We start from the raw sequence: 48505 nt of genomic DNA on the forward strand, positions 1-48505 counted from the left end.
CGGGGCGGCGGCGCGGTCGCGCTCGGCGCGCTCTGCGCGGGTGCGCCGGGCGGGGGGTTCGGGCCGGCGGCCGGGCGGGCAGGGCTCGATCTCGCTGCCGTCGACGGGGTTGACGGTGAGCAGGAAGTCGCCGGAGATGAGCTGCGTGGTGCGGGCGGGAGCCGGTGTCTTGCCGGGGCCGAGCGGGGGCGGGAGGTCGTCGCGGGCGGGGCGCGGGCGGGCGGTGTCGCCGCTCTGGGCGCCGCCTTCGGTGGTGTCGTGGCCGTGGTCGTCCGGCCGAGGGTTCATCGGGTCCATGGTGAAAGCCCCCCAAAAGCGTGGTGCGGCGAAGCCCCTCCCGGCCGATCTGCACGCGCGGTGTCGCTTCTGGTCCGGTGCCCGCCGTGTGGGTCCGTCGATGGGCAGACGTCCGAAACCCTAGACGCTTCCCCGGTATCCCGGAACAGCCGGGGTGCCGGCCGCCCAAGACGTCACGGTCTTGTGAGGATTGGGCAGCTGGGCTCCGCCTGGGGCGTTTTGCTCCCGCATGTACGGACCGGCCGACGGCCGGGGGGCCGGTCGTCGGCCGGTCCGTACACGCCGACGCGCGTGGGTCAGACGCGGGGCAACGATTCAGCGGCCAGGCCGCCCTCGATGGCGAGGATGCGGTGCAGCCTGGTGGCCACGAGGAGGCGCTGCATCTGGGGTGGTACGCCCCGCAGGACCAGTCGGCGGCCGCACCGGCCGGCCCTCCGGTGGGCGCCCATGATGACCCCGAGTCCGGTGGCGTCCCAGGAGTCGAGGCCGGTCAGATCGAGCACGAGGTCGCCGGCTCCGTCGTCGACGGCCGAGTGCAGGACCGTACGGGCGTCCGCCGCGCTGCGGACATCGAGGCGGCCCCCGACGACCAGCTCGGTGTGGTCGCCCCTGATGTGCATATGCGCTCCCCGAGAGTGCTGTGCTTGTCTGTCCGTCACGTCTTTCTGTTGCAACAACTGACTGCCGCATCAACGGAGCAGTTGCGCGTTGTAAGCGAACCGATACCAGATTCACCCTATGGGGTGACGGCGGTCTGGCGGTGGCGGCTCAGTGCTTGTAAAAGCCCTGCCCGCTCTTGCGGCCGATGTCACCCGCGTCCACCATCCGGCGCATCAGCTCCGGCGGGGCGAACTTCTCGTCCTGGGACTCGGTGTAGATGTTGCTGGTGGCGTGGAGCAGGATGTCGACGCCGGTGAGGTCGGCGGTGGCGAGCGGGCCCATGGCGTGCCCGAAGCCCAGCTTGCACGCGATGTCGATGTCCTCCGCGGAAGCCACGCCAGACTCGTACAGCTTGGCGGCCTCGACGACGAGCGCGGAGATGAGCCGCGTGGTGACGAAGCCGGCGACGTCGCGGTTGACGACGATACAGGTCTTGCCGACGGACTCGGCGAACTCGCGGGCCGTGGCGAGGGTTTCGTCGCTGGTCTTGTAGCCGCGGACGAGCTCGCAGAGCTGCATCATCGGGACGGGCGAGAAGAAGTGGGTGCCGACGACCCGCTCGGGGCGCTCGGTGACCGCCGCGATCTTGGTGATCGGGATGGCGGAGGTGTTGGAGGCCAGGACGGCGTCGTCCCGTACGAGCTTGTCGAGGGCCCGGAAGATCTCGTGCTTGACCTCGAGCTTCTCGAAGACGGCCTCGACGACGACATCCGCGTCGGCGGCGGCGTCGAGGTCGGTGGTCGTGGTGATGCGGGCCAGGGCGGCCTCGGCGTCGGCGGCGTCGAGCCTGCCCTTGGAGACGAACTTGTCGTACGACGCCTTGATGCCGTCCGTGCCCCGGGTGAGGGCGGCGTCGGTGACATCGCGCAGCACGACGTCCCAGCCCGCCTGGGCCGAGACCTGCGCGATGCCGGACCCCATGAGTCCGGCGCCGATGACGGCGAGCTTCCTGGCCACGATCTCTCCCCTTAACACGCGTTCACATTTCGGTTCTCCGGCGGGAGGTTACTGCCCGGGAGAGGCGCTGTGGCGGTGAAGAGATGCGCGTCACGTCTCAGATGACGGACATCACACCGGAACGGGGCCTCACGTGAGCCGTACCCCGTAACCGAGGAGCGATACGCGGCGCACGCCGTGACGGTGGGCACACGTGTCCGCCGGACGGCCGGAGCATAACTAGGCTGGCCGTATGGTCAACCTGACGCGCATCTACACCCGCACCGGCGACAAGGGCACGACGGCGCTCGGCGACATGAGCCGTACCGCCAAGACGGACCTGCGGATCGCCGCGTATGCCGACGCCAACGAGGCCAACGCGGTCATCGGCACGGCCGTCGCGCTCGGCAGCCTGCCGGAGGAGGTCGTCAAGGTCCTCGTCCGGGTGCAGAACGATCTCTTCGACGTGGGCGCGGACCTGTCGACCCCGGTCGTCGAGAACCCGGAGTACCCGCCGCTGCGGGTGGAGCAGTCGTACGTCGACAAGCTGGAGGCGGACTGCGACCGGTTCCTGGAGGACCTGGAGAAGCTCCGCTCCTTCATCCTGCCGGGCGGCACCCCGGGCGCGGCACTCCTCCACCACGCCTGCACGGTCGTCCGCCGCGCCGAGCGCTCGACGTGGGCCGCGCTGGAGGTGCACGGCGAGACGATGAACGCCCTGACGGCGACGTACTTGAACCGGCTCTCGGACCTGCTGTTCATTCTGGCCAGGACGGCCAACAAGGAGGTCGGCGACGTGCTGTGGGTACCCGGCGGGGAACGCTGAGCGCTCTGCGGGAAGTGCCGCGATACGCCGTCGGTCCGCTGCGGCTCCGTCGTGGCTGGTCGCGCAGTTCCCCGCGCCCCTTCAGGGCGCTACCGAACCGCAGCCGACTTCACCCGACCTGCTCAGCCGTCCGTTCTGGCCGGTTCGCGGGTCGCGGCCGGGTCCTTCTTGGGCCAGATCGCGTACGACAGGGCGATCAGGCCGTGGATGCCCGCCGCGCGCCACGCGGCGCCCATCCAGCTCTCCAGGGAACCGACCCTGCCGGGGTCCGCGACATACCAGACGGCCGCCTGAAGCAGGGCGGTGGCGGTCACGGCGCCCACCAGGGTGCCCAGCCAGATCCGGCCCTCGTGGCGGGCGCGAGCCATGCCGTGGGGGGGCGGGCCGGCCGGGCGCGGGGCGCCGCCGAAGCGGTGGGCGGCGTGGCCGTCCAGCCACTTCACGGTGCGGTGGCCGTGGCCGACGGTGTAGCCGATGTACAGCGCCGCCAGCCCGTGCGTCCAGCTCGGCTCGGCGCCGTTTCGCAGGTCGACCGCGGTGGCGACCAGCAGGAGGACCTCCAGCACCGGCTCGCAGAGCAGGAGCGCCGCGCCCGTACGGGGCATCCGCAGCAGGTAGCGCGCGGCGAGCCCCGCCGCCAGCAGCACCCAGAAACCGACCTCGCAGACCACGATCAAGGTGAGGACCATGTCCTCAAGCCTGCCGCCCGGCGCGCCCCGGATCGTCGTCGGCGATGACGAATCCGCGCTGCATCCTTCGATGTAGTCGAAGCTCAACCCGGACGGGGAGGCCGGCACGGGCCGGTGCCGTGTTGGATGGGACCGTGACACTCCCCCGGCCGCCCCACCGCGACGACGTCTTCACGGCCGCCACGGGCCTGGCCGGCGGTCTGCTGCTGTGGTCCCTCGGGCTGCATATGCAGGGCGAGCGGCACGCGCTGTTCCACTCGCAGTGGCTGATGCTGGTGCCGCTGTTCGTGATGGCCTCGCTGGAGCTGGTGCGCCGCACCATGCCCCGCACGGCCCTGTTCGTCGGTACGGCCGCGATCGTCGCCGACCAGCTCACCCGCGGCAACATCGCGACCGTCCTGATGTTCACGGACCTCGTCTACGCGGCCGTCGTGTACGGGACTCCCGCCTCCGCCCGGCGTATCCCGGTCACGACCGGGCTGATCACCGTCGGGGTGTCCGTCGGCTTCCTGGCCTGGTTCCGCGCCCCCGAGGGGCTGCTGATCGGGGTGGTCACCGGTCTGGTCTCGTTCGCGCCCGCCACCACAGGCGCCATCGTGCGCAACCACCGGCAGGCGGCCGACACCGCGCGGCTGCGCGCCGAGCAGACGGCGCTGCTCGCGGAGATGGACCGTACGCAGGCGGTGGTCGCCGAGCGGGCCCGGATGGCCCGGGAGCTGCACGACATGGTCGCGGGTCACCTCTCGGCCATCGCCATCCACTCCACCGCGGCGCTCTCCCTCGACCACCCTGACACCAGCCGGGATGCGCTCGGGGTGATCCGCGAGAACAGCGTCGAGGGCCTCGCCGAGATGCGCCGGCTGATCTCCCTCCTCCGGGACAGCGGCGGCCACGACGAGCCGGCCGCCGCGCCGACCCTCAGGGGCCTCGCCGCCCTCGTACGGCAGGCGGCGGGGAACGGCACCTCCAGCGGCCTCACGTTCACCCTGACCGGCCCCGCCGCACCGCCGGACGGCCCGGCCCCGCCGGAGGGCACCGCCGGGCTCCCCGCCCCGGTGGAGCTCGCGGCGTACCGCATCGTGCAGGAGTCGCTTACCAATGCCCTCAAGCACGCCGATCCGGGCGAGGTGACCGTCGCCCTGGACCACGCGGACCACGCGCTGACCGTACGGGTGACCAGCCCGTTCGACCGACAGGCGACGGGGCCGCGCGCCCCGGGCTCGGGCGCCGGGCTGGTGGGCATGCGGGAGCGGGTGGCGCTGCTGGGCGGGGAGTTCGAGACGGGCCCGGTGGACGACGGCGGGCGGAGGACATGGTCGGTACGGGCGGTGCTGCCCGTGGCGAAGGACGACAAGGAGCCCTCGACGTGACCGAATCCCGGAAGGTCCGCGTTCTCGTCGCGGAGGACCAGAAGGCCGTACGCGCCGGTCTGGTCCTCATCCTGGGCAGCGCCCCGGACCTGGAGGTCGTCGGCGAGGCCGGGGACGGCGAGGCGGCGGTGCGGCTGGCCCGGGAGCTGCGCCCCGACCTGGTCCTGATGGACGTTCAGATGCCGCTGCTCGACGGTGTCTCGGCGACCCGGCAGGTGGTGGGGGAGGGTCTGGCCGACGTACTCGTCCTGACCACCTTCGACCTGGACGAGTACGTGTTCGGGGCACTGCGCGCCGGCGCGGCCGGGTTCCTGCTGAAGAACACCGAGGCGCGGGACCTGATCGAGGCGGTGCGGACGGTGGCGCGCGGCGAGGGGCTGATCGCCCCGGCGGTCACCCGGCGCCTGATCGCCGAGTTCGCGGCGCCGCGCAGGCGGCCGGGGGCAGGGGGGCGGGCGGAGCGGACGGCCCCGGAGCTGAGCGTGCTGGACCCGCTGACCCGGCGGGAGCGGGAGGTGCTGTCCTGCCTCGGCGAGGGGCTGTCGAACGCGGAGATCGCGATACATCTGGACATGGCCGAGGCGACGGTGAAGACACACGTCAGCCGTCTGCTGGGGAAGCTCGACCTCCGCAGCAGGGTGCAAGCGGCGGTGCTGGCGCAGGAGTTGGGCGTCTGACCCAACATCCCGGGACTGGCCCGGAACTGGTCTGGACCTATTGACGATTGGTCCAGACCTTCCTACGCTCACGGCGCGCACATGTCACGGACGCACGGACGCAACGCACCCCCACCATGTCCGTCCGCACCTTGAGGAGCACCGTTGAGTACGAGCACTCAAGCACTTCCGCGCAGAACGAGTCTCCTGGCCAGAGCCACGGCCGGAGCCACCGCACTGCTGCTGCCGCTGGCCGCCATGGTCGGCCTCGCCACACCCGCCCAGGCCGCCGCCTCGGCGACCGCCACCTACACCAAGGTCTCCGACTGGGGGTCCGGCTTCGAGGGCAAGTGGACGGTGAAGAACACCGGCACCACCAGCCTCAGCTCCTGGACCGTCGAGTGGGACTTCCCCTCCGGCACGTCCGTCACCTCCGCCTGGGACGCCGACGTCACCAGCAGCGGCACCCACTGGACCGCCCACAACAAGAGCTGGAACGGCACCCTGGCCCCCGGCGCCTCCGTCTCCTTCGGATTCAACGGCACCGGCGCCGGATCCCCGGCCGACTGCGAGCTCAACGGCGGCTCCTGTGACGGCGGCCCGAGCGAGCCCGGCGACAACCCGCCCTCCGCGCCCGGCACCCCGGCCGCGTCCGACGTCACCGACACCTCGGTGAAGCTCACCTGGACAGCCGCCACCGACGACAAGGGCGTCAAGAACTACGACGTCCTGCGCGACGGCGCCAAGGTCGCGACCGTGACCGGCCTGACGTACTCGGACAGCGGCCTGACCGCCGGCACCGACTACTCGTACAGCGTCCAGGCCCGTGACACCGCCGACCAGACGGGACCGGCCGGCGGCTCCGTCGCCGTCCGTACGACCGGCGGCGGCGACCCGGACCCCGGCCCCGGTCCCGGCCCGTCGTCCACCGTCAAGATGGGCTACTTCACCAACTGGGGCGTCTACGGCCGCAACTACCACGTCAGGAACATCGTGACGTCCGGCTCGGCCGACAAGATCACCCACATCAACTACGCCTTCGGCAACGTCCAGGGCGGCAAGTGCACCATCGGTGACGCCTACGCCGACTACGACAAGGCGTACACCGCCGACCAGTCCGTCGACGGCGTCGCCGACACCTGGGACCAGCCGCTGCGGGGCAACTTCAACCAGCTGCGCAAGCTGAAGGCGAAGTACCCGCACATCAAGGTGCTCTGGTCGTTCGGCGGCTGGACCTGGTCCGGCGGCTTCGGACAGGCCGTACAGAACCCGGCCGCGTTCGCCCAGTCCTGCTACGACCTGGTCGAGGACCCGCGGTGGGCCGATGTCTTCGACGGCATCGACCTGGACTGGGAGTACCCCAACGCCTGCGGTCTCACCTGTGACACCAGCGGCCCCGCCGCCATCACCACGATGATGCAGGCCATGCGCGCCAAGTTCGGCGCGAACAACCTGGTCACCGCCGCCATCACGGCGGACGCCTCGGCCGGCGGCAAGATCGACGCCGCGGAGTACGGCCCGGCCTCGCGGTACGTCGACTGGTACAACGTGATGACGTACGACTTCTTCGGCGCCTGGGCGGCGAAGGGCCCGACGGCCCCGCACTCCCCGCTCACCTCCTACCCGGGCATCCCGCAGTCCGGCTTCAACTCCGCCGAGGCCGTCGCCAAGCTCAAGGCGAAGGGCGTCCCCTCCGCGAAGCTGCTGCTCGGCATCGGCTTCTACGGGCGCGGCTGGACCGGTGTGACCCAGACGGAGCCGGGCGGCACGGCGACGGGGCCGGCGGCCGGCACGTACGAGCAGGGCATCGAGGACTACAAGGTCCTCAAGAACACCTGCCCGGCCGGGGGTACCCCCTCCGGGGGAGGCACGGTGGCCGGCACGGCCTACGCGCACTGCGGCACCGACTGGTGGAGCTACGACACCCCGGCGACGGTCCGCTCCAAGATGTCCTGGGCGAAGACCCAGGGGCTGGGCGGAGCCTTCTTCTGGGAGTTCAGCGGCGACACGGCCAACGGTGAGCTGGTCACCGCGATCGACGGCGGGCTCCGCTAGCCGCCCCCGTACAGAGACCGGGCCGCACCGAGAGGTGCGGCCCGATCCATGTGCGTGGGGTGCGTGAGGTGCGTACGGGGTATTACGCCACGTTGACCCGCTGGCCCGGGGGCGCCGCCTCCAGCCAGGCGAGGAAGCCGGTGAGGGCGTCCTCGCTCATGGCGAGCTCCAGACGGGTCCCCCGGTGCAGACAGCCCAGCACGACGGAGTCCGACAGGAGGGCCAGCTCCTCCTCGCCGTCCGGCATCCGGCGGTCGAGGACCTCGATGGCCGAACGCTCCAGGATGCGGCGCGGGCGGGGCGCGTACGAGAAGACCCGGAACCAGGCGATCTGATCGCCGCTGTAGCGGGCGACGCCGTACACCCAGCCCTTGCCGGAGGTGTCATCCTCCTGCGGGACGTTCCAGCGGAGGCTGCAGTCGAAGGTGCCGCCGGAGCGCTGGATGAGCCGCCGCCGCAGGCCGAAGACGAAGAGCCCGATCACCACCAGTGCGACGACCAGTGCGCTCACCAGCAGAGCGAGGAACATCTCCACCGACCTCCTCGCCTCGTCCCGTAACGGAATACAACCTGCATCTGCATCGGCTCAGCCGCGGCCCGGTCTGGAGAATCCAGCCCGGGCCGCGGCTGAGGGGCCGGGCCGCCCCGTAAAGGGGCACCCGGCGACGTACACATCCGCAGCGGTGCGCTAGCGCGCCGCCACCGCGCGCAGCCGGATCTCGGCGCGCCGCTCGGCCTCGGCGTCCGACTCCGCCTTCGCACGCTCCAGCGCGCGCTCGGCACGCTGGCTGTCGATCTCATCCGCCAGCTCGGCGATCTCCGCGAGCAGCGACAGCTTGTTGTCGGCGAACGACAGGAAACCGCCGTGCACAGCGGCGACGACCGTTCCACCATCGCTCGTACGGATGGTCACCGGGCCCGACTCCAGCACACCGAGCAGCGGCTGGTGGCCGGGCATGACGCCGATGTCGCCGGAGGTGGTGCGCGCGATGACCAGGCTGGCCTCGCCGGACCAGACACTCCGGTCCGCGGCGACCAGCTCGACGTGCAGCTCAGCAGCCAAGGGTGGCTCCTCGGGTCACCACCCGGCGGGTTCTGCCGGGTGTTGGGTCATAAGTCTAGTAGGGCCACCGGCGCAGGAGCGCCGGGACCCGCCCCCGGCCGGGACGGCCGGGGCACCGGGGGTCTCCCCCGGGTGGTGCCGTGCGGAAGGGGGCGGGACGGACCCGCCCCCTTCAAGAGTCACGGGACTCAGGAGACGCCGAGCTCCTTGGCGTTCTTCTTGAGGTCCTCGAGACCACCGCACATGAAGAACGCCTGCTCCGGGAAGTGGTCGTACTCACCGTCGCAGATCGCGTTGAACGCGGCGATCGACTCGTCGAGCGGCACGTCCGAACCGTCCACGCCGGTGAACTGCTTCGCCGCGTGGGTGTTCTGGGACAGGAAGCGCTCGACACGACGGGCACGGTGGACGACCAGCTTGTCCTCCTCGCCCAGCTCGTCGATACCGAGGATCGCGATGATGTCCTGGAGGTCCTTGTACTTCTGCAGGATGCCCTTGACGCGCATGGCGGCGTCGTAGTGGTCCTGCGCGATGTAGCGCGGGTCCAGGATCCGGGACGTGGAGTCCAGCGGGTCCACGGCCGGGTAGATGCCCTTCTCGGAGATCGGACGGGAGAGAACCGTCGTCGCGTCGAGGTGGGCGAAGGTGGTGGCCGGCGCCGGGTCCGTCAGGTCGTCGGCGGGGACGTAGATCGCCTGCATCGAGGTGATCGAGTGACCACGCGTCGACGTGATGCGCTCCTGGAGGAGACCCATCTCGTCGGCCAGGTTCGGCTGGTAACCCACCGCGGACGGCATACGGCCGAGCAGGGTGGACACCTCGGAACCGGCCTGGGTGAAGCGGAAGATGTTGTCGATGAAGAACAGCACGTCCTGCTTCTGCACATCGCGGAAGTACTCCGCCATGGTCAGACCGGCCAGGGCCACGCGCAGACGGGTGCCCGGGGGCTCGTCCATCTGGCCGAAGACCAGCGCGGTCTTGTCCAGAACGCCGGACTCCTCCATCTCCGCGATGAGGTCGTTGCCCTCACGGGTGCGCTCGCCGACGCCCGCGAAGACGGAGACGCCCTCGTGGAGGTTGGCGACACGCATGATCATTTCCTGGATCAGCACGGTCTTGCCGACACCGGCACCACCGAACAGACCGATCTTTCCACCCTTGACGTACGGGGTGAGAAGGTCGACGACCTTCAGGCCGGTCTCGAACATCTCGGTCTTGGACTCGAGCTGGTCGAAGGCCGGGGCCGTGCGGTGGATCGGCCAGCGCTCGCCGACGTTGGCGTTCTCCTCCGGGAGGTTCAGCACCTCACCGAGGGTGTTGAACACCTTGCCCTTGGTGAAGTCGCCGACCGGGACGGTGATGCCCTTGCCCGTGTCGGTCACCGGGGCCTGGCGGACCAGACCGTCGGTGGGCTGCATGGAGATGGCGCGGACGACGCCGTCGCCGAGGTGCTGGGCGACCTCGAGCGTCAGCGTCTTCTTCTTGCCCTCTTCCGCCGGGTCGGCCACCTGGACCGTCAGGGCGTTGTAGATCTCCGGCATCGCGTCGACGGGGAACTCCACGTCGACGACCGGGCCGATGACCCGGGCGACGCGGCCCGTGGCGGCGGCCGTCTCAACAGTGGTCGTCATTACTTGTCACTCCCCGCGGTCGCGTCGGCCAGGGCGCTCGCGCCACCGACGATCTCGCTGATTTCCTGGGTGATTTCGGCCTGGCGGGCCGCGTTGGCAAGGCGCGAGAGCGAGTTGATCAGGTCTCCCGCGTTGTCGGTGGCGGACTTCATCGCCCGGCGGCGGGCCGCGTGCTCGGAGGCGGCGGCCTGCAGAAGGGCGTTGTAGATCCGGCTCTCGACATAGCGCGGCAGCAGGGCGTCGAGGACGTCCTCCGCCGACGGCTCGAAGTCGAACAGGGGAAGGATCTCGCCCTTCGTCCCCGCCGTCTCCGCGGCCTGAGAAAGGCTGAGCGGCAGCATCCGGTTGTCCACCGGCGTCTGCGTCATCATCGACACGAACTCCGTGAAGACGATGTGCAGCTCGTCGACACCGCCCGCGGCGGTGTCCTGCTGGACGGCCGCGATGAGCGGGGCGGCCACCTTCTTGGCGTCCGCGTAGCTCGGGCTGTCGGAGAAGCCGGTCCACGACTCCGCGATCTTGCGCTCACGGAAGCCGTAGTAGGCGACACCCTTGCGGCCGACGATGTACGTGTCGACCTCCTTGCCCTCGCCGCGCAGCCGCTCGGCGAGCCGGTCGGCCTGCTTGATGGCGTTGGAGGAATAGCCGCCGGCCAGACCGCGGTCGCTCGTGATGAGCAGGACCGCGGCGCGGGTCGGGGCGTCCGCCTCCGTGGTGAGGGGGTGGTTGGTGTTCGATCCGGTCGCCACCGCCGTGACCGCGCGGGTGAGCTCGGTCGCGTACGGCGTGGAGGCCGCCACCTTGCGCTGCGCCTTGACGATGCGCGAGGCGGCGATCATCTCCATCGCCTTGGTGATCTTCTTCGTCGCGGTGACGGACCGGATGCGACGCTTGTAGACCCGGAGCTGCGCTCCCATGGATCAGGTCCCTTCCGTCGTCACTTCGAGACGTTGGCGGCGGCCGGGGCGTCCTCGCCGAGCAGCTTGCCGTCGTGGGTCTCGAACTGCTTCTTGAAGTCGGCGATGCAGTCGGCGACCTTGGTGAGAGTGTCGTCCGACATCTTGCCGCCCTCGCGGATCGAGGTCATGAGCGACTTGTGCTCGCGGTGCAGGAAGTCCAGCAGCTCCGACTCGAAGCGGCGGATGTCCTGGACCGGGACGTCGTCCATCTTGCCGGTGGTGCCGGCCCAGACGGAGACGACCTGGTTCTCGGTCGCCATCGGCTGGTACTGCGGCTGCTTCAGCAGCTCGACCATGCGCTTACCGCGCTCCAGGGCGGCCTTCGACGCGGCGTCCAGGTCGGAACCGAAGGCGGCGAACGCCTCCAGCTCACGGAACTGGGCGAGGTCCACACGGAGGCGGCCGGAGACCTGCTTCATGGCCTTGTGCTGGGCGGAGCCACCGACACGCGACACGGAGATACCGACGTTCAGGGCCGGGCGCTGACCGGCGTTGAACAGGTCGGACTCCAGGAAGCACTGGCCGTCGGTGATGGAGATGACGTTGGTCGGGATGAACGCCGAGACGTCGTTGGCCTTGGTCTCGACGATCGGCAGACCGGTCATGGAACCGGCGCCCATCTCGTCGGAGAGCTTGGCGCAGCGCTCCAGCAGGCGGGAGTGCAGGTAGAAGACGTCACCCGGGTAGGCCTCACGGCCCGGCGGGCGGCGCAGCAGCAGCGACACGGCGCGGTAGGCGTCGGCCTGCTTCGACAGGTCGTCGAAGATGATGAGGACGTGCTTGCCCTCGTACATCCACTGCTGACCGATGGCGGAGCCGGTGTAGGGCGCCAGGTACTTGAAGCCGGCCGGGTCGGACGCCGGGGCGGCGACGATGGTCGTGTACTCCAGAGCACCGGCCTCCTCCAGCGCGCCGCGGACGGACGCGATGGTGGAGCCCTTCTGGCCGATGGCGACGTAGATGCAGCGGACCTGCTTCTTCGGGTCGCCGGTGCGCCAGTTGTCGCGCTGGTTGATGATCGTGTCGACGGCCAGGGCGGTCTTGCCCGTCTGGCGGTCGCCGATGATCAGCTGACGCTGACCACGGCCGATCGGGGTCATCGCGTCGACGGCCTTGTAGCCGGTCTCCATCGGCTCGTGCACCGACTTGCGCTGCATGACCGTGGGGGCCTGCAGCTCAAGGGCGCGGCGGCCGGACGTCTCGATCTCGCCGAGGCCGTCGATCGGGTTGCCGAGCGGGTCGACGACGCGACCCAGGTAGCCCTCGCCGACGGCGACGGACAGAACCTCGCCGGTGCGCTGGACCGACTGGCCCTCCTCGATGCCGCTGAACTCGCCGAGGACAATGGCACCGATCTCGCGCTCCTCGAGGTTGAGGGCGAGACCGAGGGTGCCGTCCTCGAACTTCAGCAGCTCGTTGGCCATGGCCGAGGGCAGGCCCTCCACCTTCGCGATGCCGTCGCCGGCAAGGCTGACCGTACCGACCTCCTCGCGCGAGGCCGCGTCCGGCTTGTACGACTGGACAAAGTTCTCCAGCGCGTCCCGGATCTCCTCCGGCCGGATCGTGAGCTCCGCCATCTGGGTTCCCTGCTCTCCTTGTTGGGCCCGAAGTCTCTTTGGGGGATCTGGGGGCTCCCCCCAGAACTTCTGCATCCTGTGCACGGCCCAACCGGGCCGTAGGTAACGCTTCTTGTCTTTGCTGACCTGGCTGCCGGTCGGTCGTCAGCCGGCCAGTCGCCGCGACGCCTCGTCGAGACGCGTGGCGATCGTGCCGTTGATGACCTCGTCAGCGACCCGCACCGAGATCCCGCCGACGACCGTGGGGTCGACGTCCAGGTTCAGATGCATCTGGCGGCCGTACAGCGTGGCCAGCGCGGCGCCGAGGCGCTGCTTCTGCCGGTCGCTGAGCGGGACCGCCGAGGTGACGACCGCGACCATGCGGTCCCGGCGCGCGGCGGCGAGCTTGGACAGGGACTCGAGTCCCGCTTCCAGGCTACGTCCCCGCGGCTGGGTCACAAGGCGCACGATCAGCCGCTCGGTGGCCGGGTTGGCCTTGCCTCCGAGGAGGCGGCGCAGCAGCTCGCTCTTGGCCGTGGCCGTGGCGGCACGGTCCGTGAGCGCGGCGCGCAGCTCCGTGCTGGAGGCGGTGATCCGGCCGAACCGGAACAGCTCGTCCTCGACGTCGTCGAGCGCGCCGGCCTTCTGGGCCGCGGTGAGGTCCGCGGTGTCCGCCAGCTCCTCAGCCGCGTCGACCAGGTCGCGCGACTGGGACCAGCGGGAACGGACCATGCCGGAGACCAGGTCGACGGTCTCGCCGCCCACCTGACCGCTCAGCAGTCGCGCGGCCAGATCGGCCTTGGCCTCTCCGGCCTGCGCCGGGTCGGTGAGGACCCGACGCAGCGACACCTCGCGGTCGAGCAGCGCGGTGACGGCGGCCAGCTCCTCGGCGAGCTTCGCCGCGTCGACCGACGTGCTGTCGGTCAGTGCGTCGAGGCGCTCGCGCGCGGCAGCCAGCGCCTCGCGGCTCGCTCCGTGCATCGTCATCGGGTCGCCTCGGCCTTCTCCTCGAGCTCGTCGAGGAACCGGTCGATGGTGCGGCTCTGGCGGGCGGAGTCCTCCAGGGACTCGCCGACCAGCTTGCCGGCCAGGTCGGTGGCGAGCTTGCCGACGTCCTGGCGCAGGGCGGCGGCGGCCGCCTTGCGGTCGGCCTCGATCTGGGCGTGGCCGGCCGCGACGATCTCCTCGCGCTGGCGCTGGCCCTCCGCCTTCATCTCGGCGATGATCGTCGCGCCCTGCTCCTGTGCCTCCTGGCGCAGACGCGCGGCCTCGTGGCGGGCCTCGGCGAGCTGAGCCTTGTACTGCTCAAGCACACTCTGGGCCTCGATCTGGGCCGACTCGGCCTTCTCGATGCCACCCTCGATGGCCTCGCGACGCTCGTCCAGAACCTTGTTGATGTTCGGGAGGAGCTTCTTGGCGAGGAAACCGAAGACGATGGCGAAGGCGATCAGACCGACGACGAGCTCGTCGAGATGCGGGACGATAGGAGGCTGGGACTCCTCCGCCTGCGCAAGGAACAGAGCGTTCACATCAGTGCCTTCCGTGAAAGGTGTTGGGCTGTCGAATCCGGCTTACTGGAAGACGAAGCCCATGACGATGCCGATGAGGGCGAGCGCCTCACAGAAGGCGAAACCCATGATCTGGTTGGTACGGATCAGACCGGCAGCCTCGGGCTGGCGGGCGAGGGCCTGGGTGCCGTTACCGAAGATGATGCCGACGCCGACGCCGGGGCCGATGGCGGCGAGGCCGTAGCCGACAGCGTTGACGTTGCCGGAGACGGTGTTCTCGGCGGCGAGGGTCTGGAGAACGGACATGCCGGATCTTCCTTCTCTTTCAATGACCCGGTGGGGGTTGGCCACCGGACGATTGCGGTTCTTGGGGGGTCGGGCTGGCTCAGTGGTGCTCGGAGAGCGCGCCCTGGATGTAGCTGCAGGCCAGGAGCACGAAGACGTACGCCTGGACAGCCTGGATGAAGAGCTCGAAGGCGGTCATCACGACGACCATGACGAACGAGGCGCCGGCGTAGACGATGCCGAGGCCGTTCAGCAGGTACCAGCTCGCCAGGGAGAACATCACAAGCAGCATGTGGCCGGCGAACATGTTCGCGAAGAGCCGCACCGCGTGCGTGAAGGGCCGAATGATCAAGTTGGAGAGGAACTCCAGGGCCATCACCAGCGGGAGGATGGCGCCAAGGCTCTTGTCGTAGCCGAGGATGTTCTTCCAGCCGCCCGCGAAACCGTGCTTCTTGAAGGTCAGGCCGACCCAGAGCACATAGACGATCAGGGCGAGAGCAGCCGGGAACGCGATCAGCGAGGTGACCGGGAACTGGGCGAGCGGAATGATCGACCAGAGGTTCAGGATCCAGACGAAGAAGAACAGCGACACCATCAGCGGGACGTACTTCTCACCGTCCTTCTTGCCGATGATCTCGTAGACGATGCCGCGGCGTACGAAGTCGTACCCGGCCTCGCCCACCATCTGGACCTTGCCGGGCACCATCTTCGGCTTGGCGAACGCGGCCCAGAAGAAGCCGACGATCACGACGGAGCCGAGAAGCGCCAGCAGCATCGGCTTGGTGAACTCGAAGCCCGCGACCGTGGCGATGGGCTCGTAGATGAACGAGTGGAGGCCCGGTGCCGGGAAGCCGCATCCGGTGAAGAGATGACAGCTCGGGTCGAAGGCAAGCGTCTGGTCAGCACTCACCGCGGGCTCCTTCAGCGTGGCGCATAGGTACGGCAACCTCGTTGTGTCGGCGCGGCAAGCAGCCGCGGTTCGGCACTGGACTGGTCTTACGGATAAGGGGGCGGCGGTTAGGCGTCGAGCGTCGCGCTGGGACAGGCGTCAGCTCGGATGGCCGCGCCCGCAGTGCCGCAGTTGGCATCGGACGATAGCAGCATCGCGAACAGCTCTTTATCCCGGCCCTACCTCTCACGCCGTGGTCCCGCTCTTGGCGGGGTTTCCGCCCTGCCCTGCGGCCGGGTCGACGTAGAGGATCTTGGCCTTCATCCAGCTCCGCGCCTGTGCGGCGATCCATGTGACCGTGGCCGCGAGAAGCGTGAAGGCGAAGGCCTTGAAGTCGAATAGCGCGGTGTTCTTGAACATGGTCAGGAACATGAAGAGCAGGAGCAGCTGGGCCACGTAGAGCATCAGACCCATGGCCTGGAAGAGCTGCGGCAGCGACTTGGCCGTGCGCTGCAGCACCACCAGTCCGACTCCCATGAACAGGACGACCACGAGCGTTCCCACGACGGCGCCGATGGCGCCCTCTCCGCCGGCGACCACGGCACTCACCGCGGTGCCGACGGCGCCGACGGCAAGCGTGGGTACGGCGGCGGGCAGGACGGTGCGGATGTCGTTGGACGGCATGGCGGCATCTCCGCTTGCTGGTGGGGGCAGTGGTGTCGTCATGGACGAGCGTAGGCCCGGTCCGAGTCAGATCTCGGGGCCAACGGACCGTCGCACTACGGCCCTTCGGCACTGTCGCCGGGTCTCGTGAACGGTATCACAAACTATTTGAAGAGGTCTTTACCCGAAGGTGTGCTAACTCTCACACATGAGAGTGGCGCCGCGCGTGTGTGCACGTCTGCGAGTGTCTCTGTCTGGTAATGACCCCCGCTGAGGCTTTCGTCAGCTCGGCGTTCCGGCCTTCATGCGTTCGGGGAGGCGCGAACGTGCCCCGACTGCGGTCGCCCCATTGACCCCCGCGGGGATGGGCATGTGGTCCTCCTCCGCGGGCTGCGAGGCCACCTTGCGGCGGCGGTAGCGCGGCGGTACGAACGACTCCGCCCAGCGCGGCGCGCGGGGCCGGAAGCGCGGCAGGAGCAGCAGCACCAGGCCGACCGCGCTCAGCGCCACGATCGGCAGCATGATCCACATGGACGCGGAGTGCACCGAGTACATCAGCGTGCCGAACGCGATCAGCGCGGACCAGAAGTACATGATCAGGACGGCGCGGCTGTGGGAGTGGCCGACCTCCAGCAGCCGGTGGTGCAGGTGCCCCCGGTCGGCGGCGAACGGCGACTGGCCGTTCCAGGTGCGCCGCACGATGGCCAGTACCAGGTCGGACATCGGGATCGCGATGATCGTCAGCGGCAGCAGCAGCGGGATGAAGACCGGCAGGGCCGCGTGCGTGGTCTGGCGGGTGGAGCCGCCCTCGAAGATCTTCAGCGCGTCCGGGTCGACCTGCCCCGTGATCGAGATCGCGGACGCGGCGAGCACCAGGCCGATCAGCATGGAGCCCGAGTCACCCATGAAGATGCGCGCCGGGTGCATGTTGTGCGGCAGGAAGCCCAGGCACATGCCCATCAGCACGGCGGCGAAGAGCGTGGCGGGGGCGGCGGCCTCGATGCCGTACCCGAACCAGATCCGGTACGCGTACAGGAAGAACGCCGCGGAGGCGATGCACACCATGCCGGCGGCGAGGCCGTCGAGGCCGTCGACGAAGTTCACCGCGTTGATGGTCAGGACGACCAGCGCGACGGTGAGGAGCGTGCCCTGCCACTGGGTGAGGGCCACCGGGCCGATGCCCGGGATGGGCAGCCACAGGATCGTCAGGCCCTGCATCACCATCACACCCGCGGCGATCATCTGCCCGCCCAGCTTGATCAGGGCGTCGATCTCGAACTTGTCGTCGAGGACACCGATCAACCAGATCAGGGCGGCGCCGGAGAGCAGCGCGCGCGGCTCGTTGGAGAGCGCGTAGACGCTGTTGAGGCGGTCCAGGTGGTCGGCGACCAGCAGGCCCGCGCACAGCCCGAAGAACATGGCGATACCCCCGAGCCGTGGCGTCGGCTCGCGGTGCACGTCGCGGGCGCGGATCTCCGGCATCGCGCCGACCGCGATGGCGAACTTCCGCACCGGCCCGGTGAGCAGATAGGTCACCGCGGCCGTGATGCAGAGCGTCAGCAGGTAATCACGCACGGGCTGCCCCACAGGAATCGCTGGCCATCACAGCCCCACACCCTAGTCGCGCCGCCCATATGGTGGAGGACACCCGGGTGCGGCGCACGGTTGCGGGAAGGCGCTTCTAACCCCGATACGGTGGAAACCGCTCGGCCAGTTCACGCACCTCGGCGCGTACGGCGCGGCCCTCCTCGTCCGTACGGAGGGCCTCGGCGAACAGCGCGGCGATCCGCTCCATCTCCGGGGCGCCCATGCCCTGGGTGGTCACGGCGGCGGTGCCGAGGCGGACGCCGCGGCCGTCGCCGTACGGCAGGGCGCAGGTGTCCAGGACGATCCCGGCGGCCGCGAGACGGGCGCGTGCGGTGCGGCCGTCGACGCCGAGGGGGCCGGGATCGGCGGTGATGAGATGGGTGTCCGTGCCGCCGGTGGTGAGGACGAACCCGTGCCCGGCGAGCCGCTCGGCGAGTACGCGCGCGTTCGCGACCACCCGACGGGTGTACTCGGCGAACGCGGGCGTCGCCGCCTCCCCGAAGGCGACGGCCTTGGCTGCGATGGTGTGCATCTGGGCGCCGCCCTGCGTGAACGGGAACACCGCCCGGTCGATCCGCTCGGCGAGTTCGTCGCCGCACAGCACCATGCCGCCGCGCGGACCGCGCAGCACCTTGTGCGTCGTCGCGCAGACGACGTCGGCGTACGGGACCGGGTTGGGCGCCGCTCCCCCGGCGACGAGCCCTATCGGGTGGGCGGCGTCGACGATCAGGGCCGCGCCCACCTCGTCGGCGATCTCGCGGAAGGCGGCGTGGTCGATGTGCCGGGGGTACGAGATCGAGCCGCACACGACGGCCTTGGGGCGGTGCTGGTGGGCGAGGGCGCGCACCTGCTCGTAGTCGATGAGGCCGCTCTCGGCGTCGACGCCGTACGGGACGAAGTCGAACCAGCGCCCGGAGAAGTTGGCGGGCGACCCGTGGGTGAGGTGACCGCCGTGGGCGAGGCCCATGGCCAGCACGGTGTCCCCGGGGCGGAGCAGCGCCGCGTACGCGGCCAGGACCGCCGAGGAGCCGGAGTGCGCCTGGACGTTGGCGTGTTCGGCACCGAACAGCGCGGTGGCCCGCTCGACGGCGATGCGCTCGGCGGCGTCGGCGAACTCGCAGCCGCCGTGGTAGCGGTTGCCGGGGTAGCCCTCGGCGTACTTGTTGGCGAGCCGTGACCCGAGCGCGGCGAGCACGGCGGGCGAGGTGAAGTTCTCGGCGGCGATCAGCTGGAGGCCCTCCCCCTGCCGCCGTGCCTCCCCGTCCAGTACGTCGGCGATCTCGGGGTCCTGCCGGCGCAGGGCATCGGCGTCCGGCCCGTACGCGCTCTCCAGCGCGTCCTCGGCTCCAGCGGTGACCGGCATCAGTGGCTCCAGGCGCTCCATGCGTGGACGGGGCCCCACCCCCTCCAAATGTAGGCCCGCCCCACGGCCTGTGCGCGCGGGGCCACGCCCTCAGCGGCGCGCGGGAACCCCGGTCAGTGCGGTGACGACCGGCTCCAGGGCCTGGTTGATCTCGTCGCCCACCGAGCGGAAGAACGTGATCGGCGCCCCGTACGGGTCGTTCACCTCGTCCGCCTCGGCGCTCGGCGCGAGCAGCCAGCCGCGCAGCGCGGCCGCCGCGTGCACCAGGGCGTGAGCGCGGGCCACCACGCCGTCGACGCGGGGGTCGGGGAGGGTCGCCGGGTCTATGGCCCGTACGAGTCGGGTGAACTCCTTCAGCGTGAAGGTGCGCAGGCCCGCGCTGTGGCCCATCGAGATGACCTGGGCGCGGTGGTCGCGGGTCGCGGTGAGGACCAGGTCGGCGCGGATGACGTGCTCGTCGATCAGCTCACGGCCCACGAAGCCGCTCGCGTCGGCGCCGAAGTCGGCGAGGACCGTCTCGGCGTTGGCCTCCATCGGCGCGCCCTCGTGCCCCCAGGTACCGGCGCTCTCCACGACGAGCCCGCCCAGCGGGGCGCCCAGCCGGTCGCTCAGGGCATGGCGCGTCAGCCGCTCGGTGATCGGCGAGCGGCACACGTTGCCGGTGCTGACGTGGAGGATGCGGAACGTGCTCTCCGTGCCTATGCCACGCCCCTCAGGGGCTGTCAATTGGCCACCTCGAGGTCGGGTACGACCTTGCGCAGCTCTTCCGCGGAGATCGCGCCGGCCCGCAACAGGACCGGCACCTTGCGCGTGACGTCGACGATCGAGGACGGGACGATGCCCGGCGTCGGACCGCCGTCCAGGTACACCGACACGGAGTCGCCGAGCATGCCCTGCGCGGCGTCGCAGTCCTCCGGGGCCGGGTGGCCGGTCAGGTTCGCGGACGACACGGCCATGGGGCCGACGTCCGTCAGCAGCTCGATGGCCACCGGGTGCAGCGGCATACGGACCGCGACCGTGCCGCGTGTGTCACCGAGGTCCCACTGGAGGGACGGCTGGTGCTTCGCCACGAGTGTCAGGGCACCCGGCCAGAACGCGTCGACCAGCTCCCACGCCTGCTCGGAGAAGTCCGTGACCAGGCCGTGCAGGGTGTTGGGCGAGCCGATGAGGACCGGCGTCGGCATATTCCGGCCGCGCCCCTTGGCGTCCAGCAGGTCGCCGACCGCCTCCGCGCTGAAGGCGTCCGCGCCGATGCCGTAGACGGTGTCCGTCGGCAGCACGACGAGCTCGCCACGGCGGACGGCGGACGCGGCCTCGCGCAGGCCCGTCGTGCGGTCGGTCGCGTCGTTGCAGTCGTATCGCCGTGCCATCAGCGGGCCTCCCTTTTCATGGTCACTCGGTTCCGCCCCTGCCTCCGGCGGGGGCACCCCCACGGGGCGCCGAAGGCCCCGCCGGTCACGGGGTCGCCTTGCGCGCCGTCGCGAAACGCGGACGGTTGTTCAGGTCGGGGTGGTCGGCGGCATCCGACCAGCCGGCCTCCTCGTTGAAGATCCACGGCACCTGGCCGCCCTGGGTGTCGGCGTGCTCGATGACGACGAGGCCGCCGGGCCGGAGCAGGCGGTGGGCAGTGCGTTCGAGACCGCGGATCACGTCCAGGCCGTCCTCACCGGAGAACAGCGCCATCTCGGGGTCGTGGTCGCGGGCCTCGGGTGCCACGTACTCCCACTCGGTGAGCGGGATGTACGGCGGGTTGGAGATGACCAGGTCGACCTGGCCGTCCAGCTCGGGCAGGGCGGACAGCGCGTCGCCCTGGTGGACGCTGACCCTGGTCCCCTCGGCGTTGCGCAGGGTCCACTTCAGGGCGTCCTCGGACAGCTCCACGGCGTGCACGCGCGAGCGCGGCACCTCCTGGGCCATGGCGAGCGCGATCGCGCCGGAGCCCGAGCACAGGTCCACGATCAGCGGCTCCACGACGTCCATGGCCCGTACGGCGTCTATGGCCCACCCGACGACCGACTCGGTCTCCGGGCGCGGCACGAACACCCCCGGGCCCACCTGGAGTTCCAGGTAGCGGAAGAACGCCCGCCCGGTGATGTGCTGGAGCGGCTCGCGGGCCTCGCGGCGCGCCACGGCCTCCCAGTAGCGGGCGTCGAAGTCGGCGTCCTTGACGTTGTGCAGTTCCCCCCGCTTGACGCCGTGGACGAACGCGGCGAGCTCCTCCGCGTCGAAGCGCGGTGACGGCACGCCGGCGTCGGCCAGCCGCTGGGTGGCCTGGGCCACCTCGGCGAGCAGCAGGTTCACGTGTCGGTCCTCCGGGCTGCTGGTCGTACGGGGGTCGGGGTCAGGCCGCCGCGAGCTTGGCGGACGCGTCGGCGTCGACGCACGCCTGGATCACCGCGTCCAGGTCCCCGTCGAGCACCTGGTCGAGGTTGTACGCCTTGAACCCGACGCGGTGGTCCGAGATCCGGTTCTCCGGGTAGTTGTACGTCCGGATCTTCTCGGACCGGTCGACCGTACGGACCTGGCTGCGGCGCGCGTCGGCGGCCTCCTTCTCGGCCTCCTCCTGCGCGGCGGCGAGGAGCCGGGAGCGCAGGATGCGCATGGCCTGCTCCTTGTTCTGGAGCTGGCTCTTCTCGTTCTGGCAGGAGGCGACGACGCCCGTCGGCAGGTGCGTGATGCGGACGGCCGAGTCGGTGGTGTTGACGGACTGGCCGCCGGGGCCGGAGGACCGGTAGACGTCGATCCGCAGGTCGTTGGGATTGACCTCGACCTCGATCTCCTCGGCCTCGGGGGTCACCAGGACACCGGCGGCGGAGGTGTGGATACGGCCCTGCGACTCGGTGGCGGGCACGCGCTGCACGCGGTGCACCCCGCCCTCGTACTTCAGCCGCGCCCAGACGCCCTGGCCGGGCTCGGTGGCGCCGTTGCCGCCCTTGGTCTTGACGGCGACCTGGACGTCCTTGTAGCCGCCCAGCTCGGACTCGGTGGCGTCGATGATCTCGGTCTTCCAGCCGACGCGCTCGGCGTACCGCAGATACATGCGCAGGAGGTCGCCGGCGAAGAGGGCGGACTCGTCGCCGCCCGCACCCGCCTTGATCTCCAGGATGACGTCCTTGTCGTCGCTCGGGTCACGCGGGACGAGCAGCAGCCGCAGCTTGTCGGTGAGCTCCTCGCGGCGCGCCTCCAGCTCCTTCACCTCCGCGGCGAAGTCGGGGTCGTCGGCGGCGAACTCGCGGGCGGTGCCGATGTCGTCGCCGGTCGACTTCCAGGAGCGGTACGTGGCGACGATCGGTGTCAGCTCGGCGTAGCGCTTGTTCAGCTTGCGCGCGTTGGCCTGGTCCGCGTGGACCGAAGGATCGGCGAGCTTCTTCTCGAGATCGGCGTGTTCGCCGATCAGTTCCTCGACCGCCTCGAACATCGGGGGCTCCTGGTTTTCCGAACGACAAAGGGCTGCTGCGGGGAGACGACCAAAAAGCCGGTCCCGGCCGCTCCCGTCGGGGCGGCCGGAGACCGGCGGAACGGCTCGCTACTTCTTGGCGGAGCCGGCAGCCTTGCCGAAGCGGGCCTCGAAGCGGGCCACACGGCCACCGGTGTCGAGGATCTTCTGCTTGCCCGTGTAGAACGGGTGGCACTCGGAGCAGACCTCGGCGCGGATGGTGCCGGCCTCGATCGTGCTGCGGGTGGTGAACGACGCGCCACAGGTGCAGCTGACCTGCGTCTCGACGTACTCGGGGTGGATGTCGCGCTTCAAGGTGTCTCCTAGTTTCGGGAGGGCGCCGGGTCGCACGCGCGGGATGCGGGTGCGTGAACCGGGGCCGACGTACCAGTCTGCCAGGACCGGCCGTATCTCCCAAAACCGGGGTGGGGCCGCCGCTATTCCCAGCCCGCCGACGCCCTGTTCCACGGCCTGCCGGCGTTCTGTCCCCCGCCCTACCTCACGACGCCTTCGGCCTTGCCCGTGGCGGTGTCCTTGGTGGCGGACGCGGGGATGGGCAGGTCCTGCCTGAGGGCCGTCCACACCTGCTGGGCCTGGAGGTCGACGGGGACGACGCGGTTGGGGTCGACCCTGTCGTACACCACCGGGAGCGTGATCATCTGGACGTCGTCCGGGCCGAGCTCGGACAGGCCGCCCGCGAAGTCCGCGAGCTCCTTGACGCCGTCGAGCTCGGAGTCCGGGGTGATCGCCTTGGTGGCGGTGTCGGCGAGGCCCCAGAGCTTCGCGGGGCTGGTGAAGACGCCGACCCGCTTGACCTGGTCGATGAACGCCTTGATGAAGGCCTGCTGGAGCTGGATACGGCCGAGGTCGCTGCCCTCGCCGACGCCCTTGCGGGTGCGGACGAGGCCGAGGGCCTGCTCGCCGTCGAGGGTGTGGGCGCCGGCGGCCAGGTCCAGGTGGCTGCTGTCGTCCTTGATCGCCTGTGTGGTGGTGATCCGCACGCCGCCGAGCTCGTCGATGAGCTTCTTGAAGCCGGTGAAGTCGACCTCGATGTAGTGGTCCATGCGGATCCCGGACATCTGCTCGACGGTCTTCACGGCGCAGGCCGGGCCACCGACCTCGTACGCGGTGTTGAACATGGCCCGGTACGCGGCCGGCACGTTCGCGCCGTCCTCGTCGGTGCACTCGGGGCGGGTGATGAGTGTGTCGCGCGGGATGGAGACGACGCCGGCCGTCCTGCGGCCCTCGTAGACGTGGACGATCATCGCCGTGTCGGAGCGGGCGCCGCCCTCGTCCCTGCCGTACGCGGAGTTGGCGCCGGAGCGGGAGTCGGAGCCGAGGACGAGGATGTCCATGGACCCGTCGTCGATGTTCTGCGGCCGGTCGTCGCCCAGCTGTGTGCTGATGTCGACGCTCTCGATGTTGCCGTCGAGCTTGACATAGGCGAATCCGAGCCCGGCTCCGCCGAGCACGAGCAGTGCGGCCGTCGACCAGGCGACGGCGGCGAGCACGCGTCTTCCGGGCCGCTCCTCGTGGCGGCTTCCGGTGCCGCGTATTCGGCCGCCCTGCTCCTGCTCGCCCATGGTCTCCTCGGTTCTCGTCGGTCCTGTCCGGATCGCTGCCGTAACGGCACATGGTCAGACGGTGAACGATCCGAAAGGGTTGCACAGGCTCCTGAGAGCTCCCTGGGAGAGACGTGTGTGCCCGCCGCGCGGGGCACGGCGGGCACACGGGGTCTTGTCGCAGATCACAGCCAGGTCACGGCTGTACGGGTGGCCCGTACGAGCCGGGGACGGCTGTGAAGTGGATCTCTTCTCACCCGAAGACGTCGAACGCGTTCCAGCCGGAACCGATCCTCACGCGGGCGCTGAACGGGGCGGTCGCCGAGGAACGGCCCGCGTAGAACCACAGTACGCCGTCCTTGTCGCGGGCCAGCAGGTCCGCGCGGCCGTCGCCGCTGACATCGCCGGTGGCGGCGTACGCGGTGTAGTTCCAGCCGCGGCCGACGTACGTCCGGGTGCCGAACGGCGCCGTCGAGGAGCCGCGGCCCGGGTAGACGTACAGCCGGCCCGAGGTGTCCCGCGCGAGCAGGTCGACCTTGCCGTCACCGGTGTAGTCGCCCTTGCCCGTGACGGTGAGGACGCCCCAGCCGGAGCCCACCCGGAGGCGGTTGTTGAACGTGCCGTCGCCGCGGCCCGCGTAGTGCCACATCACGCCCGAGGCGTCCACCGCGAGCAGGTCCGCGTTGCCGTCGCCGGTGAGGTCGCCGGGGACGGTGATGGACTTCATCACGCCCCAGCCGCCGCCGATCCGGGTCTCCTGCCAGCTGCCCGTGTCGTAGTCCGGGTGGACCCACCAGAGGTCGCCGGCCGTCGTACGGATCATGTACTCGACGTAGTTGTCGCGCTGCAGGTCGACCTGGCGGATCAGGTTCGTACCGCTCCAGTCGCCGATGGACACCCGGCCGCCGACGCTGGTGCCCCGTGAGTAGTACTCGAACAGCTCACCGCCGGTCGTCCGGGCGAGAAGGTCCGCCCGGCCGTCGAAGTTGAGGTCCGTGTCGTCGATCCGCGGGTTGATACGGCCGACGTACGTGCTGGTCTTGGCGTACACGCTGTACGCGCCCGACTCGACGCAGTCGACGACGCCCCACGAGACGACGCCGGCGATACGGCCGTTGACGACGAGCGGGCCGCCGGAGTCGCCGTTGCACGGCGAGACGGTACCGGAGTCCTGGCCGCTGGCGGGGTTGCCCGCGCAGACCATGTTGCCCGCGACGAAGTCCGAGCCGTAGTACGTCGAGCACGACGAGTCGGCCCGCATCGGCACGGTGGCCTTCTGCAGGGTGTCGGCGCCGTCCTGGCTGGTGGAGCTGACGCGGCCCCAGCCGTAGACGGTCGCCGGGGTGCCCGCCTTGTACGAGAGCGTGTCGGCGGCCGTGGTCACCTGCAGCGTCCTGTACGGCAGCGGGCTGTTCAGGGTCAGGACGGCGACGTCACCGTTGATGGCGGCGTCGTCGTAGTCGGGGTTGACCCACTGGCGGGCGACGCCTACGAGGGTGCCCTCGCCGGACGTGAACAGCTTCTCCGTACCGCCGATGACGGCGCCGTTGAGGGCCCAGTCGGTGCCGTCCACGCAGTGCGCGGCGGTGAGCACCTTGTTCGGCGCGACCAGCGAACCACCGCAGAAGAAGCCGGTGTCGGAGGCCGCGTCGTAGTAGTACAGCTGGACCATCCACGGCGCCTCGGCGATGGTCGCGTCCTGACCGCCGATGATCTTCGGGTCGACGGTGGACGGCGAGCTGTCGGGCGCGGCCCCGGTCCCGGTCCCGTCGGCGTCCTGCGACGTGCCGTTCTCGGGTGCGTCGCCCTCGCGCGTGTCGTCCTTGCGCGCACCGCCCTCCTTGAGGACGGTCCTCACACCGTCGACCCGGGCCCGCAGCTCGTCCTGCGACGGCGTGGGCAGCTCGCGCACCGACCGGTCGCCCGGGAGCGGAGACGTGTCGGACGCCTGGGCGGGCGCGGCGCCGAGCAGCGCACCGCCCAGGGCGAGTGCGGCGGCGGCCGCGGGGAGGGCGGTACGGGCCCTCCGCTGAGCAGATGTCACTCAGAGCTCCTCTCGAGACTGTGCGCGGGGAGGAGCAGAGCCACCGGGGTGCGTCATGGGACGGGCGTGCGCGGCCCACACAACGGCGCGGAGCCGCCCGTCGCTTCAGGGCATGGCTCCGCCAACTCAGTGGGCGTATTCGCAAATACGTTCCCCCCCACTACAAGTGCTGATCGTACAACGCGGAACCGCCCCCGGTCACCGAGGTGACAGGGGGCGGTCCGGGGTGCCGCTGATGAGACGTCAGTCGTTGTTGCCGGCCGACGGCGTCGTCTTCTGGATCTGCAGCAGGAACTCGGCGTTCGACTTGGTCTGCTTCATCTTGTCGAGGAGCAGCTCGATCGCCTGCTGCTGGTCGAGCGCGTGCAGCACCCGGCGCAGCTTCCAGACGATGCCCAGCTCCTCGTTGCCGAGCAGGATCTCCTCCTTGCGGGTACCGGACGCGTCGACGTCCACCGCGGGGAAGATGCGCTTGTCGGCGAGCTTCCGGTCGAGCTTGAGCTCCATGTTGCCGGTGCCCTTGAACTCCTCGAAGATCACCTCGTCCATGCGCGAGCCGGTGTCGACCAGCGCGGTGGCCAGGATGGTCAGCGAGCCGCCGTCCTCGATGTTCCGCGCGGCACCGAAGAAGCGCTTCGGCGGGTACAGCGCGGTCGAGTCGACACCACCGGACAGGATGCGGCCGGAGGCGGGGGCCGCCAGGTTGTACGCACGGCCCAGGCGGGTGATCGAGTCGAGCAGGACGACCACGTCGTGACCCAGCTCGACGAGGCGCTTGGCGCGCTCGATGGCCAGCTCGGCGACCGTGGTGTGGTCCTCGGCGGGGCGGTCGAAGGTCGAGGAGATGACCTCGCCCTTGACCGACCGCTGCATGTCGGTGACCTCTTCCGGACGCTCGTCGACCAGGACGACCATCAGGTGGCACTCGGGGTTGTTGTGCGTGATCGCGTTGGCGACCGCCTGCATGATCATGGTCTTGCCGGTCTTCGGCGGGGCCACGATCAGACCGCGCTGGCCCTTGCCGATCGGCGACACGAGGTCGATGATGCGCGTGGTCAGCACGCCCGGGTCGGTCTCCAGGCGGAGCCGGTCCTGCGGGTACAGCGGGGTGAGCTTGTTGAACTCGGGACGGCCGCGGCCGGAGTCGGCGGCCATGCCGTTGGCCGAGTCGAGGCGGACCAGCGCGTTGAACTTCTCGCGGCGCTCGCCCTCCTTCGGCTGGCGCACGGCACCCGTGATGTGGTCACCCTTGCGCAGGCCGTACTTGCGGACCTGGGCCAGCGACACGTACACGTCGTTCGGGCCCGGCAGGTAGCCGGAGGTCCGGATGAACGCGTAGTTGTCGAGGATGTCCAGGATGCCCGCGACCGGGATCAGGACATCGTCCTCGGAGACCTGCGGCTCACCCGCGAAGTCCTCGCGGCCACGGCGGCCACGGCGGTCGCGGTAGCGGCCACGGCGGCCGCGGCGGCCACCCGCCTCGTCGTCGTAGCCGTCGTCCTGCGGGCCCGCCTGGCCCTGCTGGGCGCCCTGGCGCTGCTGGCGCTGGCCGCCGCCCTGCTGCTCGTCGCCCTTGCCGCGCTCGCGGCGGTCCCGCTGACGGTCCCGCTGACGGTCGCGGCGGTCCCGGCGGCCGCCCTCGGCGGTGTCCACGGAGCCTTCGGCCGTACGGGCCTCGGACTGGCCGTCGGGGCGTGCCTCGGTCCGGACATCGGTACGGACGTCGGCGGTGCGGGTCTCGCCCTCGGCGGTGGGGCTGCCGGCCGCGGCGGTGGCACGGCGCCGACGGCGCTCGCCCACGGCGTCCTCACCTGCGGCGGCCCCCTGCTCGACCGCAGCGGACTGCTTCGGGGAGGGCTGGCCCGGGATCTCGATCTGCTGCTGGGCGACGGCCTTCTCGGCACGCTCGGCACGCTCGGCCTTCGGGGCCTTGTCGGCCTTCTCGGCCCGGTCCGCCTTCTCCGCCTTGTCCGCCTTCGCGGGCTTGGCGGCGGCGCTGTCGGCCGCCTGCGCGGCCTCCGTGCCCTTCTCGGCGGCCTTTCCGGCGCCCGCCGCGGCGGCCTCATCGCCCGTACGGGTGCGGGAGGTGGTGCGCCGCTTCGGCTTGGTCTCGGCTGCGCCCGTCTCGGCGCTCTTCGGCGCGGCGCCGCCGCCTGCCTGCGCCTCCTTGATGACCTCGATCAGCTGGCTCTTGCGCATGCGCGCGGTGCCCCTGATGCCGAGGCCGGACGCGACCTGCTGCAGCTCGGCCAGGACCATGCCCTCGAGGCCGGTGCCGGAGCGGCGGCGCCGTGAGGTGGTGCCAGTGGCAGCACCTGCGGCGGGCGCGGCGGTGTCGACAGTCTTGTCGGCAGTCACGCCCATCAGATCGGTGGTGTCGCTCACGAAGGGTCCTTCCCTGGAGCGGACGTCGGCCTTCTGGCTCGGCGACCGGTTGTGCTGTCCGACCGCGGTCCTGATGTGGGAACCGTGCCGGGGCGGTGGGTCCGCCGGGGTACGGCGGCAGAAGAAATAACGTGCGTGGGTCCGGCCCGAGACCCCCTGCTCGGCCCTCCCTGGGAAAAGCGAGGGGTGATTCGCGCCGGTTCCGGAGCGTGCTCGAAACTGCTCAGGCAGGCTGCTCAGGCAGTTTGGGAGGCTCCCGGAAGAATGGTGGTCCCTGATGGGGACACGCAGCACCGCGCCACAAAGACGTCGGGTGCAGACTTGAGGTTAACACTACCGGCTCCAACAAACATTCCCCCTCTCCCACACCGGCAATCAGTGTGTGCGGCAATCCACGCCGTGGCGGGTCCCGCCGTGGCGCCTCTCCTACGGTGCGAGCGGCAGCACGCTCGCACCCGCGGCGTCGAGGCCGAGCCGGTTGGCCGCCCAGCCCTCCCCCGCCAGCAGCGCGACCTTCTCCGCCGCGCCGTCCTCGGCCAGCGCGAGCACCGTGGGGCCCGCGCCGGAGATGACCGCGGGGATTCCGTCCGCCCGCAGTCGGTTCACAAGAGAGATGCTCTCCGGCATGGCCGGAGCCCGGTACTCCTGGTGGAGCCGGTCCTCGGTGGCAGCCAGCAGCAGCTCGGGGCGCCTGGTCAGGGCCTCGACGAGCAGCGCGGCACGGCCGGCGTTGGTGGCGGCGTCCACATGGGGGACGGTGCGGGGCAGCAGGCCCCGGGCCGTCTCGGTCAGTACCGGCTTCGAGGGTACGAAAACCACCGGAACGACGGAACGCGCGGGATCCATCCTGATGGCGCGGGCCGCCCCGGCCTCGGTCCAGGCCAGCGTGAAGCCGCCGAGCAGGCAGGCGGCGACGTTGTCGGGGTGTCCCTCGATCTCGGTGGCGAGCTCCAGCAGCGCGGCGTCGTCGAGCCGGCTGTCGCCGCCTATCGTCACGGCGCGTGCGGCGACGATGCCCGCGCAGATGGCGGCGGAGGAGGAGCCCAGGCCGCGGCCGTGCGGGATACGGTTGGCGCAGACCACCTCAAGGCCCCGGGGCTGTCCGCCGAGCAGGTCGAACGCGGTGCGCAGGGACCGTACGAGGAGGTGGCTCTCGTCGCGCGGGAGGGTGTCGGCGCCTTCACCGGCGATGTCGATGTGCAGCCCGGAGTCGGCGACCCGGACGACGACGTCGTCGTAGAGCCCCAGCGCGAGGCCGAGGGCGTCGAAGCCCGGGCCGAGGTTGGCGCTGGTGGCGGGGACGCGCACCCGTACGGCGGCGGCGCGGAACGCGGGACCGGCCATCGCTCGTTGACTCTCCTTGATCTGGACCTGCGGGGGTGACCTGCGGGGCGGGGACGGTTCGGGGGGGGGACTGCGGCTTCCGTCAGACGTACGAGGACCCGGGGGCCGCCTCGGCAGTCACCAACGGCATCGTCACCCGCGGCAATGCGGCGGGGTGGGTTCGGTACAGCTTATCGAAGGAAGGTTCTGCGGCGACATAGGGCGCACAGGAGGCGCACGATGCGTGTCGCGGGGCTTCTGTGCTCCTACGGCGGTTGAACTGCGCCCGCGGGCCCGGGGAGGGGCCCAAAGGGCCCCACAGAGCCCCACAGGGGTGCGGCACGCCCCTGTGGGCCCTTCCCGGCGCTTCGGCGCCGACCGCGGCGTCGAAGCGCCGAAGCCCCGCCGACCGCGCGTCCGGCGGCGATGGCGTCAGGCGAGGCCGAGCCGCTCGGCGGCCGCGGCGGCGTCGACGGGGACGGTGACGGGCTGGGGCGCTCCGGCGACGGCCCAGTCGGGGTCCTTGAGGCCGTTGCCGGTGACGGTGCAGACGACGGTCTGGCCCGGGTCGACCTTGCCCTGCTCCGCGGCCTTCAGCAGGCCGGCCACGGACGCGGCGGACGCGGGCTCGACGAAGACGCCCTCCTGGGCGGCCAACAGACGGTAGGCCCGCAGGATCTCACGGTCCGTCACCTCGTCGATGAGGCCGCCGGACTCGTCGCGGGCGGCGAGCGCGTACTGCCAGGAGGCCGGGTTGCCGATACGGATCGCGGTGGCGATGGTCGACGGGTCCTTGACGACCTCGCCGCGCACGATGGGCGCGGACCCGGACGCCTGGAAGCCCCACATGCGCGGCCTGCGCGTGGACATGCCGTCCGTGGCGTACTCGCTGTAGCCCTTCCAGTACGCGGTGATGTTGCCGGCGTTGCCGACGGGCAGAACGTGGATGTCGGGGGCGTCGCCGAGCATGTCCACGATCTCGAACGAGGCGGTCTTCTGGCCCTCGATACGGACCGGGTTGACCGAGTTGACGAGCGCCACCGGGTAGCTCTCGGAGAGGGCGCGCGCCAGCGTGAGGCAGTCGTCGAAGTTGCCGTCGACCTGCAGGATCTTCGCGCCGTGGACCAGAGCCTGCCCCATCTTGCCGAGCGCGATCTTGCCCTGTGGGACGAGAACGGCGGAGACCATCCCGGCCCGTACCGCGTAGGCGGCGGCGGAGGCCGAGGTGTTGCCGGTGGAGGCGCAGATGACGGCCTGGGCGCCCTCCTCCTTGGCCCGCGTGATGGCCATGGTCATGCCGCGGTCCTTGAAGGAGCCGGTGGGGTTGGCACCCTCGACCTTCAGGTGCACCTCGCATCCCGTGCGCTCGGAGAGGACCCGAGCGGGGACGAGCGGCGTACCGCCCTCACGGAGCGTGACGACGGGCGTCGTGTCCGTGACCGGAAGGCGGTCCCGGTATTCCTCGATGATGCCGCGCCACTGGTGGGTGCCCTTGCTGGTCATGGGTCCTTACTCCCCTTCAACACGCATGATGCTGGCGACACCGCGCACGGTGTCGAGCTCGCGCAGCGCCGCGACGGTCCCGGAGAGGGCGGCGTCCGGCGCGCGGTGGGTGACGACGACAAGGGATGCCTCGCCGCCCTCCCGTCGCCCTCCGCCGCCCTGCTCGAAGGCGACTTCGTCGCCGCTGCTCTGATTTCTGCCCTGCTGGCGGACGGTGTCGATCGACACGCCGTGCTCGGCGAAGACCGTGGCGACCTGGGCGAGGACGCCCGGCTTGTCGGCCACGTCGAGGCTGATGTGGTACCGCGTGACGACCTCGCCCATGGGGCTCACGGGCAGCTGGGTGTACGCGGAGTCGCCGGGCCCCGTCGCGTCGCTGAGGCGGTTGCGGCAGACGGCGACGAGGTCGCCGAGTACGGCCGAGGCGGTCGGCGAACCGCCGGCGCCCGGGCCGTAGAACATGAGCTGCCCGGCCGCCTCGGACTCGACGAACACGGCGTTGTAGGCGCCGCGGACGGAGGCGAGCGGGTGGCTGAGCGGGATCATCGCGGGGTGCACACGCGCGGTGACGGACTCGCCGTCGGCGGCGCGCTCGCAGATGGCGAGCAGTTTGATGGTGCAGCCCATGCGTTTGGCGGAGGCGAAGTCGGCGGCGGTGACCTCGGTCATGCCCTCGCGGTACACGTCGTCGAGTCGTACGCGGGTGTGGAAGGCGATACCGGCGAGGATCGCGGCCTTGGCCGCGGCGTCGAACCCCTCGACGTCGGCGGTCGGGTCGGCCTCGGCGTACCCCAGGGCGGTCGCCTCGTCCAGCGCCTCGGAGTACCCCGCCCCGGAGGTGTCCATCTTGTCGAGGATGAAGTTGGTGGTCCCGTTCACGATGCCCAGGACGCGGTTGACCTTGTCCCCGGCGAGGGACTCCCTCAGCGGCCGGATGAGCGGAATGGCCCCGGCGACGGCTGCCTCGTAATAGAGATCCCGCCCTTGCTCCTCGGCGGCGGCGTGCAGCGCGGCGCCGTCCTGGGCGAGGAGCGCCTTGTTGGCGGAGACCACGGAGGCGCCGTGCTCGAAGGCGGTGGTGATGAGCGTACGGGCGGGCTCGACACCTCCGATGACCTCGACGACGACGTCGATGTCCCCGCGCTTGACGAGGGCCGTGGCGTCGGTGGTGATCAGCTCGGGGTCGATGCCCTCGCGGACCTTGGAGGGTCGGCGGACGGCGACGCCGGCGAGTTCGACCGGGGCGCCGATGCGCGCGGCGAGGTCGTCGGCGTGCGTCGTCATGATGCGCGCCACCTCGGAGCCGACCACTCCACAGCCCAGCAGCGCCACCTTCAGCGGACGCGTACGCATCATCCGACCTCGTTTCCTGTCCTTCTTCGTATTTCTACGGTGGTCCAGTCTCACTCACCGGACGGAAGTTTCTATCCCCCGTCCGGATCCTGAGACATCTATTTCACTACCCGACATCGAGACGCAGGAGATCTTCCTCCGTCTCACGCCGGACGATCACCCGCGCCTCGCCGTCCGCGACGGCGACGACCGGCGGGCGGAGCACATGGTTGTAGTTGCTGGCCATGGAGCGGCAGTAGGCACCCGTGGCAGGCACGGCGAGCAGGTCCCCGGGGGCGACGTCGGCCGGCAGGAAGGCGTCGCGCACGACGATGTCGCCGCTCTCGCAGTGCTTGCCGACGACGCGGCTGAGCATGGGCTCGGCGTCGGAGGTCCGGGAGACGAGCGCGACGCTGTACTCGGCGTCGTACAGAGCGGTCCGGATGTTGTCGGACATGCCGCCGTCGACGGAGACGTACGTACGGAGCCCTTCGAGGGGCTTGATGGTGCCGACCTCGTAGAGGGTGAAGGCGGTGGGGCCGACGATGGCGCGGCCGGGCTCGACGGAGATACGCGGCGTACGGAGCCCGGCGGCGTCGCACTCACGGCCGACGATCTCGCCGAGGGCCTTGGCGATCTCGTGCGGCTCGCGGGGGTCGTCGTCGGAGGTGTACGCGATCCCGAGCCCACCGCCGAGGTCGATCTCGGGCAGCTCGACGCCGTGCTCGTCCCGGACCTCGGCGAGCAGCGAGACCACCCGGCGGGCCGCGACCTCGAACCCGGCCATGTCGAAGATCTGGGACCCGATGTGCGAGTGGATGCCGATGAGTTCGATCCCGTCGAGCCGGAGGGCACGGCGGACGGCCTCGGCGGCCTGCCCGTCGGCGAGGGCGATGCCGAACTTCTGGTCCTCGTGGGCCGTGGCGATGAACTCGTGGGTGTGCGCCTCGACTCCGACGGTCACACGGATCTGCACGCGCTGGCGCCTGCCGAGGGACTGGGCGATGTGCGAGACGCGGACGATCTCCTGGAAGGAGTCGAGCACGATACGGCCGACGCCGGCTTCGACGGCCCGTCGGATCTCCTCGGCGCTCTTGTTGTTGCCGTGGAAGGCGATGCGCTCGGCGGGCATGCCGGCGGAGAGCGCGGTGGTGAGCTCGCCGCCCGTGCAGACGTCGAGGTTGAGCCCCTCCTCGTCCAGCCACCGGACGACGGCCCGGGAGAGAAACGCCTTGCCCGCGTAGAAGACGTCGGCGTCCTTGCCGAAAGCGTCGGCCCAGGCTCGGCAGCGGGCGCGGAAGTCGGCTTCGTCCAGGAAGTAGGCGGGCGTGCCGAACTCCTCGGCGAGCGCGGTGACTTCGATGCCCCCGACGGTGACGACGCCGTTCTCGTTCCGCCGGACGGTCCGGGCCCAGACCTTTTCGTCGAGGCGGTTGAGATCGGCGGGGGGCGCGCTGTAGTGGCCCTCGGGGAGGACGTCGGCGTGGCGGGGCCCGGCGGGGTGCGCTGAACGGCTCATGTCTGTGGCTCTCTCAGAGATGGTCGGGGGCACTGATGCCGAGCAGGGACAGGCCGCCGGCGAGCACCGTCCCGGCGGCTTCGGCGAGGGCGAGCCGGGAGCGGTGGGCGGCCGTGGGTTTCTCGTCCCCACGGGGCAGCACGGTGTGCTGGAACCCGAGGAGGGCGTCCGCGGTCGCCTCCAGGTGCCGCGCGAGCCGGTCGGGCGCGCGGTGCCGGGCGGCGCCGAGCAGGACGGAGGCGTGGTCGACGAGGGCACCGGTCAGCACCGCGGCGTCCACCGGGACCTCGTAGGCACTGTCCACGCCCAGCGCGGCGGCGTTACGGAGGAGGGCGCGGGCGCGGGAGTGGGCGTACTGGACGGTGAAGAGCGAGTTGACCGCCTCGCTCTGGCGGAGCAGCGGCTCCGCGTCCAGGACCCGGTCGTGCGGCGCGGGCCGGAGCAGCGCCCACCGGGCGGCGTCGGGCCCGAGGGCGGCGTGGACGTCGTAGTGCGCGGGGAGGGCGTGGAGCTCCTGCGCCCCGTCGGTGGTGACGCGGGCGGGGGCGCCCTGGGAGCGGAGGAGGGTGACGACGGTGTCGGTGAGGACGGCGAGGCGGGGTTCGCCAGGGGGCGGGAAGCTGACGAGCGCGGCGTCGAGGTGACGCAGTGCCTCCCCGTGCCCGTACCGCCCCTTCTCGGCGAGGACGCGCTCGACGAGGAGCTGGTCACCCTCGGCGCGGGTATCGGCGCGGAGGGTGAGGTTCAGGAACCCGGGCCCCGTGATGTCGACGCGCTCGATGCCGGGCGCGTCCAGGAGCCGCTCCCGAAGCACCTCGGCGACCCGCCGGGGCGGCAGCGCGGCGGGCCCGGCCAGCTGCAGGGCGGCGTTCGTGGCCCAGTCCCCGCACCCACCCGGCCGCGGCCGCTCGACAACCACCCGCCGCGGCACCTCGACGGCGCGCAGCACACCATCACCGACGGCACGACGCACGGCGCGCAGCACGGTGAGGGAGAGATCAGCGGGGGTCACGGGGACAAGCGTAGGCGAGGAGGGGGGTGGGTACGCGAACCGGTTTCGGCATGCGGGCAGGGGGTGGGTGCGGGAGGGGCGGGTGGGGGCGCGGGGGTGCGGGTGCGGGGATACGGCTTGGGGGCCTGCGGGGCAGCGGATGGGGGGCGGCGGGGGCGTGTCAGGGGCTGCAAGTGAGGTGGGTGCCGCGAGGGTGCCGCGTGTGGGGCGCGGCACCGGGTCCGACGGGGGGCGGATGCAGGTCGACCGGGGCCGGGGGCGCACGGAGCCGCGGGGCCGGTGAGCGGACCACTGCGGCGGACGCCACAGGAGCCGACCCCGCCTCAGGAGCCGGCCCCGCCTCAGGTGGCGCGGCGCCAAGTGGGGCGCACGGCGGGGCCACGGACTCCAAACAGGCGTCCGCGGCCCGTCTCCGCGGCGGGCGCCGCTCAACCCCGCGTCGTACCGGCGTGGCCGGCGCCGTGGCGGCCGTCCATGGGGGGCGGCATCAACCGCCGTACGAGCCGGACGAGCTCCGCGGGCTCGAAGGGCTTGGCAAGGAAGGCGTCCACCCCGACGTCGAGTCCGCTCTCCACCTCGTCCTGGCTGCACGCACTGATGATCGCGACCGGCAGCTGCCGGGTCCGCGCGTCGCTCCGCAGCCGCGCGGCCGTACGCAGACCGTCCAGGCGCGGCATGACCACGTCGAGCGTCACCACATCGGGGCGGAACCGATGGACGACTTCCAGACACTCGGCACCGTCGGCCGCGGTCACCACCTCGAAGCCCTCCAGCTCGAGGTTGACCCTGATCAACTGCCGGATCACCCGGTTGTCGTCGACAACCAGCACCCGACCAGGCACGCCTGACACAACTCGAGAGTAGGTCCCGCCCAGCCCCCGCGTCCGGCTTTTCGCCACTTCCGCCTTCAGCGGGCGACCTCACGCCAACCAACCACGGGAAATACCTGTTCACAGGCACCCATCGGGAGCTGGTAGGGTTCTACCCGTCGCCGCGAAACACGGCGGACGCCCCCGTAGCTCAGGGGATAGAGCAACGGCCTCCGGAGCCGTGTGCGCAGGTTCGAATCCTGCCGGGGGCACCGCAGATCAGGTGCCTAAAAGGCCCTCTGATCAGGCAATACGCCAGATCGGAGGGCCTGCAGCTATCTGCAGCCAAGCGCCACCGAATGCACCCGTAGGACAGCCCCTGCGGGACATACGCGGGATCGGACATTGACTGACCTTTAGGGCTTGCCGGAACAAAAGAAACACCCCGAGGCGTCCACCTCGGGGTGCTAAGTGTGACCATTGTCACGCGTATTCGAGTAGCAGTTTCTCGATCCGCTGGTTGGCGACGACATGCCTCCCGTGGAGACATTTCGCGTATCTAGCGAGCAGGACCTCTACTGTGTTCCCGGCGCGCTCGGCAACCTCTGTCGGGTCCACGCCAGCGTTGAGCCAGGTCGAAAGCGCCGAGTGCCGGAGATCGTACGGGCAGTCGGCCAGAGGGCTGGCGACGAGTTCCGGCGGAAGGGCGAACTCGCGGGCTTCGGTCCAGACACGCGAGTAGGTCGAGGAGCCCACCAGACCGCCACGCTCGTTAAAGAACAGCCGGCCGTCGTCGGCGGTGCCGAAGGTGTCGATACTCTCCCGCCACATCGCCACCAAGACGGGCGGAAGCGGCGTAGGCCGCACCTCCTCCGGGGCGCGGTTCTTCAGCCCGCGGTCGTCGTGCACCTCGCCCGTCTTCGTCCACTTCTTTCCCGCAGTCGGCCGCGTGCGGTGAAGGTTGGCCAGACCCCAACCCTCGTTCGGGAGGTGGCAGTCCTGGATGGCGACGCCAACCGCTTCCGCCGGCCGCATACCGGCGTAGTACATGCCACCGAACAGCCCGACCAAGCGACGCCCTCGGGCACGGTTGTAACCCCCCACGTACGAGACGGCCCCCAGGAGATTCGAAGCCTGCTGAGGGTTAGCGACCACGCGAGGATCGACGGGAACGACTCTAGGCGGCTTCTTTACGGCAACTCCGTGAACGGGGTTCTCATCAAGCTCCCCCAGCTCGGTCGCATAGTTGAGAGCATTGACGAGCACCTTGCGCTTCCGTTTAAAGGTCTCGCTGCTCGCCGCCTCCCCGTTGAGTTTGAGCTTGAGGGCCTCCAGCACTCCCCGCATCACAGCGGGCTTTTTCAGGTCGGCGAGCGGCGGCGAATTCTTAGCCAGCCAGTCGATCACAGCCCTCGCCTCGGGCGGAACGTCGCGTTCATCCGGGCCGGGCAACACGAACGCCCAGTCGCGCAGAGCCCTCTGCATGCCCTCATCCGACGGTCGGCCGGAGCGCATGGGGGCGAGTGCCTTCGTGACTCCCGTCAGCGCCTCGTTGATCTCATCACGGTAATTCGGTGCAGCGTGCGGCCACTTCATACGCAGGTACTTCAAAGCAAAGGCGTACCAAGTGAGAAGCGGCCCCTGCTCCTCCATCGAAGGAGGAAGCCCGGTCACCGTGTCAAACTGTTCCCCGTTCTCCTGCGCCATGAGGAGCTGAGCCCGCAGCTTGTCTGCAAGGCCCTTGGTGCGGCGCGACCGAGAAATCTCGCGGCTGGCTACCGTCCAACGGACCTCGTAGGTGTCTTTCCCTTGCCGAGATTTCGGCCTGACGCCCCATATTCGAACGTCGGTCGTTTTCAAGCTGCTGCTTCCTCTCTCTCATGCAGCCAATCCATGAAGGCACTCCGCCATACACGCAGCTCCCCATTCGGGAGCTTAAGGACTGCGGGGCCAGTGCCCATTTCTCGCCAACGGTAGAAAGTTCGGCGAGAGACACACAGCTCCGCCAGCAGTTCGGGCACCGTCATAAGATCGTCGCGCTTGTCGGCTCTCTTCACGAGAACACTCGTCCGCTGGCCGCTGGGAGTTCCAGCCCTGTATTGCATGCACGGTTCCTTGCAGAGTGACTGCTGCCACACAGCAGAGCCGTCTGGCGATTACCGTTCACGCCAAGGTGCGGGCTGGACACACTCGCCGAGTCCCAGCAAGACATCCGCTAAGGAGACGACGACCAGAGATCCCGCCCGCGCCGGAGCCACCGCCAAGTGTCGGCGCGAACAGCATCAATAGTCCGCGCGATCGCCGGTTTGGCTAACCGGCGATCGTCGGCTATGTTCCGCTCGCGCCCCGCCCCTCTCCGCCTGGTGTGGCCGACCACGGCATCAATCCATACACGGTCAGGTGTCTGCTCCCCTTTTGGTCCGCAACCGATAGCTTCGCCTCGCCGAGGTGAAGGTGTAGAGGGGACGGACAGCCAGCGAGACCGAGCGGAGCGCATGCATCGACGGAAGAGATTCCTCATCGTGTCCCGGTGGGTCATTCGCCGACCGTGTGCTTCCGGGGTGTTGTACGTTGACATGGCTCCGGAAAGTGTTCCAGTCCTTTGAGGCCCTTTATCGTCTGCCGTGAGCGAATGAGTCCCTTGGGGCGCTTTCTCGTCTGCCGTCGGCGAATGCGGGCAGCAGGTGCAGCATCACCCGGACCTGCTGCCAGCCATCTGGCGCTGAGGAGAGTGCCAGCCCCCCTCACAGAGCCTGCGGACGGCCTCAGCGGCGAGGGCGTAGTTGCCGCCGAACGGTCAGCCTGCTCATCCGGTCACAGCCGCACTGCGCAGCGCGATAGATAGCAGATGATCCCCGGTTAGCGAAACCGGGTTTCTGTGGATCGTTGCATGTCGTCCGCGCTGGCCATCTGGCGGTGGGAAAGTGCGGACTTCTCTTCAGTCCCGGGTGCCGACTTGGGGTGGAAGAAGGGCAGATCAGGACCCACCGACTCCCGGGAGGCTGGCTTGAACGTGTTCACCCACAGACCGGTGCACGCCTCGTCACGGAGGTTATGCGCTGAGCCGGAAGACGCCCATGCCAAAGACATCGCTACGAGTTGCTCCCGGACAACGGTGGCGCCCTGCACGTACGCACAGGCCCAAAGCGAGAGAGCGTCGAGGTGCCGCTGGTGCCGTCCGCCGGCATCAAGGCCGGTGGATGCAACCGACCTCCAGGAATCGCCCGTGTGTTCGTTTCCTGATGCATTGTCAGTGCCGTGCTCTAGCGTGAATTCCCTGTCGGATGAGCAGTGTTGGGAGGATGCCCGGTGTTCTTTGGCGACTCGTCTGCGGCGTACGAGAGCATTACGTCGCGGATGAAAGCGCTGGCGGTGGTACGGCCGCTGCTGGCGCTTGACGACAGCCCGGTGAAGCGGGAGCGGGGCTGGGAGGGCTACCGGCTGGCCGAAGTCGCGCTGACAGCGATTGACTGCGTGACGCTGCGGATAGGGACACGGTCGGCAGTGCGGCAGGAGGTTGTCGTGGAGGAGGCGGCTGAGTCTGCCGCGCTCCAGATGCCCGGCCGGCCCGGAGGCGAGTACCGGGAGGTCGCCCGCTGGGTGGTGGAGCGGCTGATCAATACCGAGAAGCACGACCGGTGTTTCTCGCACGACATCGGCACCGTGACAGCCGACGGTTTCGTGGTCAAGGACTTCCCGTTCCAGATCCTCAAGGACGTGCCGGACGAGGCCGGGCAAGCGGCGCTGACGGTTACCGATGCGGCCATCACGGTGCTCGTCCACGCGGTCGACGTGGACATCGCTTCCGAGCAGATCGCGGCGGAGGCCAAGCTGGAAGCACTGCTCAAGCGCGCGCGGATCAGCGAGGCGTGGCAGGCCGCCCGCACCGCCCATCTGCAGAGCCTGCGGTATGCCAAGGAACTGCTCGACCGCATGGAGGAGATGAAGCGGAACGTGCGCACTATCGACTGGGAAGCGGACCTTGAGGGACCCCTGAAGGAAGCCCAGGACCATGTCCAGGACAGGTCCCGGGTAGAGAGTCAGATGAAGCAGCAGGTGGCCCAGCTGCTTGAGGTCACCGAGGAGGATCACAAGCGGCAGCAGCTGGAGTCGCTGGATGCGTTGATCGGGGACTGCCTGCAGCGGCACTCGATGCTGATCGACATGCTGCTCAAGGTGGTGCCTGAGTTCCGGCACCAGCAGGACCGGCAGATCTTCGTGGCTCCCGTGGTCCATGCGCGGGTGCACTTGCGCAGCCAGCTCCTGGAGCCGGCGCTGGAGCTGAGCATCGAGGACAGCCAGCGGCCGTTGGAGGCGTTCGTGCGCGGGGTGCTCGGCCCGGTCCGGCCGCGGGTGATGTACCTGCCGGACTACTTCGAGGCCCTGATGCGTGTGCCGGAGCAGGACGATGTCGAGCTGGTCGAGGTACACGCCCTGGAGGACTGGGAAGAGGTGCCCGATCTGCCACGGTTCGATGAGGCGCAGCACGCACTGGTGGACAGACTGCTTGCGTCCGTACCCGGGCAGGGCATCAGGCTGTCGCAGTTGCTTGAACGCGCCCGCCAGTGGGGAGAGGACAGAGGGCCTGACGATGACACCGACCATTTGCTGGCCATGAAGACGGCGCACCGGTTTAGGCATGTCCCCGTCGCCGAGCTGCTGCGCGGGGAGGAAGCCGTCATCGCTGTTGATGACGGGACCTCTCTGGACGATCTGGCCTTCGGTGGCAGCGACTTCTTGTTGATGCCGGCCAAGGGCGAGCCGGTGGGCGACGGAGTTGATGCGGGCCCTGGCGCGCAGCCGCCTGACGCGCCAGGGTCTGGCGCCCGGAGCACGAGCGAAGATCTGGAGCCGAGTGCATGACGCAGTACGACGACGTTGCCGCGGCTGCCCGGATGGTGGCCTTGGCCATGACCCGCGGCAAGTCCCCGGCGCGCTCCGGCGAGTACGCCCGGCTCGTACGGCGATTCGACGCGGAGCCGGACTTCGCCCAGCTGGTGCGGAAGGTCGCACAGGGCTTTGAACTGACCGCCCAGGAAGCGCACCCGCAGGCCGGTCTGATCCTGGCAACCACACCCGAGACGGACTTCGCCGTCTCCGTCGCCGACCTCGTGCCGCAGACGGAGCACAGGCCGCTCTATCTGCTCGCCCACCTGGCCATCGCCTCGCGGGCCTTCCCCCGTCCCGAGGACATGGACGACGACGAGCACGTCGCCCGCATCTCGGTGCATAAAGTCGACGAGGACGTCCGGGCCTATGCAGCCGTCCTGGAACGCCGGGCCGCAGCCGCCGGCGAGGACACCGACCCACCGGCGGGCAGCCCCGGGTTAGAGGGACTGTGGCGGGCCTATCTGCGCCGCAACCCCACCGGCCGAACGGACAAGGACAGAACACCGCTCTCGGCAACCTACGCGCTGGTCAAGAAGGCGTTCACACACCTCGAGCAGCGCGGGTTCGTCCGGGGGACCAGTGAGGAAGGCGGCGGCACGTACGCCACCAACGTCCAGTACCGGCTGCACATCCGTGACCAGGCAGCCCAGGACATGCTCCAGGAACTGGCCGCCCTGGGAGTAGCGGCCCTGGCGCACCACGACGCGACGCCCCCGCCCGGCGCTGCGGAACACACCGACAGTGCAGACACCGGCATGCTGCCGGACTCCGCCCCTCCCCTCTGACCTCTGACGCCTCCGCGACGCAAGGACCCATCTTCATGTACGAGTTGAACCGCATCCTGCTGCGCAATTTCGGGCCGCGCGATGCCCGCTACGAGAACGTGGACCTGGACTTCTCCGCAGTGGGCGCACCGGTACAGGCGGCCTCCCTGGTGCCGGTGGCCGGGCACGTCACGCAGCGGCCCTCACCAGCCAGCCTGGTCATGCTCCAAAACGGCGGCGGCAAAGGCGTGCTGCTGACCGGCATCACCTGCACCACGATCCCGCGCCGCCACCAGGACCTGGAGGTGCTGCGAAACTTCGTGGTCTCCCTGGCCCAGCCCTCCCACATTGTCCTGGAATGGGCCGATGCCTGCACCGGCAGGCTCCTGGTCACCGCGCAAGTCCTCGCTCCCGAGGGCGACGGCGTCAAGCGCCGCTTCTACAGCTTCCACCCGAGCGCTGCCCTGAGCGCCGACGACCTTCCCTTCCACCGCGACGGGCACTGGCTGCCCTTCGACCACTATTACACCGAGCTGCGCGAACTACAGAGCACGGTAGAAGCGTTGGAACTGCAGATCCTGGAAGTGCAGGAGAAGTGGGAAAAACACCAAGACAGCCTGGGACTTGAGCCCGGCCTCTTCGATGTCCAGCGCAAGATGAACGCCACTGAGAGTGGCGCGGCCGAGGCGTTCACCACCTCCAGCGCCGGAGCGTTCGTCCAGTGGCTGCTGGAGAAGGCCAACGACGACGACAAGTACGCAAAACTCGGCGACGCCTTCGCGACCTATGCGAGCGCGCACGACCAGCGCGAGAAGCTGGGCAAGGAGCGGCAGTTCGCCCTGGCCATGGAGCAGATCTGCTCCCAGGTCGCCGACCGGCACCAGGAACACACCGACCAGCAGCGGGAGACCGCCCAGGCCAAATCCGGCCTGGTCACCCTCGCGGCAGGGCTGATGCGCCGGCATCAGATCCTCATTGCGGCCGCGCAGACAACCACCGGCACGGTCAACACCGCATACCGCGACCATGAAGCAGCCAAGCAGGACCTGGACGTCGCCAATATGCGTGTGGCCCATGTGCGCTGGGCTTCTTGCGGCATCGAGCTGCGCGAAGCAGCCGCGGAACAGAAAAGAGTGGCCGGGGAAACCCAGGAGCTGCAGGACAGCCTGGCGGGCTGGCGCAGCGTCCCCGTCGCCCTGCGTCACGCGGCAGCCCAGGATCACCACAGCCGTATGCAGCAGGCCCTCTCGCAGGCCGAACAGGCCGCTGCCCCGTATGTACAGGCACGTGACACAGCCGCGGCAGCACTGCGGGCGCGCTACGCGGCAGCCGAGTCGCAGGCACGCACCGAGGCCGACGATCTGAACAAGAAGATCGTCGAGACTCGCGGCAGCATCCAGCAGTGGCGCGAGCGCAGCAACTCGCTCCACACGCACGCTGGCACGGCAGAGGGAGAACAGCGCCTGCTCCGGCGCCAGGTGCAGGACTTCGAGCAGCAGCTGCACACCGCCCGTGAGCAGGAGCAGGTAAAGACCGACGAAAGCGCCGCGGACGCCTCGGCACGGATGGACGCCGAAGCAGATCACCACGGCCGCCTGCTCGAGGAAGCAGAGCAGGAACAGGGCCTTGCCCGCACCCGCCGCACCCAGGCATACCAGCGGCTGCCCGACGTCCAGCAGCAGGCTCTCGACGACCGCCGAGCGGCCAAGGAAGCCGAAGCAGCCATCACCCGGCTGCGCGACCGCGCCGAGACCGTACGCCGCCACGCGCTGACCGCAGAACTACTCGAGCTCAGCCCCGAGCACCTCCAAGACGGCGATGCCCTGGCCTGGCTCGCCGACCACTGCACCGCACTGCAGAACCTGGCCGAGCGCCGGAGCACTGCGCTGGACACGACACTGCGGCGGACCCAGCACGAGCACAGCGCGGATGAAGAACTGCTCGCCGCCCTGGACATCAGTGACGGCCTCCTGCCCGCCACCAAAGAGGTCCGCTCCCTGTGCGCCGAGCTCACGGCCCACGGCACCGACGCCGTCCCGGGCTGGCAGTGGCTGCGCGACAACGTCCCCGCAGACGACCACCACAGCGTCATCACCGCCCACCCGGACCTGGTCGGCGGCGTCATCGTGAGCGGCGGCGCCCCGGCGCTGGAAGCGGCGCAGCGTCATCTGGAGCGCACCCGTCCCCTGCCCGCTGCGGCCATCGCGGTGGGGACCGGAGAGCGGATGCTGACGCCCGCACCGGACGTGAGCGGCCGGATGGTGCCCGAGCCGACGCCGGCCCTGCACGACGAGCAGGCCGCCGCAGTGGAACGCGCCGGAGTCGAAGCACTCCTGGCGGCCTCCGCCCAGGCATTGGCGGAGCTTGAGGACCGCCTCGCGCTCACCCGCGATCTGGACAACAAGATCGCGAACTGGCTGCACGAAACCGGCTCCGTGCCCGTACCGGTCCGGCTCGAACAGCTCCAGGAGCTCCAAGCTGCGGCGGAGGCATCCCAAGTCAGCCTTGACGCCGCGCGCACCCGTGCCGAACAACTCGACGACGCCGTCGCCGCTGCCGAAGGTGCCTGCAAGGAGCAGGACTCAGCCCACCGCAAGGCCACCGGCACCGCCCAGGACCTGCGTCGGCTCGCGGAGGCGGAGAACAAGGCCGGCCAGGCAGGCGACCGGATCGTCGTCCTGGAGGAAGAAGCCCAGCAGCGCCGGCGCGAACTCGAAGCATTAGACGAGAAAGAAGAGGCGGCCGACGCCGACATCACGCGCATGACCCGGGCCGTGGAAGCCGTCACCCAGCTGGCCCGGAGTCATGCCCAGGCGCGCAAGAAGATCACCGCGACGCCCGAGGCAGAGCAGGCTCAGCAAGCCGAGGGCACGCCCCCCGAAGCGCTCGCCGCACTTCAGTACCGCTACGAGCAGGCCCTGGACGACCTGCGCAGTGTGGACATCGGAGAAGACCAGCGCCAGCGCGCCACAGACGCAGAAGACACCCTGCGCGCCTGCCAGGAAGAGTGGGCGCAGGTCCCCGACCGGATCAAGCCCCTCGCCAAAAAGCACAGCCGCACCCCTGCCGCCGCGGATGAGGTCCAACGAGACGCCGTAGAGCGCGGCCTGACCCAGCAGATCAACAGTCTCCAAGACCAGCTTCAGCGGCTACGCGACAAGGAGAGCCGGCTCAAAGAACGACAGCACACGCTCACCGGCCCGGCTGGAGACCTCAGTGCCCAGGACACCGAGCGGTGGACCCCGCGCACCCTCGAAGAGGCCCGCGGCCTGACCGCACGCGCCGAGGGCGCCCAGGCGCAGGCCAAGGAAGCCGAGCGCCGCACCAACGAACAGTACAACGCGGCCCGCAGGCAGCAGAGCCAGCACACCCGCGAACTCGATGCCTTCGGCAATGTCTTGGCGCGCTTGGGCACCACGATCGAACACCTTGGCGTCCATACCGCACCGGACGCCTATCAAGGCACCGCCGATGCGGCCGAGCCGGCCGTGCAGCAGGCGATGGCTCGCTATGAAGGCGCCCAACGCAAACTCACCGACACCGAGCGCCGGGTCGAAGCGAGCGTGTCCAACCTCAAGGACCAGATCGCAGACGTCACCTTCGAGCAACTCGACATCCCCTTGCGCACTCAGATGTCCGCTCTGGACAGGCGATACATCCCCGAAGCGGCCCGTGAGTGGACCACCGCACTGCGCCGCGCCGCCGCAGCCCTGACAACCCAGCTCGAAGGCATGACCAAAGCTCGTGAGGCCCTCGCGTCCCAGCTCAGCGGCTACGTCACCGAACTCCTCCAGCAGGTCGACCAGGCAAGCCGCTTCTCCGTCTTCCCCGATGGCCCTACCCCCTGGGCCGGACAGCGCTTCCTCACCATCCGCTACAAGAAGCCCGACCCCGCCATGCTCGCCGCCCAGATGCGCGAAACCATCGACACCCTCGCCGCCAACCCGCGCACCCGCAAGCTCAAAGGCACCGAGGTCGTCATGCGTTGCCTGCACGCAGCCGTTCCCCGCTTCACCGCCGAGGTCATGAAGCCCAATGCCACCCAACGCGTGGACCGCGTGCCGGTTGAGAAGATGGGCAAGATCTTCTCCGGCGGCCAGGAACTGACCGGAGCGATCCTGCTGTACTGCGCGCTCGCCGCGCTGCGCACCTCCCCCGGCCCCCGCAGCCGCACCCGCCACGGCGGACTGCTCCTCCTGGACAACCCCATCGGCCGCGCCAACGCCCCCTACCTCGTCGACATCCAGACGCAGATGGCCGCAGCCCTCGGAATCCAGCTCATCTACACCACCGGCCTGAGCGACGAAACCGTCACCGCCCGCTTCCCCGCCACCATCCAGCTGCGCAACGACGCCGAAGCCCGCACCGGCCTCGCCCGGATCCGTCTCGACGACCAAGCCCGCAACGCCCTCATCCCTGGCCCGCGAACCGCCCCGGACGCCCACGCCCCCGAACCGACCGGGTACCTCAGCTCCGCACGCCTGTACGCCACGGGAGAGACGGACCGATGACAGCGCCCACCCCCGAGCAGCCGCCCCGCCTCTCGCCTGGCGCTGCCCGCCTCAGCGCCGCGCTCCACGCCCGCGCCGAGCGGGCCACGCTGCCGCGCGCCACCGTGATGGAAGCCTTCACCGCGGCCCTGCCCGGCGCCGCGCGCAGCGACAACTCCCGCACCGCGCTGGCCACCCTGCTCGAGGAACTCTCCGATGCCGGCGTCCTCCGCCTCCCCCACGGACAGGCAGGCAAGTGGGACGCCGGCCGCCCAGCCCTGCCCGAACACATCCGGCTGCCCGCAGTCACCCCGTCCAAGGCCGCCCCTGCCGCCACACGACGCTCCTACCGCCCCGAACTCGACTGGGCCCAGACCGCGCGCCTCACCACCGCCCATCACGAAGTCGTAGCTCTCATCAACCGGTGGTTTCGCGACACCAGCAACCGCCTGGAACTTCGCGCGCCGATCCCCCTGCGTGAACGCTCATATGAGATTTTCCAGGACGAGAAGCGCCTCGACGCGCTCATTTCCGGTGCGCTCTTCGCCCCCGGTCGCCTCACCCTGGAACAGCTCGGTACCTACCGCGAACCACCGCCCCTCGCCTTCCGACAGCTCGGCGACGGCGACACCCTCCTCGTCGCCGAGAACAGCGATACCTACGCCACACTCCGCGACCTACTCGCCCCGAACCCCGGGCGCACCAGAGCCGTAGCCTTCGGCTCCGGACGGGCCTTCGAAGCCTCCATCGAAACCGCCAAAGAAATCCGAGGAATCCAGCGGATTCTCTACTACGGCGACCTCGACGCAGAAGGACTGTCCATCCCCGCCCGCGCCTCCGTAACAGCCACCCAGAGCGGGCTGCCCCCCGTCGAACCTGCCACCGCGCTGTACGACCTGCTCCTGAGCCACGCCTCCACCCCGGTACTCCAGTCGCACTTTGTGATCTGAGGGGCAGTGGAGCCTGGAGGTCATGCGAGGGCGGCAAGGCGTTTCTTGTAGTGGTGCCAGCGGGAGCGGGCTTGGTGGCGGCGTCGCCAGGCGGACCATTGCAGGTGGAAGGCCATGCGGCGGGCCGCGAGGGTGGTGGGCAGGTCCCGCAGAAGGGCTGTGAAGAGCTGGAACAGGCGGCGGGCCTCCGGGACGGTCAGGGCGATCTGGCCGAAGTCCTCGGGTGGTTCAGCCTCGCCGTCGGCGGGCAGGACCGGGGCCGGGTGCACGCGCCGGTCCAGGCTGGAGATCACGGCGAGCAGGGCGAGCGCGGCCATGGCGAGCACGATGTGCCGGCGCCAGGAGCGGTAGCGCCGGGCCTGGGTGTGGTCCAGTCCGACCGCGTCCTTCCCGTCGGCGAAGTCTTCTTCCACCGCCCATCTGATTCCGGCGATCTTGACCAGGCCGGGCAGGGCCATCGACCGGCCCTCGGGCACATACGCGTAGAAGAAGGCCAGGTCGGTGGGGTCGGCGAGGGAGCGTCGGACCAGCAGATGATGCCGGGGGCTGCTGGTGGCGACCTGGGCCCAGTCGTAGACACGCGGGCCCTTGGCGCCCTGTCCGCACGAGATCCGGTTCCACGCCCGCTTGGGGATCTTCTTCGCCGCGAGCAGGTCGGCCCGGATCGGTCCGACGCTGGTGGGCACCTGGAAGTTGACGCCGACGGCGAAGACGTAGCCGATGCCCTGCTCCTCGAAGAAGCCCCGCAGCTTGGTGCTGCGGCCGTAGACCTCGTCCCCGGCTGCCCAGTCGATGACCAGCCCCGCGGCCACCGCGCGGCGGGCCTGTTCCAGGGCGATCGCGGTCTTGGTGTGGAAGGTGAAGTCCCGTCCCAGTCCCGCGCGTTCGCATCGGTCGGGGTCCTTGGTCCAGTGCTCCTGGACGTACAGGTCGCCGTCGATCAGGCAGTGCCCCAGGGCGCTGGCGTAGGTGCAGTACACCGCGACCACGGCGTTGCTGACCTGCCCGGTCGTGCCGGTGTACTGGCGGCCGACGCCGGCGGTGACGCTGCCCTTCTTCTCCTGGCCGGTCTCGTCGAAGACCAGCACCGCGCCGGGCGCGGCCAGGTGGCGCACGGCGAAGCGCCGCACCGCGTCGCGGGCGGCCTCCTCGTCCCACACCGCCTGGTAGAGCAGGCGTTGCATCCCGAACGCGCGCGCCGCTCCGGCCTGCTCGGACAGGGTCCAGCAGTTCTTGCGTGGCAGATCGGCCAGCAGGCCGCGCACGTACGCCGCAGCGTGCGCCCGCGGCTCACGGCGGGCGAACAGCGGTGCCAGTTCGGCGGCGAGCTCGTCGAACTTCTCCTGGAACAGCGAGGGATCTATGCTGACGGCAGAGGCCCCCTGATCTTCATGTTGCGTCACAACACCATGATCAACAGGGGGCCTCGCCCATGCCCCGGCGCCCCCACGTCACCCGTCGCCCCGTCAGATCACGAAGTGCGACTGGAGTAC

Annotated in this window: 40 protein-coding genes, 1 tRNA gene and 1 pseudogene; 9 read left to right on the plus strand and 33 right to left on the minus strand. The window is 70.0% G+C overall.

Features of this window, described 5'->3' with window-relative positions; translation table 11 throughout:
• The 3 genes and pseudogenes from FVS66_RS12275 to FVS66_RS12285 all read right to left on the minus strand — a co-directional run.
• Positions 1–288 (minus strand): annotated as a pseudogene (locus FVS66_RS12275) (ATP-binding protein); the annotation flags it as partial.
• A 305-nt stretch (positions 289–593) separates the two neighbouring features.
• Positions 594–917, minus strand: coding sequence for an STAS domain-containing protein (locus tag FVS66_RS12280; protein WP_149181181.1), 324 nt, complete (start codon positions 915–917; stop codon positions 594–596).
• Positions 918–1065: 148 nt separating this feature from the next.
• Positions 1066–1914, minus strand: a complete 849-nt coding sequence (locus FVS66_RS12285; protein ID WP_149181183.1) for a 3-hydroxyacyl-CoA dehydrogenase family protein — start codon at positions 1912–1914, stop codon at positions 1066–1068.
• 232 nt (positions 1915–2146) lie between these two features.
• On the opposite strand from FVS66_RS12285, the gene FVS66_RS12290 reads away from it, so the two are divergent.
• Positions 2147–2719, plus strand: coding sequence for a cob(I)yrinic acid a,c-diamide adenosyltransferase (locus tag FVS66_RS12290; RefSeq protein ID WP_149181185.1), 573 nt, complete (start codon positions 2147–2149; stop codon positions 2717–2719).
• Between the two features lie 122 nt (positions 2720–2841).
• On the opposite strand, the gene FVS66_RS12295 is transcribed toward FVS66_RS12290, so the two are convergent.
• Positions 2842–3408: a hypothetical protein gene (locus FVS66_RS12295; protein WP_149181186.1), complete on the minus strand. Its 567-nt coding sequence runs from the start codon at positions 3406–3408 to the stop codon at positions 2842–2844.
• Between the two features lie 134 nt (positions 3409–3542).
• Here FVS66_RS12295 and FVS66_RS12300 point away from each other — a divergent pair, with 134 nt between their 5' ends.
• From FVS66_RS12300 to FVS66_RS12310, 3 genes are all read left to right on the plus strand, one after another.
• A complete protein-coding gene (locus FVS66_RS12300; protein ID WP_262386953.1) occupies positions 3543–4778 on the plus strand; it encodes a histidine kinase in 1236 nt (411 codons plus the stop codon).
• A complete protein-coding gene (locus FVS66_RS12305; RefSeq protein WP_262386954.1) occupies positions 4775–5455 on the plus strand; it encodes a response regulator transcription factor in 681 nt (226 codons plus the stop codon). Before FVS66_RS12300 ends, FVS66_RS12305 begins: the two co-directional genes overlap by 4 nt.
• Before the next feature lie 144 nt (positions 5456–5599).
• Positions 5600–7489, plus strand: coding sequence for a glycoside hydrolase family 18 chitinase (locus FVS66_RS12310; RefSeq protein ID WP_149181193.1), 1890 nt, complete (start codon positions 5600–5602; stop codon positions 7487–7489).
• A gap of 82 nt (positions 7490–7571) precedes the next feature.
• Here the strand turns inward: FVS66_RS12310 and FVS66_RS12315 are convergent, their stop codons facing one another.
• The 26 genes from FVS66_RS12315 to FVS66_RS12440 form a co-directional block, all read right to left on the minus strand.
• Positions 7572–8018: a DUF2550 domain-containing protein gene (locus tag FVS66_RS12315; RefSeq protein ID WP_149181240.1), complete on the minus strand. Its 447-nt coding sequence runs from the start codon at positions 8016–8018 to the stop codon at positions 7572–7574.
• A gap of 159 nt (positions 8019–8177) precedes the next feature.
• Complete coding sequence (locus FVS66_RS12320; RefSeq protein ID WP_149181195.1) at positions 8178–8552, minus strand: F0F1 ATP synthase subunit epsilon; 375 nt, start codon at positions 8550–8552, stop codon at positions 8178–8180.
• A gap of 188 nt (positions 8553–8740) precedes the next feature.
• On the minus strand, positions 8741–10183 hold the full coding sequence (atpD, locus tag FVS66_RS12325) for a F0F1 ATP synthase subunit beta (RefSeq protein ID WP_149181197.1): 1443 nt from the start codon (positions 10181–10183) through the stop codon (positions 8741–8743).
• Complete coding sequence (locus tag FVS66_RS12330; protein ID WP_149181199.1) at positions 10183–11100, minus strand: F0F1 ATP synthase subunit gamma; 918 nt, start codon at positions 11098–11100, stop codon at positions 10183–10185. Before FVS66_RS12330 ends, atpD begins: the two co-directional genes overlap by 1 nt.
• A gap of 20 nt (positions 11101–11120) precedes the next feature.
• On the minus strand, positions 11121–12719 hold the full coding sequence (gene atpA / locus FVS66_RS12335; RefSeq protein ID WP_149181200.1) for a F0F1 ATP synthase subunit alpha: 1599 nt from the start codon (positions 12717–12719) through the stop codon (positions 11121–11123).
• Positions 12720–12863: 144 nt separating this feature from the next.
• Entirely contained in the window at positions 12864–13679 is an 816-nt protein-coding gene (locus FVS66_RS12340; protein WP_149181242.1) for a F0F1 ATP synthase subunit delta, read from the minus strand.
• A 2-nt stretch (positions 13680–13681) separates the two neighbouring features.
• Positions 13682–14227, minus strand: coding sequence for a F0F1 ATP synthase subunit B (locus FVS66_RS12345; protein WP_149181202.1), 546 nt, complete (start codon positions 14225–14227; stop codon positions 13682–13684).
• Positions 14228–14269: 42 nt separating this feature from the next.
• Complete coding sequence (atpE, locus tag FVS66_RS12350; RefSeq protein WP_023586533.1) at positions 14270–14512, minus strand: ATP synthase F0 subunit C; 243 nt, start codon at positions 14510–14512, stop codon at positions 14270–14272.
• Positions 14513–14591: 79 nt separating this feature from the next.
• On the minus strand, positions 14592–15401 hold the full coding sequence (atpB, locus tag FVS66_RS12355; RefSeq protein ID WP_149181204.1) for a F0F1 ATP synthase subunit A: 810 nt from the start codon (positions 15399–15401) through the stop codon (positions 14592–14594).
• Positions 15402–15626: 225 nt separating this feature from the next.
• Entirely contained in the window at positions 15627–16064 is a 438-nt protein-coding gene (locus FVS66_RS12360) for a hypothetical protein (protein WP_149181206.1), read from the minus strand.
• Between the two features lie 261 nt (positions 16065–16325).
• Entirely contained in the window at positions 16326–17618 is a 1293-nt protein-coding gene (locus tag FVS66_RS12365) for an MraY family glycosyltransferase (RefSeq protein ID WP_149181208.1), read from the minus strand.
• 106 nt (positions 17619–17724) lie between these two features.
• Positions 17725–18993 carry a serine hydroxymethyltransferase gene (gene glyA, locus FVS66_RS12370; RefSeq protein ID WP_149181210.1) on the minus strand — a complete coding sequence of 423 codons (1269 nt, stop codon included), beginning with the start codon at positions 18991–18993 and terminating at the stop codon, positions 17725–17727.
• Between the two features lie 90 nt (positions 18994–19083).
• Positions 19084–19719 carry a protein-tyrosine-phosphatase gene (locus FVS66_RS12375; RefSeq protein WP_149181212.1) on the minus strand — a complete coding sequence of 212 codons (636 nt, stop codon included), beginning with the start codon at positions 19717–19719 and terminating at the stop codon, positions 19084–19086.
• Complete coding sequence (locus FVS66_RS12380) at positions 19716–20363, minus strand: L-threonylcarbamoyladenylate synthase (protein WP_149181214.1); 648 nt, start codon at positions 20361–20363, stop codon at positions 19716–19718. The genes FVS66_RS12375 and FVS66_RS12380 overlap by 4 nt, the downstream gene beginning before the upstream one ends.
• Positions 20364–20448: 85 nt before the next feature.
• Positions 20449–21294 carry a peptide chain release factor N(5)-glutamine methyltransferase gene (prmC, locus tag FVS66_RS12385; protein ID WP_149181216.1) on the minus strand — a complete coding sequence of 282 codons (846 nt, stop codon included), beginning with the start codon at positions 21292–21294 and terminating at the stop codon, positions 20449–20451.
• 40 nt (positions 21295–21334) lie between these two features.
• Positions 21335–22411: a peptide chain release factor 1 gene (gene prfA / locus FVS66_RS12390; RefSeq protein WP_149181218.1), complete on the minus strand. Its 1077-nt coding sequence runs from the start codon at positions 22409–22411 to the stop codon at positions 21335–21337.
• A gap of 108 nt (positions 22412–22519) precedes the next feature.
• On the minus strand, positions 22520–22744 hold the full coding sequence (gene rpmE, locus FVS66_RS12395) for a 50S ribosomal protein L31 (RefSeq protein ID WP_149181220.1): 225 nt from the start codon (positions 22742–22744) through the stop codon (positions 22520–22522).
• Between the two features lie 179 nt (positions 22745–22923).
• Complete coding sequence (locus FVS66_RS12400) at positions 22924–24012, minus strand: LCP family protein (protein WP_149181222.1); 1089 nt, start codon at positions 24010–24012, stop codon at positions 22924–22926.
• Between the two features lie 232 nt (positions 24013–24244).
• Positions 24245–26035 (minus strand): trypsin-like serine protease, encoded by a 1791-nt coding sequence (locus FVS66_RS12405; RefSeq protein WP_262386955.1) that lies wholly within the window; start codon positions 26033–26035, stop codon positions 24245–24247.
• Positions 26036–26278: 243 nt separating this feature from the next.
• Positions 26279–28420, minus strand: coding sequence for a transcription termination factor Rho (rho, locus tag FVS66_RS12410; protein WP_149181223.1), 2142 nt, complete (start codon positions 28418–28420; stop codon positions 26279–26281).
• A 426-nt stretch (positions 28421–28846) separates the two neighbouring features.
• Entirely contained in the window at positions 28847–29764 is a 918-nt protein-coding gene (thrB, locus tag FVS66_RS12415; protein WP_149181225.1) for a homoserine kinase, read from the minus strand.
• A gap of 411 nt (positions 29765–30175) precedes the next feature.
• Positions 30176–31246, minus strand: coding sequence for a threonine synthase (gene thrC, locus FVS66_RS12420; RefSeq protein ID WP_149181227.1), 1071 nt, complete (start codon positions 31244–31246; stop codon positions 30176–30178).
• Positions 31247–31252: 6 nt separating this feature from the next.
• Positions 31253–32602 (minus strand): homoserine dehydrogenase, encoded by a 1350-nt coding sequence (locus tag FVS66_RS12425; RefSeq protein WP_187645495.1) that lies wholly within the window; start codon positions 32600–32602, stop codon positions 31253–31255.
• Between the two features lie 103 nt (positions 32603–32705).
• The gene (lysA, locus tag FVS66_RS12430) at positions 32706–34097 is read right to left on the minus strand and encodes a diaminopimelate decarboxylase (RefSeq protein ID WP_149181229.1); all 1392 of its coding nucleotides are present in this window, start codon (positions 34095–34097) and stop codon (positions 32706–32708) included.
• 13 nt (positions 34098–34110) lie between these two features.
• The gene (nrtL, locus tag FVS66_RS12435) at positions 34111–35109 is read right to left on the minus strand and encodes an ArgS-related anticodon-binding protein NrtL (protein WP_149181231.1); all 999 of its coding nucleotides are present in this window, start codon (positions 35107–35109) and stop codon (positions 34111–34113) included.
• A 428-nt stretch (positions 35110–35537) separates the two neighbouring features.
• Entirely contained in the window at positions 35538–35951 is a 414-nt protein-coding gene (locus tag FVS66_RS12440; RefSeq protein ID WP_149181247.1) for a PleD family two-component system response regulator, read from the minus strand.
• Positions 35952–36118: 167 nt separating this feature from the next.
• Between FVS66_RS12440 and FVS66_RS12445 the strand changes: the two genes are divergently transcribed.
• Positions 36119–36190: transfer RNA gene (locus tag FVS66_RS12445), tRNA-Arg, on the plus strand.
• Between the two features lie 211 nt (positions 36191–36401).
• Here the strand turns inward: FVS66_RS12445 and FVS66_RS12450 are convergent.
• Positions 36402–37778 (minus strand): site-specific integrase, encoded by a 1377-nt coding sequence (locus FVS66_RS12450; RefSeq protein ID WP_149181233.1) that lies wholly within the window; start codon positions 37776–37778, stop codon positions 36402–36404.
• Entirely contained in the window at positions 37775–37945 is a 171-nt protein-coding gene (locus tag FVS66_RS35870) for a helix-turn-helix domain-containing protein (RefSeq protein WP_149181249.1), read from the minus strand. Before FVS66_RS35870 ends, FVS66_RS12450 begins: the two co-directional genes overlap by 4 nt.
• Before the next feature lie 1282 nt (positions 37946–39227).
• Here FVS66_RS35870 and FVS66_RS12460 point away from each other — a divergent pair.
• From FVS66_RS12460 to FVS66_RS12475, 4 genes are read left to right on the plus strand one after another with little or no spacing between them, the layout of a single operon-like run.
• Positions 39228–40781, plus strand: coding sequence for a hypothetical protein (locus tag FVS66_RS12460; protein ID WP_149181235.1), 1554 nt, complete (start codon positions 39228–39230; stop codon positions 40779–40781).
• Entirely contained in the window at positions 40778–41593 is an 816-nt protein-coding gene (locus tag FVS66_RS12465) for a hypothetical protein (protein WP_149181237.1), read from the plus strand. Before FVS66_RS12460 ends, FVS66_RS12465 begins: the two co-directional genes overlap by 4 nt.
• Before the next feature lie 35 nt (positions 41594–41628).
• The gene (locus FVS66_RS12470) at positions 41629–46083 is read left to right on the plus strand and encodes a hypothetical protein (protein WP_149181238.1); all 4455 of its coding nucleotides are present in this window, start codon (positions 41629–41631) and stop codon (positions 46081–46083) included.
• A complete protein-coding gene (locus FVS66_RS12475) occupies positions 46080–47012 on the plus strand; it encodes a DUF2220 domain-containing protein (protein WP_262386956.1) in 933 nt (310 codons plus the stop codon). The genes FVS66_RS12470 and FVS66_RS12475 overlap by 4 nt, the downstream gene beginning before the upstream one ends.
• 20 nt (positions 47013–47032) lie before the next feature.
• Here the strand turns inward: FVS66_RS12475 and FVS66_RS12480 are convergent, their stop codons facing one another.
• Positions 47033–48415 (minus strand): IS701 family transposase, encoded by a 1383-nt coding sequence (locus tag FVS66_RS12480; RefSeq protein ID WP_149180870.1) that lies wholly within the window; start codon positions 48413–48415, stop codon positions 47033–47035.
• Between the last annotated feature and the right edge of the window lie 90 nt (positions 48416–48505).

This window comes from Streptomyces sp. TRM49041 (assembly GCF_008271805.1).
In the GTDB taxonomy this organism is placed as follows: domain Bacteria; phylum Actinomycetota; class Actinomycetes; order Streptomycetales; family Streptomycetaceae; genus Streptomyces.

Coding starts and splice junctions, on each gene's coding strand:
- FVS66_RS12280 (WP_149181181.1), bottom strand. CDS start 917: ATGCACATCAGGGGCGACCACACCGAGCTGGTCGTCGGGGGCCGCCTC.
- FVS66_RS12290 (WP_149181185.1), top strand. CDS start 2,147: ATGGTCAACCTGACGCGCATCTACACCCGCACCGGCGACAAGGGCACG.
- FVS66_RS12295 (WP_149181186.1), bottom strand. CDS start 3,408: ATGGTCCTCACCTTGATCGTGGTCTGCGAGGTCGGTTTCTGGGTGCTG.
- FVS66_RS12315 (WP_149181240.1), bottom strand. CDS start 8,018: ATGTTCCTCGCTCTGCTGGTGAGCGCACTGGTCGTCGCACTGGTGGTG.
- atpD (WP_149181197.1), bottom strand. CDS start 10,183: ATGACGACCACTGTTGAGACGGCCGCCGCCACGGGCCGCGTCGCCCGG.
- FVS66_RS12330 (WP_149181199.1), bottom strand. CDS start 11,100: ATGGGAGCGCAGCTCCGGGTCTACAAGCGTCGCATCCGGTCCGTCACC.
- atpA (WP_149181200.1), bottom strand. CDS start 12,719: ATGGCGGAGCTCACGATCCGGCCGGAGGAGATCCGGGACGCGCTGGAG.
- FVS66_RS12340 (WP_149181242.1), bottom strand. CDS start 13,679: ATGCACGGAGCGAGCCGCGAGGCGCTGGCTGCCGCGCGCGAGCGCCTC.
- atpE (WP_023586533.1), bottom strand. CDS start 14,512: ATGTCCGTTCTCCAGACCCTCGCCGCCGAGAACACCGTCTCCGGCAAC.
- FVS66_RS12360 (WP_149181206.1), bottom strand. CDS start 16,064: ATGCCGTCCAACGACATCCGCACCGTCCTGCCCGCCGCCGTACCCACG.
- glyA (WP_149181210.1), bottom strand. CDS start 18,993: ATGCCGGTCACCGCTGGAGCCGAGGACGCGCTGGAGAGCGCGTACGGG.
- FVS66_RS12380 (WP_149181214.1), bottom strand. CDS start 20,363: ATGGCACGGCGATACGACTGCAACGACGCGACCGACCGCACGACGGGC.
- prfA (WP_149181218.1), bottom strand. CDS start 22,411: ATGTTCGAGGCGGTCGAGGAACTGATCGGCGAACACGCCGATCTCGAG.
- FVS66_RS12400 (WP_149181222.1), bottom strand. CDS start 24,012: ATGGGCGAGCAGGAGCAGGGCGGCCGAATACGCGGCACCGGAAGCCGC.
- thrB (WP_149181225.1), bottom strand. CDS start 29,764: ATGGCCGGTCCCGCGTTCCGCGCCGCCGCCGTACGGGTGCGCGTCCCC.
- thrC (WP_149181227.1), bottom strand. CDS start 31,246: ATGACCAGCAAGGGCACCCACCAGTGGCGCGGCATCATCGAGGAATAC.
- FVS66_RS12425 (WP_187645495.1), bottom strand. CDS start 32,602: ATGATGCGTACGCGTCCGCTGAAGGTGGCGCTGCTGGGCTGTGGAGTG.
- lysA (WP_149181229.1), bottom strand. CDS start 34,097: ATGAGCCGTTCAGCGCACCCCGCCGGGCCCCGCCACGCCGACGTCCTC.
- FVS66_RS35870 (WP_149181249.1), bottom strand. CDS start 37,945: ATGACGGTGCCCGAACTGCTGGCGGAGCTGTGTGTCTCTCGCCGAACT.
- FVS66_RS12465 (WP_149181237.1), top strand. CDS start 40,778: ATGACGCAGTACGACGACGTTGCCGCGGCTGCCCGGATGGTGGCCTTG.
- FVS66_RS12470 (WP_149181238.1), top strand. CDS start 41,629: ATGTACGAGTTGAACCGCATCCTGCTGCGCAATTTCGGGCCGCGCGAT.
- FVS66_RS12475 (WP_262386956.1), top strand. CDS start 46,080: ATGACAGCGCCCACCCCCGAGCAGCCGCCCCGCCTCTCGCCTGGCGCT.